51 protein-coding genes and 3 pseudogenes (2 of these 54 running past the window's edge) are annotated in these 57671 nt (G+C 64.6%); 17 read left to right on the forward strand and 37 right to left on the reverse strand.

Annotation, left to right across the window (positions count from 1 at the left end; genetic code table 11):
* Window positions 1-694: the 5' portion of a 2-keto-4-pentenoate hydratase gene (locus BVC93_RS08920; RefSeq protein ID WP_083736849.1), read on the reverse strand. Its footprint begins 92 nt before the window's first position; only the first 694 of its 786 coding nucleotides appear in the window; the start codon lies at window positions 692-694; the stop codon falls past the left edge of the window.
* Window positions 695-766: 72 nt separating this feature from the next.
* On the opposite strand from BVC93_RS08920, the gene kstD reads away from it, so the two are divergent.
* The 3 genes from kstD to BVC93_RS08935 are packed head-to-tail and all read left to right on the forward strand — an operon-like array spanning window position 767 to window position 4322.
* On the forward strand, window positions 767-2455 hold the full coding sequence (kstD, locus tag BVC93_RS08925) for a 3-oxosteroid 1-dehydrogenase (protein ID WP_083740920.1): 1689 nt from the start codon (window positions 767-769) through the stop codon (window positions 2453-2455).
* A 3-nt stretch (window positions 2456-2458) separates the two neighbouring features.
* Window positions 2459-3319 carry a MaoC/PaaZ C-terminal domain-containing protein gene (locus BVC93_RS08930; protein WP_083736850.1) on the forward strand — a complete coding sequence of 287 codons (861 nt, stop codon included), beginning with the start codon at window positions 2459-2461 and terminating at the stop codon, window positions 3317-3319.
* 25 nt (window positions 3320-3344) lie between these two features.
* The gene (locus tag BVC93_RS08935) at window positions 3345-4322 is read left to right on the forward strand and encodes an endonuclease/exonuclease/phosphatase family protein (protein ID WP_236950300.1); all 978 of its coding nucleotides are present in this window, start codon (window positions 3345-3347) and stop codon (window positions 4320-4322) included.
* Here BVC93_RS08935 and BVC93_RS08940 read toward each other — a convergent pair.
* The 20 genes from BVC93_RS08940 to BVC93_RS09040 form a co-directional block, all read right to left on the reverse strand.
* Complete coding sequence (locus tag BVC93_RS08940; protein WP_236950301.1) at window positions 4261-4854, reverse strand: glycoside hydrolase family 16 protein; 594 nt, start codon at window positions 4852-4854, stop codon at window positions 4261-4263. The genes BVC93_RS08935 and BVC93_RS08940 overlap by 62 nt on opposite strands.
* 128 nt (window positions 4855-4982) lie before the next feature.
* Window positions 4983-5438, reverse strand: coding sequence for a hypothetical protein (locus BVC93_RS08945; protein WP_083736853.1), 456 nt, complete (start codon window positions 5436-5438; stop codon window positions 4983-4985).
* An 81-nt stretch (window positions 5439-5519) separates the two neighbouring features.
* Window positions 5520-7163, reverse strand: a complete 1644-nt coding sequence (locus BVC93_RS33900; RefSeq protein WP_192860235.1) for a hypothetical protein — start codon at window positions 7161-7163, stop codon at window positions 5520-5522.
* A gap of 141 nt (window positions 7164-7304) precedes the next feature.
* Window positions 7305-8561, reverse strand: a complete 1257-nt coding sequence (locus BVC93_RS08960; protein WP_157517196.1) for a GH39 family glycosyl hydrolase — start codon at window positions 8559-8561, stop codon at window positions 7305-7307.
* 211 nt (window positions 8562-8772) lie between these two features.
* Window positions 8773-9705: a hypothetical protein gene (locus tag BVC93_RS08965; RefSeq protein WP_083736855.1), complete on the reverse strand. Its 933-nt coding sequence runs from the start codon at window positions 9703-9705 to the stop codon at window positions 8773-8775.
* Window positions 9686-11155: a KamA family radical SAM protein gene (locus BVC93_RS08970; protein ID WP_083736856.1), complete on the reverse strand. Its 1470-nt coding sequence runs from the start codon at window positions 11153-11155 to the stop codon at window positions 9686-9688. Before BVC93_RS08970 ends, BVC93_RS08965 begins: the two co-directional genes overlap by 20 nt.
* The gene (locus tag BVC93_RS08975) at window positions 11155-12531 is read right to left on the reverse strand and encodes a flavin monoamine oxidase family protein (protein WP_197687536.1); all 1377 of its coding nucleotides are present in this window, start codon (window positions 12529-12531) and stop codon (window positions 11155-11157) included. The genes BVC93_RS08970 and BVC93_RS08975 overlap by 1 nt, the downstream gene beginning before the upstream one ends.
* Window positions 12528-12749 carry an acyl carrier protein gene (locus tag BVC93_RS08980; RefSeq protein WP_083736857.1) on the reverse strand — a complete coding sequence of 74 codons (222 nt, stop codon included), beginning with the start codon at window positions 12747-12749 and terminating at the stop codon, window positions 12528-12530. The genes BVC93_RS08975 and BVC93_RS08980 overlap by 4 nt, the downstream gene beginning before the upstream one ends.
* The gene (locus BVC93_RS08985) at window positions 12746-14182 is read right to left on the reverse strand and encodes an AMP-binding protein (protein ID WP_083736858.1); all 1437 of its coding nucleotides are present in this window, start codon (window positions 14180-14182) and stop codon (window positions 12746-12748) included. Before BVC93_RS08985 ends, BVC93_RS08980 begins: the two co-directional genes overlap by 4 nt.
* 15 nt (window positions 14183-14197) lie before the next feature.
* Complete coding sequence (locus tag BVC93_RS08990) at window positions 14198-16312, reverse strand: hypothetical protein (protein WP_083736859.1); 2115 nt, start codon at window positions 16310-16312, stop codon at window positions 14198-14200.
* Window positions 16309-17652 carry a hypothetical protein gene (locus BVC93_RS08995; RefSeq protein ID WP_083736860.1) on the reverse strand — a complete coding sequence of 448 codons (1344 nt, stop codon included), beginning with the start codon at window positions 17650-17652 and terminating at the stop codon, window positions 16309-16311. The genes BVC93_RS08990 and BVC93_RS08995 overlap by 4 nt, the downstream gene beginning before the upstream one ends.
* Window positions 17645-18439 (reverse strand): polysaccharide deacetylase family protein, encoded by a 795-nt coding sequence (locus BVC93_RS09000; protein ID WP_083736861.1) that lies wholly within the window; start codon window positions 18437-18439, stop codon window positions 17645-17647. The genes BVC93_RS08995 and BVC93_RS09000 overlap by 8 nt, the downstream gene beginning before the upstream one ends.
* On the reverse strand, window positions 18436-19392 hold the full coding sequence (locus tag BVC93_RS09005) for a glycosyltransferase family 2 protein (RefSeq protein ID WP_083736862.1): 957 nt from the start codon (window positions 19390-19392) through the stop codon (window positions 18436-18438). The genes BVC93_RS09000 and BVC93_RS09005 overlap by 4 nt, the downstream gene beginning before the upstream one ends.
* A complete protein-coding gene (locus BVC93_RS09010) occupies window positions 19389-19742 on the reverse strand; it encodes a hypothetical protein (RefSeq protein WP_157516829.1) in 354 nt (117 codons plus the stop codon). The genes BVC93_RS09005 and BVC93_RS09010 overlap by 4 nt, the downstream gene beginning before the upstream one ends.
* Before the next feature lie 10 nt (window positions 19743-19752).
* Window positions 19753-20742, reverse strand: a complete 990-nt coding sequence (locus BVC93_RS09015) for an NAD-dependent epimerase/dehydratase family protein (protein ID WP_083736864.1) — start codon at window positions 20740-20742, stop codon at window positions 19753-19755.
* The gene (locus tag BVC93_RS09020) at window positions 20739-21560 is read right to left on the reverse strand and encodes a glycosyltransferase family 2 protein (protein ID WP_083736865.1); all 822 of its coding nucleotides are present in this window, start codon (window positions 21558-21560) and stop codon (window positions 20739-20741) included. Before BVC93_RS09020 ends, BVC93_RS09015 begins: the two co-directional genes overlap by 4 nt.
* A gap of 47 nt (window positions 21561-21607) precedes the next feature.
* The gene (glmS, locus tag BVC93_RS09025) at window positions 21608-23371 is read right to left on the reverse strand and encodes a glutamine--fructose-6-phosphate transaminase (isomerizing) (RefSeq protein WP_083736866.1); all 1764 of its coding nucleotides are present in this window, start codon (window positions 23369-23371) and stop codon (window positions 21608-21610) included.
* A 170-nt stretch (window positions 23372-23541) separates the two neighbouring features.
* Window positions 23542-24000 carry a response regulator transcription factor gene (locus tag BVC93_RS33905; RefSeq protein WP_236950302.1) on the reverse strand — a complete coding sequence of 153 codons (459 nt, stop codon included), beginning with the start codon at window positions 23998-24000 and terminating at the stop codon, window positions 23542-23544.
* Between the two features lie 412 nt (window positions 24001-24412).
* The gene (locus tag BVC93_RS09035; RefSeq protein WP_083736867.1) at window positions 24413-25054 is read right to left on the reverse strand and encodes a hypothetical protein; all 642 of its coding nucleotides are present in this window, start codon (window positions 25052-25054) and stop codon (window positions 24413-24415) included.
* 561 nt (window positions 25055-25615) lie between these two features.
* The gene (locus BVC93_RS09040) at window positions 25616-26347 is read right to left on the reverse strand and encodes a LuxR C-terminal-related transcriptional regulator (RefSeq protein WP_236950303.1); all 732 of its coding nucleotides are present in this window, start codon (window positions 26345-26347) and stop codon (window positions 25616-25618) included.
* Between the two features lie 549 nt (window positions 26348-26896).
* Between BVC93_RS09040 and BVC93_RS09045 the strand changes: the two genes are divergently transcribed.
* From BVC93_RS09045 to BVC93_RS09065, 6 genes and pseudogenes are all read left to right on the forward strand, one after another.
* Window positions 26897-28030, forward strand: a complete 1134-nt coding sequence (locus BVC93_RS09045) for a glycosyltransferase family 4 protein (RefSeq protein ID WP_083736869.1) — start codon at window positions 26897-26899, stop codon at window positions 28028-28030.
* Window positions 28031-28346: 316 nt separating this feature from the next.
* Window positions 28347-28739, forward strand: a pseudogene (locus BVC93_RS34725) (glycosyltransferase family 4 protein); the annotation flags it as partial.
* A gap of 66 nt (window positions 28740-28805) precedes the next feature.
* A pseudogene (locus BVC93_RS34730) lies at window positions 28806-29362 on the forward strand (glycosyltransferase).
* Between the two features lies 1 nt (window position 29363).
* Window positions 29364-30341, forward strand: a complete 978-nt coding sequence (locus BVC93_RS09055; protein WP_083736870.1) for an NAD-dependent epimerase/dehydratase family protein — start codon at window positions 29364-29366, stop codon at window positions 30339-30341.
* Window positions 30338-31219, forward strand: coding sequence for a glycosyltransferase family 2 protein (locus tag BVC93_RS09060; protein ID WP_083736871.1), 882 nt, complete (start codon window positions 30338-30340; stop codon window positions 31217-31219). Before BVC93_RS09055 ends, BVC93_RS09060 begins: the two co-directional genes overlap by 4 nt.
* Window positions 31220-31253: 34 nt before the next feature.
* Window positions 31254-32276 (forward strand): GH39 family glycosyl hydrolase, encoded by a 1023-nt coding sequence (locus tag BVC93_RS09065; RefSeq protein ID WP_083740922.1) that lies wholly within the window; start codon window positions 31254-31256, stop codon window positions 32274-32276.
* On the opposite strand, the gene BVC93_RS09070 is transcribed toward BVC93_RS09065, so the two are convergent.
* From BVC93_RS09070 to BVC93_RS09085, 4 genes are read right to left on the reverse strand one after another with little or no spacing between them, the layout of a single operon-like run.
* On the reverse strand, window positions 32269-33765 hold the full coding sequence (locus BVC93_RS09070; protein ID WP_192860237.1) for a flippase: 1497 nt from the start codon (window positions 33763-33765) through the stop codon (window positions 32269-32271). The two genes, BVC93_RS09065 and BVC93_RS09070, sit on opposite strands and share 8 nt — an antisense overlap.
* Window positions 33765-34682 carry a glycosyltransferase family 2 protein gene (locus tag BVC93_RS09075; RefSeq protein WP_192860238.1) on the reverse strand — a complete coding sequence of 306 codons (918 nt, stop codon included), beginning with the start codon at window positions 34680-34682 and terminating at the stop codon, window positions 33765-33767. Before BVC93_RS09075 ends, BVC93_RS09070 begins: the two co-directional genes overlap by 1 nt.
* Entirely contained in the window at window positions 34679-35950 is a 1272-nt protein-coding gene (locus BVC93_RS09080; RefSeq protein WP_083736874.1) for an O-antigen ligase family protein, read from the reverse strand. The genes BVC93_RS09075 and BVC93_RS09080 overlap by 4 nt, the downstream gene beginning before the upstream one ends.
* A 3-nt stretch (window positions 35951-35953) precedes the next feature.
* Window positions 35954-37243, reverse strand: coding sequence for a polysaccharide biosynthesis tyrosine autokinase (locus tag BVC93_RS09085; RefSeq protein WP_192860239.1), 1290 nt, complete (start codon window positions 37241-37243; stop codon window positions 35954-35956).
* A gap of 309 nt (window positions 37244-37552) precedes the next feature.
* Here BVC93_RS09085 and BVC93_RS09090 point away from each other — a divergent pair, with 309 nt between their 5' ends.
* Window positions 37553-39472, forward strand: coding sequence for a hypothetical protein (locus BVC93_RS09090; RefSeq protein WP_083736875.1), 1920 nt, complete (start codon window positions 37553-37555; stop codon window positions 39470-39472).
* Here the strand turns inward: BVC93_RS09090 and BVC93_RS09095 are convergent.
* The 8 genes from BVC93_RS09095 to BVC93_RS09130 form a co-directional block, all read right to left on the reverse strand.
* A complete protein-coding gene (locus BVC93_RS09095) occupies window positions 39465-40466 on the reverse strand; it encodes a glycosyltransferase (protein ID WP_192860240.1) in 1002 nt (333 codons plus the stop codon). The two genes, BVC93_RS09090 and BVC93_RS09095, sit on opposite strands and share 8 nt — an antisense overlap.
* Window positions 40467-40599: 133 nt before the next feature.
* Window positions 40600-41370 carry a LuxR C-terminal-related transcriptional regulator gene (locus BVC93_RS09100; RefSeq protein ID WP_083736877.1) on the reverse strand — a complete coding sequence of 257 codons (771 nt, stop codon included), beginning with the start codon at window positions 41368-41370 and terminating at the stop codon, window positions 40600-40602.
* Between the two features lie 649 nt (window positions 41371-42019).
* On the reverse strand, window positions 42020-43180 hold the full coding sequence (locus BVC93_RS09105) for a lipid-transfer protein (RefSeq protein ID WP_083736878.1): 1161 nt from the start codon (window positions 43178-43180) through the stop codon (window positions 42020-42022).
* A complete protein-coding gene (locus BVC93_RS09110; RefSeq protein WP_083736879.1) occupies window positions 43177-43578 on the reverse strand; it encodes a MaoC family dehydratase in 402 nt (133 codons plus the stop codon). The genes BVC93_RS09105 and BVC93_RS09110 overlap by 4 nt, the downstream gene beginning before the upstream one ends.
* Window positions 43575-44534, reverse strand: coding sequence for a bifunctional MaoC family dehydratase N-terminal/OB-fold nucleic acid binding domain-containing protein (locus BVC93_RS09115; RefSeq protein WP_083736880.1), 960 nt, complete (start codon window positions 44532-44534; stop codon window positions 43575-43577). Before BVC93_RS09115 ends, BVC93_RS09110 begins: the two co-directional genes overlap by 4 nt.
* Window positions 44531-45694, reverse strand: a complete 1164-nt coding sequence (gene fadE29 / locus BVC93_RS09120) for an acyl-CoA dehydrogenase FadE29 (RefSeq protein ID WP_083736881.1) — start codon at window positions 45692-45694, stop codon at window positions 44531-44533. Before fadE29 ends, BVC93_RS09115 begins: the two co-directional genes overlap by 4 nt.
* A gap of 1 nt (window position 45695) precedes the next feature.
* The gene (locus tag BVC93_RS09125; RefSeq protein ID WP_083736882.1) at window positions 45696-46697 is read right to left on the reverse strand and encodes an acyl-CoA dehydrogenase family protein; all 1002 of its coding nucleotides are present in this window, start codon (window positions 46695-46697) and stop codon (window positions 45696-45698) included.
* Entirely contained in the window at window positions 46698-47948 is a 1251-nt protein-coding gene (locus tag BVC93_RS09130) for a cytochrome P450 (RefSeq protein ID WP_083736883.1), read from the reverse strand.
* 121 nt (window positions 47949-48069) lie between these two features.
* Between BVC93_RS09130 and BVC93_RS09135 the strand changes: the two genes are divergently transcribed.
* From BVC93_RS09135 to BVC93_RS09155, 5 genes are read left to right on the forward strand one after another with little or no spacing between them, the layout of a single operon-like run.
* Window positions 48070-49233, forward strand: coding sequence for a steroid 3-ketoacyl-CoA thiolase (locus BVC93_RS09135; protein ID WP_083736884.1), 1164 nt, complete (start codon window positions 48070-48072; stop codon window positions 49231-49233).
* The gene (locus BVC93_RS09140; protein ID WP_083736885.1) at window positions 49233-49643 is read left to right on the forward strand and encodes a hypothetical protein; all 411 of its coding nucleotides are present in this window, start codon (window positions 49233-49235) and stop codon (window positions 49641-49643) included. Before BVC93_RS09135 ends, BVC93_RS09140 begins: the two co-directional genes overlap by 1 nt.
* A gap of 8 nt (window positions 49644-49651) precedes the next feature.
* Window positions 49652-50113, forward strand: coding sequence for a nitroreductase family deazaflavin-dependent oxidoreductase (locus BVC93_RS09145; RefSeq protein ID WP_083736886.1), 462 nt, complete (start codon window positions 49652-49654; stop codon window positions 50111-50113).
* Window positions 50114-50136: 23 nt separating this feature from the next.
* Window positions 50137-50478 (forward strand): DUF732 domain-containing protein, encoded by a 342-nt coding sequence (locus BVC93_RS09150; RefSeq protein WP_083736887.1) that lies wholly within the window; start codon window positions 50137-50139, stop codon window positions 50476-50478.
* A complete protein-coding gene (locus BVC93_RS09155; protein WP_083736888.1) occupies window positions 50478-50912 on the forward strand; it encodes a DUF5078 domain-containing protein in 435 nt (144 codons plus the stop codon). The genes BVC93_RS09150 and BVC93_RS09155 overlap by 1 nt, the downstream gene beginning before the upstream one ends.
* A gap of 15 nt (window positions 50913-50927) precedes the next feature.
* Here the strand turns inward: BVC93_RS09155 and BVC93_RS09160 are convergent, their stop codons facing one another.
* The 4 genes from BVC93_RS09160 to BVC93_RS09175 form a co-directional block, all read right to left on the reverse strand.
* Window positions 50928-53819, reverse strand: coding sequence for an MMPL/RND family transporter (locus BVC93_RS09160; protein WP_083736889.1), 2892 nt, complete (start codon window positions 53817-53819; stop codon window positions 50928-50930).
* A complete protein-coding gene (locus tag BVC93_RS09165; RefSeq protein ID WP_083736890.1) occupies window positions 53816-54244 on the reverse strand; it encodes an MmpS family transport accessory protein in 429 nt (142 codons plus the stop codon). The genes BVC93_RS09160 and BVC93_RS09165 overlap by 4 nt, the downstream gene beginning before the upstream one ends.
* A gap of 480 nt (window positions 54245-54724) precedes the next feature.
* On the reverse strand, window positions 54725-55630 hold the full coding sequence (locus tag BVC93_RS09170; protein WP_083736891.1) for an SDR family oxidoreductase: 906 nt from the start codon (window positions 55628-55630) through the stop codon (window positions 54725-54727).
* A gap of 13 nt (window positions 55631-55643) precedes the next feature.
* Window positions 55644-56402 (reverse strand): SDR family oxidoreductase, encoded by a 759-nt coding sequence (locus BVC93_RS09175; RefSeq protein WP_083740924.1) that lies wholly within the window; start codon window positions 56400-56402, stop codon window positions 55644-55646.
* A 68-nt stretch (window positions 56403-56470) separates the two neighbouring features.
* Here BVC93_RS09175 and echA20 point away from each other — a divergent pair, with 68 nt between their 5' ends.
* Window positions 56471-57226, forward strand: a complete 756-nt coding sequence (gene echA20 / locus BVC93_RS09180; protein ID WP_083736892.1) for a (7aS)-7a-methyl-1,5-dioxo-2,3,5,6,7,7a-hexahydro-1H-indene-carboxyl-CoA hydrolase — start codon at window positions 56471-56473, stop codon at window positions 57224-57226.
* A pseudogene (gene ipdA, locus BVC93_RS09185) lies at window positions 57223-57671 on the forward strand (cholesterol ring-cleaving hydrolase subunit IpdA) (it continues 429 nt past the right edge of the window). The gene echA20 and the pseudogene ipdA overlap by 4 nt, the downstream one beginning before the upstream one ends.

Genomic DNA, 57671 nt, shown 5'->3' on the forward strand with positions numbered 1-57671 from the left:
CCGGCAACACGACGTCGCCGGCCTTCAACCGCACACCGAAGCTGTCCACTTTGCGCGCCAGCCACGCCACGGCCGTCACCGGATTGCCCAGCACCGCATCACTGCGCCCCTCGGCGATCACCTCGCCGTTGCAGCGCAATTCGGCCTCGATGGCTCGAATATCGACGTCCTTGGGCGACACGCGGTCCGGCCCCAGCACCCACCCGGCCGACGAAGCATTGTCGGCGATGGTGTCACAGAGCTTGATCTTCCAGTCCTTGATCCGGGTGTCGATCAACTCGATTGACGGGGCGAACGCCGCCGTGGCCGCGAGCACGTCATCTTCGGTGCACCCCGCCCCCGGGAGATCGTCGGCGAGGATGAATCCAACCTCGACCTCCACCCGCGGATACAGGTACGCGGACGCCTTGACCGGTACATCGGAGAACACCGCCATGTCTTCGAGCAGGTGGCCGTAGTCCGGCTCATCGACGTTCATCATCTTCTGCATGGCTTCGCTGGACAGACCCACTTTGTGGCCGATCACCCGGGCTCCCTCGGCCACCCGCCGGCGGATATTGATCAGCTGGATCTCGTAGGCATCGACCACGTCGATATCCGGGTGAGCAGCGGTCAACGGATCCATCGGCACACGGCTGCGCTCGGCCTCCGCCAGCTCGGCGGCCAACTTAGCTCGGGTCTGTTCGCCCAGCATCTTGTGAATTCCCCTCACTTCTTTGACCGGGGCGGTTGTTCGCGGCCCGGGCAATTCTATAACGTGTTCTACATGACTGGTCAGGATGGCGACTTCGACGTGGTGGTGGTAGGCAGTGGCGGCGCCGGCATGGTCGCCGCCCTCACCGCCGCTCACCAGGGGCTGTCAACACTAGTTGTTGAGAAGGCCCCGCACTATGGTGGTTCTACTGCACGTTCTGGTGGCGGCGTGTGGATCCCCAACAACGAGATCCTCAAGCGTGCCGGCGTCAGCGACACTGCTGAAGCAGCCCGGACGTACCTCCACGCCATCGTCGGCGACGTGGTGCCCGTCGAGAAGATCGACACCTACCTGCAGCGCGGGCCCGAGATGCTGTCCTTTGTAACCAGACACTCACCGCTGAAGCTGTGCTGGGTGCCTGGCTACTCCGACTACTACCCCGAGACCCCGGGCGGCAAGCCCACCGGCAGATCCGTCGAGCCCAAGCCATTCGACGCCAAGAAGCTGGGTGCCGACCTGGCCGGGCTGGAGCCGCCCTACGGCAAGGTGCCACTCAACGTGGTGGTGATGCAGCAGGACTACGTCCGGCTCAATCAGCTCAAACGGCATCCGCGTGGGGTTCTGCGCAGCCTGAAGGTCGGGGCCCGCACCGTGTGGGCCAAGGCCACCGGCAAGAATCTGGTGGGCATGGGTCGCGCGCTCATCGCCCCGTTGCGCATCGGTCTGCAGCAGGCTGGTGTGCCGGTACGGCTGAACACCGCGTTCACCGACCTCTACGTCGAGGACGGCGTGGTCAAGGGCATCTACGTGCGTCCCACTGACGCACCGGAATCCGCTGAGCCCCAATTGATCCGCGCTCGCCGCGGTGTCATCCTCGGTAGCGGTGGGTTCGAACACAACGAGCAGATGCGGGTCAAGTACCAGCGGGCACCCATCACCACCGAGTGGACCGTGGGCGCCAAGGCCAACACCGGCGACGGCATCGTGGCCGCCGAAAAACTCGGCGCTGCACTGGATGTCATGGAAGACGCCTGGTGGGGTCCGACGGTTCCGCTGGTGGACGCACCATGGTTCGCACTCTCGGAACGCAACTCCCCCGGCTCGATCATCGTCAACATGGCGGGCAAGCGCTTCATGAACGAATCCATGCCGTACGTCGAAGCCTGCCACCATATGTATGGGGGGCAGTATGGTCAGGGCCAGGGCCCGGGCGAGAACATCCCGGCCTGGCTCATCTTCGACCAGCAGTACCGTGACCGCTACATCTTCGCTGGATTGCAACCGGGACAGCGTATTCCGAACAAATGGCTGGAGTCCGGCGTCATCGTCAAAGCCGACACCCTGGCCGAACTGGCGGAGAAGGCAGGCCTTCCCGCGGCGGCCTTCGCCGAATCCATCGAGCGGTTCAACGGCTTCGCCCGCGACGGGGTGGACCAGGACTTCCACCGCGGCGAGAGTGCCTACGACCGGTACTACGGCGATCCGACCAACAAACCGAACCCGAACCTCGGCGAGATCAGCCACGGCCCGTTCTACGCCGCCAAGATGGTGCCCGGCGACCTGGGCACCAAGGGCGGTGTTGTCACCGACATCCACGGCCGCGCGCTGCGTGACGACGGCTCCGTGATCGAAGGGCTGTACGCCGCGGGCAACGTGAGCGCGCCGGTGATGGGGCACACCTACCCGGGACCGGGCGGAACCATCGGCCCCGCGATGACCTTCGGCTATCTGGCGGCACTGCACATCGCCGGAAAGGGTTGAGCCATGCCCATCGACCTCGACACCGCCCTCGGCGCCCAGCTGCCGCCCGCCGAGTTCTCGTGGACCAGCAGCGATATCCAGCTCTATCACCTGGGTCTCGGTGCGGGTGCCGACCCGTTGGACCCCCGCGAGCTGCGGTATCTGGTAGACGACACCCCACAGGTCCTGCCCACCTTCGGCAACGTGGCACAGAGCTTCCACATGACCAAGGCGCCCACGGTGAGCTTCCCGGGTATCGACATCGAACTGTCCAAGGTGCTCCACGGCAGTGAGGGCATCACCGCTCCGGCGCCGATCCCGCCGTCGGGCACGGGTATCGCCGTCACCCGCTTCACTGACATCTGGGACAAGGGCAAGGCGGCCGTCATCTGGTCGGAGACCGAGGTCACCGCACCCGATGGAACACTGCTATGGGCGCAGAAGCGGTCCATCTTCGCCAGGGGTGAGGGTGGATTCGGTGGTGACCGGGGTCCGTCCGGCTCACAGGTGACGCCAGACCGCGCTCCTGATGTGGAGTTGGCGATCTCGGTGCTGCCGCAGCAGGCACTGCTCTACCGTCTGTGCGGCGACCGCAACCCGCTGCATTCCGACCCCGGATTTGCCTCTGCCGCCGGCTTTCCGAAGCCGATCCTGCACGGGTTGTGCACCTACGGGATGACCTGCAAGGCCATCACCGATGCGCTACTGGATGGCGACGCCGCCGCGGTGGGCTCCTACAGTGCGCGCTTCGCCGGCGTCGCCTTCCCGGGTGAGACGTTGACCGCCCGCGTATGGAAGGAAGACGGCCGGTTCGTCGCCAACGTGGTGGCACCGGGGCGCGATGATGCCGCAGTGCTCTCAGATGTGGAGTTGACGCCGGCTTAGCGTGTGCAGCAGGTAGATTCACAAGGTGTTCGCAAAGGCCGTCGGCCTCGTCACTTTGGGTGTCGCCTGCTGGGGTCTGGCGGCGCGGTATGTGCCGGCGACCAATCATCTGGTTCTGCTCAGCGCTGTGCTTGCGCCATACCTGTTGATGTTCGCGCCCCTGGCAGCACTGCTGCTGGCCATCTTCGGCCGCCGGATGTTCGTCGTCGCCCTGGTGGTGACCCTCGTGGCCGTGGCCGTCATGGTTCCGCTGTATCGAAGTTCGAAGCCCGGACAGGCTGAACACGTCGTCCGGGTGATGTCGGCGAACGTGTACGGCGGATATGCCGACCCCGCAGACCTCGTGAAATCAGCTGCGGCGCAGGCCGATGTACTTGCCGTCCAGGAGCTGACACCTGAGTTCGTCGAGAACCTCACCGTTGCAGGTATCGACGCGGCTTTTCCACACCGCTGGCTCGATCCACGCGACGGAGCCTCCGGCTCCGGCCTCTGGAGTCGCTACCCGCTCTCGGACACCCGACGTATCGACGGGTTCAGCATGGCTTTCCTCAGTGCCCGAATAGAGTTGTCCGGCAGTGTGATCAATCCGATGGTGCTCGTAGTTCACCTCCCCGGACCGTGGCCGCAGCCCATCGGCGAATGGCGTCACGACATGGACCGGCTACCTGCCACGCTGAGCGACACAGCCGATCAGGCGGGCGACAGCGCGGTGATCGTCGCGGGAGACTTCAACAGCTCCCTGGACGTACTGCAGTTTCGTGCCCTTTTGCGCAACGGTTACCGAGATGCTGCCGAGCAGTCAGGGGCCGGCTTCACACCCACCTATCCGGCCCATTGGCCGCTGCCACCGGCGATCACCATCGATCACATCCTCACACGCAACTGCACCGCCACCTCGCTGCACACGATCCGGCTTCCGGGTTCGGATCACCGCGGAATCATCAGCTCTGTTGCACTGGATACTCCCGCGTCCAATCCACGAAAAGCTGTCCCCCCTGGCTGATGTCACCGCCGAAGTTGTCCAGCTGCACACACAGCACCATCGGGTTTCGCGGAATGGGCTCGGTTTCGGTCATCTCCCACCACTGCGCACCATCGACAAAGAAGGCCAGGCGCTGCGGTGTCCATTCGACAGCCCAGCTGTGCCACTGGGTGGCATCGATGCCGATGGTGTTCGACTTCTTTCCACCGTTCTCGTAGTGGATGAAGGCATCGACGCTCTGCCGGGACGGATCGGCGATCTCCATGAAGTCCACCTCGCCGCTGCCCGCGCCCGACGGCCACAGCAGCAGCACCGAGTGGTAATTCGCTGATGCAACAGACGATTTCGCGCAGACCTCCCACCGTCCGTACTTGCGGCCCGGTGTCCACGCCATGCCCTCGGAGTCACCCGCCGCGTCTCCCGTGATCGTCAGCATGCCGTCGTTCACCGACGCCGCCGAAGGAGTACGGCGACCGTTGCCGTCATGTCCCGGACCGTTGTACAAGTACCAGCCGCCCAGCGCACCCGGACTGCTGAAATCGTCGGTCCGCAAGGGCGTACCCCACCCATGAGCTCCTGCCGCAGTCGCCGGGCAGAAGCCGTCCGCGCCTGCGGTGCCAGGGGCGGCTACCACGCCGGCCGCAACGCAAAGCGCGGCGACTGCCGGGCGGGCAAACGTCGTCACGCGCATTGTTGTGCCACCTGGTCGCCGGCCGACTGAGCTTCAGCCATGAGCGCCATCACGTGAGGATCGGAATTGGTCCTGCCTACCAGCTGGCTCATCCCGATGTCCTCGATGTTGGCAGCGAACGTCCGGACCGGGGCCGCCAGTTCGGACGGCGTCGCAGGATCCAGGCGGGACATCAGGTATTGCCCACCGGTGATAGTCGCCAACCGGGCATTGGCCGCCACCGCTTCGCGGGCCACCGCATCGGAGCCAAGATCCACATTGGTCTGTATCGACAGCGCCTGGTGGACCGTGGTGAAGGCATCGCAGATCCGCACTCTGGCCTGATCGGTCTGTTCGGCTGAGGCCGCCGGCTCCTGCGACGAGCGCAGCAGTAACCAGCCGGAGATGAGGACAGCTATCACTGCCACCACCAGCGCGACCGGTGCGATGAATCGTCTGACAGACATTGCTCATACCCCCTGGTGATGTGGTGCGGGTGCCGACCGGATTCGGTCGGCACCCGCGCCGTGATTCATGTTGGGTGGGCTCTAGTCGTCGCCGGCGCCCGGGCTGCCGTCGCTGCCGTTGTTGCCACCGAGGCCGCCGGAACCTCCGGCGCCGCCGGCACCGCCGTTGTTGGTGGTGCCTCCCGACGCATCACCGCCATCGCCGCCGTTGCCGCCGTTGCCGCCGATTCCGCCGCCGTCACCACCTTCACCGCCGCCGCCACCGGTGTTGGTGCCGGCGCCACTGTCGAGTCCGCCGGCTTCGCCGCCGTCGCCGCCGTCACCACCGGACCCGAATCCGGCACCGTTTCCACCGATACCGCCCGCACCGCCGACGGCTGTCCCGTCATCGTCGGTTGCTTGAGCAGCGCCGCCTTCTCCGCCGTCGCCGCCGTCACCGAAGACGACGGTCGAGCCGCCTCCACCGCCTGCACCGCCGGTGGCGGTGCCCTCCACGCCGTTGCTGATGGCGCCACCACCGGCTCCACCGCTGCCGCCGTTGCCCGTGGTCGCGCTACCGCCGGCTCCGCCTGCGCCGCCTGTGGCATCGCCGTATTCGGACTCCGAGTAGCCGCCTTGACCACCCCCACCGCCGCCGCCGGCCAGGAAGCCACCTGAACCACCCGCGCCGCCGGCGCCGCCGGTGGAATCGGCGGTTTCGTCGTCGGCATCGAGCTCGTTGCGGCTGTCGCCACCTGCTCCACCGCTGCCGCCTGCGCCGGCCACGAGCGCGCTTCCACCATCTCCACCGGCACCACCGGTTCCTGCGCCGTCGTTGGCGGTGCCATAGCCGCCGGCTCCGCCGTCACCGGCGTCACCGGTGACGGTTCCGCCGCCTGCGCCGCCATCACCACCGGTGGCTATCCAACCGGTGCCCCGCGCTTCGGCGTAACCCCCGTCGCCGCCGTTGCCCGCGGCGCCGGTGACAGTTCCGCCACCGGCACCGCCGGCACCCGCAGTGGCGTCCCCGTAATAGGACACCGCGTTACCGCCCGCGCCGCCGTTGCCGGCGTCGCCGATCAACAGGCTGCCTGCTCCGCCCCTGCCGCCGGCAGCACCAACAGCGTCGATCTGGCCGCCGGCGTAATTCACGATCTGTGTCTGCAGGTCGCTGCCGCCGTCGCCGCCGTTGCCGCCGCGACCGAACAGCCCACCGCTTCCGCCGTTACCGCCGGCCGTGGCCTCGGACGTACGGGCACCCGCGGCGTTGTACACCGCATCGACACCATCGCCGCCATTACCACCATTGCCGCCGAACAGGCCGGCATTGCCACCGTTGCCCCCCAAGGCCCCATCGCCGCCGTTGCCCCACAACAGACCGCCGTTTCCGCCATTGCATGGCGCGGTGCAGGTCAGCGGATTGGCATCGATCCCGTCACCGATCAGCCAGCCCCCGGGACCGATGATGGTCGGCAAGTTGGCCAGGCCCATCGTGACAGCGGCGGAAGCCAGCGCGGGCGGGGTAGGTGCGTCCGAGACGCAGAATTCGACGTTCGGCGCGCACTCGGCCGGCGGGTCCAGCGGCACCTCGTTCGAGACGAGCTTCACTTCGAAGCTGGTCTGCTCGAGTGTGTCGAATGGCGTGGACAGCAACAACCCCACCCCCACCATTGCCGATCCGGCTACTCCCGTGGTGATGACTTGGCGCGCCGAGAACCTCTGCGAGCGCTTGGACTTCGTGGACACGATTGGAACCTCCTTGGAGTGCGCCTGTCGACCCCCGGCAGGCTCAGCACTTCAACTATCCGACGACCCGTCCGACACGTACATGGACCTTTGGAACCAACTTTTACTGCACCCACACCGCGCGAGGAACTAGTTCCTCGATTAATGGCGCGGTGTCGACCACCGAAATCCATAGCCGGGCAGATCAATTGATCTTCCCGATACCTCGGCTCTGATTGCCGACTCGGTGGTGTTGACCACCAGCAGTGTGGATTCAGATGCCAACGCCAGAACCCCCTCGGGCGCAGCCACTTTCCACCGCCGCACGTCCGGCGGAAACGTCGAGGCGAATCGTTGCAGTACGTCGGTGAGAAACGGTAATGGCTTGCCTCCATTGGCCATCCATGTATCCGTCCACAAGCATTCGGCGCACGTCTGACCCTGTGGTCGCGGGTTCCAGTAGAGCACTGTCTGGGCACCCGTACTCGCCAGTTCGATCATTGCGGCAATCCGCAGGGCGACATCGCGTCCCGGCGGCCAATCGGGGCCTGTGGGCTCGACATACCATTCGGCCCACCAGACCGGCAGATCATCGTGGATTCGCAGCCATCTGTCGACTGCGCTGAATCTGGTCAGCGCTGCGAACGGGTCACCGCCCCCCGTGTCGGTGACCGCATGACTATCGACGACAACAAAATCCGCGCCTGTGCGATGATTCTTCCAGTACATGAAAGCGTCGAGGACGCGCTGGTCCACCGAGCCCCAGGGCCCACGAAGCCCCGGTGAGGCGTACGAATGGTCAAACGGCCGAGAAAAATCCAGATAGGGCCCACCGACACGGTTAGCCGGATTGACTGCCTTCACCGCGTCCCGGACCGCATTGTAGAGGGTGGTGTATTCATCGGCCTTCCAGCGTTTCTCGTCGTCGTCGAAGAAACCTTTGAATTCGTTCCACACGACAAAGTGCCGGACGTAGCTGTACCGCTGGGCGATCAGCGCGCTCAATGCTGCGAAATCCGCGAAATGCTCGGGCAGCGGCGCATCCTCCAGCTTGTTCCAGTCGGTCTGTCCCGGCTCGCCGCCCTTCATCCAGTCCGGCGCGCAGCACAGGATGATCACGGGGGTTCCACCCGTGCCACGAATGAGATTCATTCTGCGATCGAGGCTGTCGAACTCATAGTGACCCGGTGACGGTTCCGGATTATCCGCCCCGAACCCCATGATGTGCTGAGCCTGAACCATCGGCACCGTACGCAAGGCATTCTGTGCTGACCCGACCGATCCGGGATCACCGCCGTCGGCACTGAACTGTGTGTGGGTGAATCCCCAACCCGGCCAGTTTTCCTCGTGGCTCTCCACCGAGGCAGGAGCCCACGGCGACCATGGACACAACGCCATGAACAGCGCTGCCCCGCTCATGCCGGTCACGACCCAGAGCGCAACGCGTCTGACGCGGTGGCCAGCCATGCCTCGCCTCTTACCGATCCGGTGTGTCACAGCGAGTTTGGGGAATGTTGGACCTGAGCGCAAAGAAGAGCAGAACGTAGCAGGCCACAATGACGCCCAGTGCCCCAACGGCCAGAAGAACCACCGACGCGAGTACCCACAGAACTATGTTCATCAACACCGGTCATCTCCTTGGTTGACGTCCAGCGCGGCCACGAAGCCACGGCAGACAGACGAGTTCGCTGTAGAGGTAATCGATGTCGTCAGGGCCCAGGTCCTTGCTCAGGTACATCTTGGGCCAGCTGTTCAGTTCCAGGCCTGGCCGCGGGCGATGGCCGACCAAGCGAACCTCGACCAGGGTGGCCGGCAACCGGTGCCGCAACAACAGGTGCCGGCCGAGAGTCCGGAACCACCGTCGCAACAGGTCGGGGTCGCTGACGTGGAGTATCTCGGCAAACACCGGTACGTTGTGGTGCCGAAACTCCCGAAACACCACGTGGCACCTTTGGTCCCCCCGGGCCAGGACCACCTGCTTGGCCGCCAGCACACGGGCATGGTCCCGGTACACATGAAGATCAGTTCCGGTGAGGATTCGTTCGATGAGAGCCGGGTCAGAGCTGACTCTCGTGCCACCAGGCACCGCCGGCCAGGGCAAGTTCGGGACCAGCACCGCCGATGTGTCAAGGAACCGAAAGCCGCTCCACGCCAGTATTTCGCGAGGACCGGTATCCGGGGACAGTGCCGTGAAATGGTAGCCATCCTGGGCCAGTGCCGCATTCAAGAGGGAGATGCTCCTGAATCTGTACTCGGGCAGGACACACCACGAACCCAGATTGCAGAAGTGTTCGACACGGCCCCCGATCTGCCGCTGCGAGTACAGCGCGAGCATGCTCCCGACCACGCGTCCGCCGGCCCGCAGCATGAAGCCGTAGTTGGGCGGCGCGGAACCGCCAGGCAGTGCAGTGCAGGCAAGGGCCCACGGCAGCCGGTCATTGTGGTTGTCGTGCAGGAAATTCGCCACAGCGAGCAGATCGGCAGCATCGGTGATGGGAACCAGTTCGGCTTTGGACCTGCGTGACGCCGTGAGCCCATTGTGCCTAGTCGGCTGCGTGTCCATTCCGATTTCCTGTCTGCACACCCATCGACACTGCGGTCTCACAAGGCAGGTGGCTGTTGGTCCGCCACCAACTGCGACCGGACTCCGGGAGTGTGTCGATAGGGTCGTAGAACGGATAGACCCTGCGCAGGGCGTCGTCGTCGTGCGTATCCAGACCGGTCCGGTAGTTCTTGGTCCAGTACGAGATTCCGAGTTCCCTGTTGTAGTGGGCCACTTGGTGCACCCAGCGTTTGCCTACATAGGGAACGTCGCACACGATCCGCGGTGTCGCGAATCCGGGCAGATATCCCAGCATCGCCAACTGCAGTTGCTGAGCCTCCCACAGCGACGTCCGCCAGTGTTCGGCGTTGGGAATCATGTCGCACATGTAGAAGTAGTACGGCAGTATGTTCGCCTCCCCCTGCAGGGCAAAACACAAGTCCAGCAGGTCATCAGCAGTGGCATTGACCCCACGCATCAACACCCCTTGATTGCGCACATCCCGCAGCCCGGCGTCCAGCAGGGCCCGCGCGGCATCCGCTACCAGCGGTGTCACCGATCCGGCGTGGTTGATGTGGGTGTGTAGGGCGAGGTTCACGCGCCGGCCCGCGGCCAGCTTCGCCACCCTGGCCACACCCTCGAGAACACTCGTCTGCAACCAGTGCTGCGGCAAGGCCGCCAAGGCCTTGGTCGCCAACCGGATGTCTCGGATGGTCTCAATCTCCAACAGCCGAAGAAGAAACGATTCCAACCTCGGCCACGGGAGATTGGCGACGTCACCGCCGGACACCACGACATCGCGCACAGTCGGTGTAGCCCGGAGGTATTCGATCATCTGGTCCTGTCGATCCACCGGATTGAGTGCCAACCGGGTCTTGGTGACCGTCGGAGTCGAGTTACCGATGAGGTCCATCCGGGTGCAGTGCCCGCAGTACTGTGGACAGGTCGACAGCATCTCGGCGAGGACCTTGGTGGGGTACCGGTGCGTCAGTCCCTCGACCACCCACATCTCACTCTCGTGCAATGAGTCCCGTTCGGCGTAGGGATGTGACGCCCACTCGGGATGACGGTCGCTGAGCACCGGTAGCATGTAGCGCCGGATCGGGTCCGCGTAGAACGCGTCGGTGAATGCGCGTCTGCTCGGCATGGGCTCCGGCACCATGGTGTTGAGCATCTGGGGTGGCAAGAGCATCGACATGGTGGCGAACCGCTCGTGGTCGGCGGCCAAGTCCTGATAGAACCGCTCGTCGAGCAGATCACCGGTCACCGCACGCAATTCAGCGATGTTCTTGATGGAATGAGCACGCTGCCATTGCGCTGCACGCCACTCGGTCCGCGTGACAGCGGCCCATCCCGGATAACGGCGCCAATCCGGTTCCCACAGTTCCCTGCGTCGGTAGGTGTAAGGCTGGTCCAGCGCGGCGGTGTATCCGGTGCCTGCGGTGTGGTCGATGTCAGTGATGAGAGTCATTACGCCAAAACCCTTCTCGTGTCGTTGGCTTCGTGTTCGATCAGCTCGGCCGCCGCGCGATGGCCGGACAGGACCGCGCCCTCCATGTGTCCGAAGAACTCGAGGCTGGTTTCGGTTCCCGCCCAGTGGATCCGCCCGTGCGGCGTGGTGAGACTCGGGCCGAGCCTGCGCCAATCGCCTTTGCCGAACAGTGCTGCATAACAACCTCGGCTGTACTTCTCGGACAACCAGTCCGTCACCGAGCACTGCGTCGGTGCGGGCAACTGGGGGAACAACCGGGTGACGTGAGCCAGGGCTGCGGCCCGTTGCTCGGCCACGGGAAGCACACTGAATGCCTTGGCTGCTACACCGGTCACGAATGCTGTGAGCACACCCACGGATCCGTCCGGGGGCGAATCGTCCACCGTGAACATCAACGGACCACGTGCGCTCATCGACCAGCCCGACAACCCGAACTCCCGCCATACCGCAGTTGGATAGATCAGGTGCACCTTGACCACACAACCTCTCCCGGTCACCGCGCTCGCCCTGGGGCGCACCAGAGCAGGCCGGAAATCGATGCCCTGGGCCAGGACCGGAGGAATGGCAACGATGGCCCTGTCCCCGCGATACCGCGAACGCCGTCCGTCTTCGGAGATGGTGTGCACCACCACCCCGTCAGCGCCCTGGTCGATGCACCGGACTGGCTCCTGCAGTCGCACCCGCCCGCCCAGGTGGTCGGCCATCGCCTCGCACAACCTGTGTGACCCGCCCGCGACGCGCCATTCCTGAGCGCCCCCTTCGAATGCGTTGAGGAATCGAGTTCCTCCGCCGGACCGAAGGTAGAAGGCCATGTGCAGAGCGGAGACCGCCGTCGGGTCGGCGGCCATCATCTGACCGATGAACAACGGCAGGAACGCCAACGCATCAGGATGCGTGAGCCGCTGGCTGAACCATCGTTGAGCCGAGATCCGGTCGAGTCGACGCGCATCCGGGCTGAGCCAGGGCAGGTCCGGCCCGGCCTGTCCCAGCAGTTCCTCGATCTGGTCGAAAAGTTGTCCGAGTGCAACCGCATCCAGTGGTGGCAGTCGCATGGCGGTCGTCGTCCGCTCACCGTTCAACAGGAAGGTACTCTTGCCCTCCATATCGGTGGATTCCCGACGCAGCCCGTACTGTCTCATCAGAGCGAGCAGCGCCGTGTGTCGATTTCCCAGGTACGCGGCACCGCCGTCGACGAAATGGCCACCGGAAACCGGCACACCGCGCATCCGACCGCCGACACGACCACGCGCCTCCAACACCGTGACGTCCGCACCGGCGCGCACCAGATCCGCTGCGGCGGTGAGACCGGCGATACCCGCCCCGATCACCACCACCTGCGGACCGCAGGTGGTCACGGCACCACCGCGGCGACTCTGGCGAAAACACCTTCGGGTGAAGGATCGTCGACGAAATCGTCGTAGAGCAGCTCGACGCCGAAATCGCGGGCGATGGCACTGAGCACCCGGGTGGCCAGCAGTGAATCGCCGCCCAGGTCGAAGAAGTCAGAGTCTGCTCGGACCTCCCGGACGTCGAGAACCTCGCAGAAGATCTTGACGATGTGGTCGCTGCTCATTGGACTGTTCCTTTGTTCTCGAGGTCTGCGGCGGCACACTGAGTTGCCACCCTGTCGACTTTGCCGGAGGACGTATACGACAGTGCAGCAACGAAATTGATTCGGCTCGGGACAAACTGCCCAGGCAATCGGGCACGTAGGTAGCGTTTCAACTCCGCTGCGCTGACGGCCAGCGCGGGCACCACGTAAGCGGTCAAGGTGGTGCGTCCCAGTGACCGCGTGCCCACCACCACGGCACCGGCCACTGCGGGGTGTGTGGTCAGCTGAGTCTCGACCTCGGCTGGATGCACCCGGACACCCAGAACTTTCACTTGCTCGTCCACCCGACCACGCGGGTAGAGCAACCCGCCCGCACTCCCTGTCACCAGGTCGCCGGTGTGGAACCACCGGGTGGGCTCGCAGCCGTGGGCCACCACGGGAAATGCGGCCTCGGTCAATTCGGCGAAACCGAGGTAGCCGGTGGCCAGGCCCGGGCCGGCGATCAGCAACTCGCCCTCGTCGGAGATGTGGTCGACGACGTGAGGCAACCGGCGCCCCAGCGGTGTCTCACCTTGCTGGGCTTCGATTTCCGGTTCGGTGCCCGGACCTGACAGCCTGACGGCATGGGTGATCATGGTGGTCTCGGTGCACCCGTAGGTGTTGAGCAAAGTGATACCACCCGTCGCCATGGACCGCCACTGCTGCAACCGGGTGGGGTCGACACGCTCGCCGCCGATGATCACCAGGCGCAGGGTGTCCGGCAGACCCGTCTGCTCGTCCTTCAGATACAGCACCAGTTCGTGCCAGAACGCGGTGGGCAGGTCCAGCACGGTGATCTCACGCTCGTGCACCATACGCAGGAAGCGCGGCATGGAGCCGCTGTGTGCTTCGCAATCGAAAACGACGGTGGCCCCACAGGTGAGTGCGGGCAGCATCTCCTCGAAGCAGGTGTCCCAGCTCAGTGAGGCGAACTGGAGCACCCGGTCATCAGGTGTGAGCTCGAAGAGATCCACGAGCGCTCGAACCGTCACCGAGAGCGCCTGCCGCGACACCACCACTGGCTTGGGCGCCCCGGTGGAGCCGGACGTGCAGAGAACATATGCTGCGCTGCCGCCGATGTCGGCAGATCCGAAGGCTTCGGCCAGCTGCTGCCTCCGCGCTGCGGGAAGAGCAGCATCGATGGGACAGTACGGAGCGCCCGCTGCGAGCGCACCCAGTAGATGCTCGACAGCAGCAGGCGCGTGTGAGACCACCACGCCTGCCGGTCGCGGCGAACCCTGCTCCGCGAAGTCCCTGCGATACAGCGATGCCGTCATCGCAACCCGTTCGGCAAGACTCTGATACGTCACCACGTCGCCGTTGTGCAGCAGGGCGGCTTCGCTGCCCCTGACCGCGGCCGTCGCTTCGAAAGCCCGAAACACGTCTTCTGTTTCACGCAGTGTGGATACGGACATGACTTCTCCCCCTTCTCATGACGTCAGCAACACGAATCGTTCGATGACCACCAACACGAACCCGCCCAGCAGCGGAACGACCGCGAGCGTCATCGGCCGCAACCTGTACCGCTGTGCGGGCGACAGGAACAGCCGCCGTACCTCCTGGGTGACGAGAAGCGCCACCAGCATCACCAGCAGTGCCACCCCGAGCGGTGTCCAAGGGGTGCGCCAGATCTGCACACCCGTCTCCAAGGGGGCGAACCTGTTGGGTTCGGCGCCGGCGGGCCAGGCGAGCGAGTACACCGTGGCATCCGAATTCTGGTACACCACATGCATATCGGGAACAGATGCGAGGGCATGGCGAAACTGCTCACCCCAGCCGGCGGGATAGCCCTGGCCGAAGACCACCATGTCTTCTTGGCTGCGCGTGGTGACCAGGTAGGACCCCGGCCCCTGCTCCCTCAGCTTCTCCACCACTCCCGACACCTCGGCGGGGTCGGCAGGGGCCATGGTGTTTCGCCATCTGACCCGCTCCGCATCGCGGTAGCCCAGTGGCATGAACGGTGTGGAGCCGAGATCCGGGACTGCCGTCACGTACACCACCGTCACGTTCCCCTGGCTGTTCTCGTAGAGGGCCTGCACCGCGCTCACCGACCCGGACGGCATCCGCTCGAAGGCTTCGTTGCCGTAGCGGCTCACCAGGAACGCGCCCAGCACCACCAGCGCGCAGAGACAGGCAGCACACTGCGCCAGAAACGACGGCCGCGCCTGCGAGCTGGGGAAGAATGCAAGCGCAACAAGAACGCTCAGCGGTGCGAGGGCGAAAAGGTATACCCGCAAGGCGATCTCGCCACCGTAACTCTGCATGAACGCGAGCCCCACCGGCCCGGCTGTAAGCACCAGGAGCACCCGGTCCTCGAACCCCCGCCGCCGTCTCCGCAACAGTCCCCAGGCCGCCACCAGGAACACCAACACCGTGGTGACCATCCGGACCTGCACCACGAACTGGTGCCCGGGGTCACCCAGCGCCGCACGATCGGCGACACTGGACGTCACCGTGCCGCTGACGTCGCCGACACCACCCATGACCTCGCCGAGATTGGCTCCCCAGTAAGCCTGGGTCATATAGCTGATCCAGGCCAACAGCAGAACGACGAGCAGCGCTGGGAGCCCCTTCAGTTCGCATCGGCGTGCGATGACCAACCCCGCGACACCGATGATCATGGCAAACGGGGTGAGTTGGTGGCTGATGGTCGTGGTGATGAACACCCCCACCAGCACAGCGAAGACGACCGTCTTCTCCGCAGCTCCGGCAGCACCCGGCGGTAGTTCACCGGGGACGGTGCCTCGCCAGAACCACTGCCAGATACGTCGCATCCAGCGTGGCCGCAGTCGGGAGTCCGGCGCCGTCGCGACCGGCGGGCGGAACCAGGCCATCAGGAATCCCAGGAACAACAGATACAGCAGAAGTGTCCAGCCCTGCGGGGAGAAGTAGTCCTGTCCAACCCAGTTCAGTAGACAGAACAGCAAGGCAGCTAACCATTTTGCCTGCCAGGAGATCCGCAGTGAACTCATCAGCAGCCCGAGCGCGGCCAGGTACAGGAGATTGTTGAACACCGGTACCAGCAGCAGTACCGGACTGAACGACGCGGGGTCACCCGAACCCGCCCAGAGCGTCGCCAGAGCGAAGAAGCCCGGCCAGGACCACCTGGTGTCCAGTCCGGGCGCAGTGGTGCCCGTGCGATCGATGAACTCCATGAAGCCCAGGTGCACCCAGGTGATGGGGAACCGCGGTTCGGATTCGAGCAGAGCCGTGATGCCGTGCACCATGAACACCATCAACACCAGGTGAGTGGCGAGAATCGAGAAGCGCTGGCGGGGAAGCGACAAAGCTCCGAAGAACGAGACCACGAGTAACCCGAGGCCGGCCAGGGTGGCAGCCGGGAGGACAGAGATCAGGCCGTAGCCGTTCATCGCATCCATGTCGACGCGGTGCAACTCACCCAGGTACAGCCCTGTGGCCACGGCCACCAGAAGCCACAGCAGGACAACAAGAAAGACTTCGCCGACACCGGATTTGTCGGCCGGCGTGGAGGCGGGGGCCTGTTCCGGCAGTTCGATGATGTCATGCTGCATCTGCTGGGTCATTGCGCACGACCACCCACCTGGTCGACAGGCCGCTCGTCCAGCATCGGCAGTGGTTCGGCAGGCGGGTCACCGAACCAACCCAGCAGCCTGCCCAGACCCGGCAGAACCATCACAAGGGTGATCAACTGTCCGAGAAGGAAAGCGACACCAACTGCGGTGAGACGCCCGTCGCCGTAGGACATGAAAAGTGAACCGTGGCTGAGGAACTGATGCACCAGGCCTAGGACAGTCACACCCCGCACAAACTGCACCGCGACGATCTGCAAGCGCAAGGCACGGGCTCGGAGGGTGCCGAGGTAGATCTCGACCACCGCGGCCGGAAGGCTCGCGAACGCCACCAGCTGGAGCAGCGGCGCTGCATCGAGATAACCCTTGCCCACCAGTCCCAACGCATAGGGGGCAGCCAGTCCGATGGTGACTGCGGCGAAGAGCAGCAGAATCAACGCGCGGCGCAGAGCGGAACGGCAGTTGTCCGCCAGCGTGCTCTCGTCGTAGACCCCCTCGACCGCCATCGAGGTCGCGAGATTGGCCGCGACGAGGTTCATCGAGGTCGCGATGGACCAAGCGAAGAAGAAGTACGCATAAGAGTGCGGATCTACCCTGGTGGCCACCACCACAGGCACCACGAAGATCGTCGTCATCAGAAACAGCGATCCCAGGTAGTCAGCCGCGAAGAAGCCACCTATCTGACCGCGGTCCAGTTCAGCCGCGTCGTCAGCCGCGGCTGCCATGTGCCGAGGCAGCAACCGCAAGAAGATCAGCAGGTTGGCCGGAAATATCACGATGATCATCGGCACGATCCACGAGAAGAACACCCCGGCGTGGGGAACCGTATCGGCCAACATCACGAGCAGCACGATCTTCCCGGTGGCGAACAAACCGTTGAAAAGCGGCACCCACACCGCCGAGCGCAACCCGGTCATCACGCTGTCCTGCACCGTGATGACGCTGGCGCCGATGGCGGCCACAACGAACCAGACCTTGTATTCCGGCTCGCGCAGCAGGTCGAATGCAGGCCCACCGACCCAGTGCAGGAGTACCACCAGGGCCAAGGCCAACAACCCGACCATCAACGACGTCAGCGCATAGATCCACGCAACGACAACACGGGTCCTGCGGCCGGCCTTGGGGATGAACCGGTTGAGCGTGCCAGCGGCGTTGACCGACACCATCCCGGTCAACAACATCAAGGACGAAATCGCCGCCGAATTCCGGCCCACGTCCGCGTCGGTGTAGTTGCGCGCAGCCAACACCCAGTACAGCAGCCCCAGGCCCCCGGACAGAACGGTGTTCAGTACCAACGCGTAGCCATTGCGGACGAACAGGCGGCCGCTAGCCATCTCGTAGCACCCGACCGCCGGCCCGACGGGCCAGCCGCAGTGACGCCATCGCGGCAGTCAGAGCACGATCCGTTCGAAATGGCCGCTCGGATCCACCGACGGCCGCAGCGAACGCGGCAAGGCTGGTGTTCCGTCGGATGGTCAGCCTCGGCACTCTGAACCGGTCGCTGGACGGATTCGAGCACCGGTTGCCGACCACGGCAGCGTACTCGTATCCGGTGGTCGCGGCAGCCGCCCGGACACGCGGTGTCGAGTAGCCGAAAGGGTACGACATGGTTGTGACCGGAGTCTCCAGGTGAGCCTCCAACAACACCCTGCTGGTCCAGAGTTCGTGTTGCAGAGCAACATCCGAGAGCTGGTCCAACTGCGGATGACTGTGACTGTGCGCCCCGACTTCCAGCCCCGACTCGGCCAGGGCACGCAGTTGCTTCCAATCCAGCGTGCGGTCCAGGGGAATCCCGGCCGCGCACGGCCCGTTACCGGCCACCCATCCCGTGGTGACGAACAACGTCGCCGGAAATCCGTGCCGCCGCAGTATCGGCCATGCCTCACGGCCGAAGTCGGCGTATCCGTCGTCGAAGGTGAGAACCACCGGCCGGGTGGGCAACGGCGTTCCGTGCCGGAACGACTCCGCGACTTCTCCGAAGGTCAACCCCGTGTACCCGTGCTCCAGTAGGTACACGAGCTGCTCGGCCAGCATCCGCGGCGAAACCGAAAGCCGTCGAGTCGCTGCCGACGGAGCGTCGGCAATGGCGTGGTACATCAGGATGGGTACGGTGTCGCTCATCGTCGGACCACAGCCCCCGGGAGCACGCCGCCGCGGACATAACCCGCCGCAGCCGAGAAGAATCCGACCGAGATCGCTCCTGATCGCTCGATCCCGGCCCGGTCCCCGTGCAGCGCTTCAGCGACGCCCTTGACGACTCCGCGGGTGAGTGTGCGCGCGGTGTAGGAACGCTCGGCCGCGAGCCCGTCGGTGACGCCGACGCTGCGGGTGACGGCCGCCTTGGACAGGCCCTCCGCGTAGCAGCGGGACCTGAAGTAGGAGAAGCGCTCCCGCTCGGCGGGAACATGATGCCAGATCACCGCCAGAGGCTCGAACATGAACCGCCAGTGCGGCCTGTGCTGGCGGACTCTGATACAGAACTCGGTCTCCTCACAGCCCAGGGGACGCCGCTGAGCCGACGTCCTACCGATGTGACTTGGGAACCCACCGGCGACAGAGAACACCTCCCTGCGAAACGATGCGTTGCCGCCCAGTAGATTCCGGACCTCGCCGGGTTCGCGTCCGACGAAGGTGCAGCCGAGAACCCAGTCGAACTCCTCGGGGAACCAACGCGGCCGTCCGGTCTCCCACAACGGCAGCGTGGTTCCTCCCACCCCGGCGATGTCACTGTCTGTGTAGGCATCTCGAAAGCGCGCAAGCCAGTTGCGGTGTGCAACCGCGTCGTCGTCGAGAAACGCGATCACGTCGCTGTGTGTGATCGCCACCCCGGTGTCCTTCCCGCCGGAAAGCCCCTTCTGATTCATGTTCTCGACGACGGTGATATCCGGGAGCGCCTCGTGTAATGCGCGGTAGAGATCCCGGTTGTGGTCGACCACCAGCACAATCTCGTCTGCGGCCAACGACTGCTCCCGCACCGACGCCACCGCGGCCAGCACCTGGTCCCAACGGTTCTGCGTGTACGCACAGATCACCACCGCGAAACTCGGGTCGCGTCGTAGCGGTTCCCTTGTCATGCTTCTCCCCCTCTGAGCACAGAACTCCCCGATGTGACCGGCGGTATCAGCCACAGCAGTGCAGCGATGAAGCCGATGACAACCACGGCCGCCTCCGGCGACCAGTGGTTGACCGAGAGCATCGTCTGCGCCACCACGGCATTGATGGAAATGGCACCCGCGGCCGATACCAGGACCATCGGCGCACTGTCGGCCCGCGGCAGCAGCCCGCTGATGGCGATCGCCGGTATCACGACGATGAACGCAACCGCGGCCAGATGCCCGAGCCCCGAGATCGATTCGCCCGCTATCACGAATCCACTGGCTGCCGTCGCCACGGCCGCGACACAACGACTGAGCCGAGGTGCCATCGAAGTCCCCTCACACACCCAGGGCCGCAGGGCGGTCCGAGTCGACGACCTCGCGAAGCCAGCCGACGGTTCGTTCGATGCCGTCGACCAAGTCCACTGTGGGGGTCCAACCCAACTCCCGGAAAGCCTTTCGTGAGTCCAGTGCGCTGTCGTGAACCTCACCGGTCCGCCCGGGCGCATAGAACGGCGGAGGAGCGCCGTCGAACATCAACGAGATCAACCTGTGCAGGTCCGCGACGGCGGTCTGCCGGCCGGTGCCTATGTTGAAAATCCCGGTGACCTCGAGGGGTGCTTCGGCTGCGGCGGTGAAAGCCCTCACCACATCATCGACGAAAACGTAATCCCTTGTCGCGCTGCCGTCCCCGAACACCGTACCGCTGCCTCCCGCAGCGAGCGCACTGGCGAACGCCGCGATCACGCCGGCTTCGCCCAACACGCTCTGACGCGGGCCGTAGACGTTGGACAACGCCAGACAGATGGGGGCGATGCCGAACATACTCGCGTACGCCTGGAGGTACAGCTCCCCCGCGATCTTGCTGACCGCGTACGGCGATTCCGGAGCAACGGGGCACTGCTCGTCCGCCGGCAGTTGCTCCGGCGCACCGTAACGGGAACCACCCGAGGCGGCGTAGACAATTCGACGCACACCCGCAGCTCGAGCGGACTCGCAGAGGTTGATGGTGCCCATGACATTGTTGCGGGCATCGAACATCGGCTCGGCGACCGAGCGGCGCACGTCGATGTGCGCCGCCAGGTGAAAGATGACCTCGGGATTGTTTCCCAGCACGATGTCCTTGATTTCCGGCGCCTGGACATCAAGTCGATGGAACACGAACCGTCCCGGTGTCGACCTGTTCACCCGGATGGCGTGGTCGAGATTGGCCATGTTGCCGGTGCTGAGATTGTCGATACCGACCACGTGGTGACCCTTGAGGAGCAACCGGTCCACCAGGGTCGAGCCGATGAATCCCGCTGCGCCGGTGACGATTGTGCGACTCATGATGAGATCTCCTCGCGGCCTCGGAGTGTTTCCGTCTCGAGAGTGGGGTCCGGCGTGGTGATCTCCACCAGCGTTGGTGTCGGGCGCGATCGGATCGGCTCCGGGCGGGCACCAGGCCTTCGGCGCCGGCCGCCGATGACGGTGGACAGCACCCGCCACCCGTCACGGACGGCATGGAGATTGGATTTCCCCGCCCGTCTGGGCATCTCGAGGCTCGGAACTTCGGCGATGCGCAGGCCGGCCTGCATGGCACGGACGGTCATCTCCGCCTCGATCTCGAATCCCGTGGCCGTCAGCTCCAGATGATGCAGATACCGCCGGTGGAAGGCGCAGAAGCCGTAACAGAGATCGGTCAGCTCGCCGCCGTACAGCATGTTGAAGACGTCGAGCAGGAACCGATTGCCGAGCCGGCGGAATCTGGTGATGTCCAAAGACCCTCCGCCGCAGATGAAACGAGAGCCCTTCACGAAGTCGTAGCCGTTGGCCAGGAAATGCAGGTAGTGCCGGATCTCCTGCGGCGACATACTGCCGTCGGCGTCCATCATCACGATGACGTCCCCGGTGGCCGCCATGAACCCCGTACGCAGGGCGCTGCCCTTGCCCAACCCTTGCTGGGGTACTACCACGAGATCCGACCGGTAACTCAACGCCGTCGTCACGGTGGCGTCCGTGGAGTCACCGTCGACGAGAATGATCTCGTGAACATCGTCGACGATCTGTTCGAGAACCCAAGCGATGTTGCGCGCCTCGTTGCGCACCGGGATCACCAGGCTCACTGTCAGCTTCGGGTCTCTGGACGACCGGGCAATTGTGACCATGTGTGGACTCCAATCAGAGGGAACTACGAGGGCGAAGTGGCTGAAAGTCAGTCCACAGTCACCGATTTGGCAAGGTTGCGTGGCTTGTCCACGTCCCAGCCCAACGACAGCCCAATTGTTCGGGCGAGTATCTGCATGGGCACCACACTCTCCAGTGGTCCCCACGGCCCAACCGGACCCTGCAGTACGGGGACAGTGTTGCCCGCCGCTCCGATCCGGACCACCCGTCCGCCGCGGGCGGCAACTTCGGCAACATTGGTGTTCAATCTGGGATCGAGATCGTCCACCACCACCACCGGGGTTCCGCTGTCGATCAGCGCCAGCGGCCCGTGTTTCAGTTCCCCCGCGGGGTAGTGGTCGGCCCAGCGGTAGGTGAGCTCCTTCAACTTCAGCGCACCCTCCGCCGCGTACGGCACACCGGTGCCTCTGCCAATGAAGATGAATCCGCCTGCAGTGCCGAGTTCCTCGGCAATGGACGGGATGATGCATTTGGACACTGCGCCGGCCTCTGCCAATCGTTCGGGAATGCGGCTCAGCTCGTCGATCAGTGCACTGGCCTCCACAGCGGTGACTCGGCCGCTTGCGACGAGCGCTGACAACATCAGACTCGTCCCCGCCATCACCTGACACACGAAGGTTTTGGTTGCCGCAACACCGATCTCCGGGCCAGCGAAGCATTCGAGGAAAGCGTCGGCGCGCCGCGCCAACGTCGAGTGCGCATTGTTGGTGAGCGCGATGACGGCACTGTCAGAGCGCCGGTCCGCAAGCGCATTGAGGACATCGGCGGTCTCACCGGACTGGCTGATGGCCAGACACAGAGTGTTCGGCTCGACGATGCTGTCGGCGGCCTCGCTGGCCGCTTCAACCGTCACCGGCACTCGTCCGACCCGACGCAGGAAGTTGGCGAGTACATGTCCGGCATTCAGTGACGTACCGCAGCCGATGATCTGCATCCGCTCGAAATCACCGAGGTTCAGGTCTTTCCACAGAGATCCGTCTGTGACTGCCCCACCGACTTCGGCGAGAACCCGAGCAGCGGCAGCCGGCTGCTCATCCACTTCCTTGGCCATGTAGTCGATGTAGCCGTCGAGCCCCGTCTGGTGGCTACGCCACCCACAGGACATCAACCGTGGCGCGTGATTACCGAGGTCACCGGTGAGCTCGATGATCTCACCGTCGTCGAGCGCCCGGAATTCATCAACCCAGTCGGCGATGGCCGCGATATCGCTACTTGCGAACACACCGTGTTCGGTCTCGGCGATCAGCAGGGGCGACCGTTGCGCCGCCACCACGATGCTGCCGGTCCCCTGGTCCATCGCAGCAAGCGCCCACGAGCCAACCAGCGGTGTCAGTGCCATCTGTACTGCATCCCGCAGGTCACCTGTGATGGCGAGTTGATCCTCGATCAGGTGGCACAGGATCTCACTGTCGACCTCGGAGCTGAAGTCGTGCCCGGTGAGCGCCAGGGCGTGTCGCAACCGTTCACAATCGGCGATGATTCCGTTGTGGACCAGGCTGATCCGACCGCTGCAGTCGCAGTGCGGATGGGTGTTCTGTTCACTGACCGCCCCGTGCGTGGCCCAGCGGGTGTGCCCGATTCCGGCGTGCCCGGACACCGGGCCACCCCACTCTTGCACGGCGTGGTCGAGTGCGGCGACGCGGCCGACGGCGCGTAACCGGGTCACGTCACCGGTCACAGAGCGTACGGCCAGGCCCGCAGAGTCATAACCGCGGTACTCGAGACGGCGAAGTCCGGCCAACAGATAGTCGACGGCAGGTCCGTGTGTCCGACAAGCGATGATTCCACACATCAAACGTCTCCCAACGGACAGGTTTATTCGGAAGGTAAAGGGGGAAGACACCTTTGACGCCCCCGACCTTGGCTCCGCCCCGAGTTAACCAGCGAAACACACTCTCACTATCGGGCTCCGCAACCTTCGCGTACATGGATCAAGGGAGCCCATTTTCGGTAGCTCCCGGTCTAGTTCGTGCGGCCCGACCCGGCCTCGAACCGGATGGTGCGCGACAGAGCGGCAGCTTCGGCGCGAGTGCTGACTCCCAGCTTGGTCAGGAGATTGTGCACGTGGTTCTTCACGGTGTGTACGGCGATGTCGAGATCGTCGGCGATGTCGCGGTTCGACCGACCCATCTCGATCATCCGCAGGATCTGAATCTCTCGCGCGGTGAGGACTAGTTCTCTTTCGCTTGTCTTCGATTGCGCGGCAAGAGAAGAGAGCCTCCTGAGCAACATCGCAGACACCACGGGCGGGCAGGACGAAATGCCGGCAGCTACATCGTGTATCAACACAATGAGATCTCCCAACGAGTCCGACCTCATGTGATACCCGGCGACACCGGCCTCGGCGCACGCCAGAATGTCGGACTCATCCGCCTCCGAGGCCCCGATCGCGATCACGCGCAGCTCGGGGTTGATGTCCATCGCCGCCTTCAACAGCAGCGCACTGCCCGCGACTTCATGTTGACCAACACCACCCGTAGCGCAGAGTCATTGAGAGCTGAGACCAAAGAAGGCAGATCCCAGGCGGTACTCGGTGGCGGAAATCCGTTGACAGTCAGAACTGCAACCAGGTTGTCTCGAAACAGGGTGCAGTCGTCTACGACAAGAATCTTCTCTTCGAGGGCAGGGCCCTGGTCAGCGACTTCTTGCCACGGGACAAAGGTGCTGTCGCCGGCAGAGACCAGCTTGCGTTCACCGTCGTGGCTCGTTCGCCGATTCACTTCCCGCACTGCGGGGGTAGTCCGGACCGCAGGTCCGGAGTTGAACTGTCTTCCATCCATCGCCTCCGGCCTCGTGTCAACAGGCGGTGCCGACGAACGGCACCGTCGCCCAATCACTCGTTCGTAGAGTCATTCCCCTGCGATGCGCCCCCGCCATCATTGCTGCCGGTATCCGGCGAATCATTGTCGGAACCAACGTCATTCGAGGACTGTTGCTCGCCGGACGGGTTGCCGTCCGACTCTTCGGAACCGGAGTCACCATCGGTGTTGTCCTCCTGCGGTTCCGGTTCCGACGTCGCAGTCGGCTCGCTGTCGTCGTCAGGTTCCGGCGCCACGGTGGGTGAGGGTTCCGGTGTGGTCCGCGGCGCTGGCGGCTTGTCAGTAACGATGCTGTCAACTGTGGGAGCGGCAGACTCGGGAGCAGGTTGCTGGGTCGAAGGTGCCGCAGACGTGGGTTCGGGCTGCGGCTTGGGTGGCTCCGTCGAAGGTGACACCGTGGGCTCGGGGGCGGGCTTGTTGGGTACAGCCTGAATCGGCGCCGACGGCGACTCCGCCGGAGGAGGCGCCACCTCCATGACTCCGACGGCTGCGCTGGCGTCAGCCGGTGAGCCGACCACAGTCTCCAGCGATCGAAGTACCGACGGCAAGAGGTTCGTGACCAGTTCAGCCAGGGCGGGCCCCGAAACTCCGGGCAGTGTCCGCAGGATGTTCTCCAGCAGCACAACGAGTTCCAGGAAGGCATCGGTGGACGACACCGCAGCCTGGCCGCCGCCCCGCCGCCTCCGAAGACCAGTTGGGGGCTTCGTGCGCTTTCCTGAATGGACCGCATGAGCTCGAGTGAGCGGACCAGCTCCGGCGAGCCGTAGGACTTTGCAAGCTCGAGTAGTTCCGTTTGAAGCTCGAAGGTGGCACTACTGGACACGACGTTGGCCAGACCGGATGTCATGAGCAAAGTGATGTCTGCCCGCCGAGGTCGCGCGTAGACCGACGGTGCCAATGCGGTGAAGTCTTCAGCCTCCTGCTGGGATGACGGTATTCCGATCAGACCCGGCACATCCGCCGGATACAGTGACGCACCCACGCCGAGGGCGGCGGCGAGCAACGTCGCCACCGTCGCCTTACCGCTGCCGGCTCGCCTGTGCAGGCCGCGGGAGGGCAAGTGGGTATGCATCTATCCACTATGACCCCGGTTGCGCCAGTGCGTAAATGAACCTTTTGACCCAATTTTGGGTGGCTCCTCTGGACAGCCGGCCACGTGTCCGTACGGCACACTTGACTCGAAACATGCTCTTTCACAACCGATCTGGTACCACGATTCAACGCACGGTGTGAGCCAATGCCGCCGCCTGGCCGCGGGTGTTGACACCGAGCTTGGCCAACAGGCTGTGGACGTGATTCTTGACAGTGTGCACCGCGATGCAGAGCTGCTCTGCGATGTCTCGGTTGGACAGCCCATGTTCCAGTAACTCGAGAATCTCGATCTCCCGGGCCGTCAACATCAGATCGTCCGGTACCAGGGGACGCTGCGCGGCCAGGCTGGACAACCTGCGCAGTAGCACCGCCGAAACCCGGGGCGAACATACCGACTCACCGGCAACCAGTCGCGCGATCAACGCCAAGAGGTCCTCGATCGACTCGTTTCTGGTGTGGTATCCCGCCGCGCCAGCTTCGGCGCAGGCGACTATTCCCTGGTCGTCCTCTTCCGATACCCCGACGACGATCACTCTGATGTACGGCGCTATCTCCAGCGCCGCGCGTAAGAGAATGACGCTGTCCAGGGTGGCGACGTTCAGCAGGATCACGTTCAACGGTCCCTCGCGGATGGCGTCGGTCATGGACAGCAGATCCCATGCCACTCTGACGTCGGCTGCTCCGTTGGTCGCAATCAGCGCGGCGAGGTTGTCGCGGTGCAGCGTGCAGTCGTCGACCACCAGCACCCTGATGTCGTGAAGCGGATCAGGTGGTGAGCAGTCCTGGGCACAGGACTGCCCTGCGCCGGGTGCGACAGGCGTTGGAGCCCACTCGACCACACAGTGTTCGGCCGACACGGTAGTCGACCCCGGTGCGTTCATCGCCTTTGCCAGTCAACGCACGTTGAGCTGAACTCGACCTCCACAACAGCCTCCCGGTACTCAATCCCTCTTGCAGTGGCCGTCCTGCATTCTCATTCTGAGCACATCCCTTGCTCTCTGTCATCGCTACGGACAAGAAAAGGCACACAATCGTAAATTTGCCAGTCTCTCACCTTCTTCGTCGGTCGCCGAAGATCAATCGCGGGCCAGTAGCCCGATCGTCGTTATGCGGCCTTGAGGCGGGCACCGTGAACTGGATTTATCAACTATGTGATCCAGCCTGCGAAAAGACGCCGTCTCACCGTTGCGGCGCATGCACGCAGATTCATTTGTTTGCTAAAAACAAGCATCGGGTAACCCGGCAATCGGTGCGACGGTGTGCTGACAAACGCTGCCGCCTGCATAATTGACGGACCCAGATGTAGCGCCGCCGCATTCCTGAGATTTGCCTGAGACGAGCTACGCAGTTTGCCCCTCGCACATCCGGTTCCCGCCGTCGGGTCTGTGCCGGTAGCCTTCCCGTCTATGCGGCCTGACCTCCTCTTCGACGTCAGGCACATCGATCAGAGCGGCATCGGCACATACATCGGGGTCCAGATCCCGTCCCTTGAAGAGGTCCTGGGCCGGCACGGCCGGAAGTTGGCCGTCTTGGCCGACCGCGACAATGTTCCCGCGGTGTCGACAGACACCGAGGTCGTGTTCTCCGAACCTTCTGACGCCCCGATGTTCTCTCTGGGCGAGCAGCGCGCTTGGGATCACGCCGTCAGCACCGTGCGGCCCAGATCGTTCTGGACCCCACATTTCCCTCACCCGTTCACCTTGCTGCGTCCACGGCACCGCAAAATTCTCGGCTTCGCCACGGTGCATGACGACAACTACCTGCTTCCGGAACACATCAGCGGGATGAGCCGGGCTCGCCGCCTGTACGCGCGCACCATGCTCGAAGCCGACGCACGTCGGTCGCACACGATCTTCACTCCGTCGCAGGCCTCGGCGGACGCGCTGGCGAAGTACGTCGCGTCCACACAATTCGTCGTCACCCCGATTCCGGTCAGCGACAGCTGGCTCGCCCCGGCGGACCCGGCCCTGTCGCCGGTGCCGGGCCCCTATATGCTCTACCTCGGAAACGTCAAACGGCACAAGAACGTCCTGTCCCTGCTGCAGGCATACTCCCAAGTGCAGCAATCGATTCCACACCGGTTGATGATCGCCGGCAGCGGCGCGTCGGTGCGGACACTCGACAGCCGGGTGCAAGAGCAGGCCACCGCATTGGGCGACCGGGTGCAGATAGTCAGCCGGCTGGACTTCGGTGCGCTGCACGCCCTGGTTGCCGGGGCGGACCTGCTGGTGATGCCGTCGTTCAACGAGGGCGCAGGACTGCCGCCACTGGAAGCCATGGCTTCGGGTACCGCCGTGTTGTGCTCGAGCATCCCGTCACTGCGCGAAACCTGCGGCGAGGGTGCCGAGTACTTCGATCCGCATGACGTGGGCGAGCTGGCGCGCCTGTTGAGGGAGTTCTGCACCGACGACCGGGCCAGAGGAGACCTTGCGGCACGAGGTGCGACGCACGTCCGGACCCGTCAGCAACGCATCAACGTCACCGCGGCTGCCGACACCATCGTCGCCGCACTCGCCAGCGAAGACTCGACGAACGTGTGACGAGCTGTCGCCGTTGACCGAATACGGTTTGCCGAGAAGCCCGCGCAGCTGATGGCAATCAGCACAAAAGAGCCCGCACAATGCCATGATCGCCCACTGCCGCGACCGCCACCTTTTTGCTGAGATAGCAGCACCGTGCCGCGACCACGGAGGGCATTAGCAACGCCAAATGTGTTCAGCTGCGCTATACTTCGCCAGGACCGCACATACGAAAGAGAGCGACTGGGGCCATCGAATGCGATTCGCCTTTCTCACCGAGCTCTACTACCCGAACCTCGGCGGCCAAGAGGTGTTCTTTCAAGAGCTCGCCGAGGCGATGGTGCGCCGCGGTCATTCGGTGGACGTCTTCTGCATCGGCCATGACACCAGCCTGCCCGTCGCCGAGACCATCAACGGCGTGCGGCTGCAACGCAATCCGCTGAGCAACACCTACCTGACACCGCGAGTGCCCGCGCTTCGGCGCAACTGGGGTGCGGTGGCGAAGTACAGCAGCTGGATTCGCCGCCAGGTGACTGCGGGAAGATACGATTTCCACCTGCTCAACCAGTGGCCACTTCTGCATGTTCCTGCCATGCCGCGGAACCTACGGGCGCGCACCGCAATCCACTGGTGCGAAATCCGCGAAGATCCGATTCTGACCCAGGCGCAGAAACGTCTTCCGCTGCTCGTCGGTTCCAACTTCGCCGTCAGTAATGCCGTGGCCATGGCTATCACCGAACAGTCCGGGCGCGACTGCGGCGTGCTGCCCAGTGGTATCGAGCTCAGCCGCTACCGGATGGCCGATCCAGCCGAGCGCTCCGGCGCGCTGTACGTGGGACGCGTGGCACCGCACAAGAACCTGCAGCTGCTCATCGACGCCTTCACGCTGGCGGCCGAACGCGGTTTCACCGGCGATCTGGTGATCGCCGGTGACGGCCCCTCCAGAGCCGATGTCCAGGATTACGCAAAACGGTCTCCACTCGCCTCCCGCATCCAGGTGTTGGGGTCGGTCAGCGAGGAACAGAAGATCGACCTGCTGTCGCGAGCCGCGGTCCTCGGCATGTCGAGCCAGCGCGAAGGCTTCCCCGGGTAATCGCCGAGGCCATGGCCAGCGGGCTGCCGGTGGTCACGGCCGACTTCCCGGAGAACGGCGCGAAAGATGTTGTCGCACAGTACGGAGCCGGAGTGGTGTGTGCCACCGACCCCGGTGCTTTCGCCGACGCCCTACTGGCCACCCGATCCCAGTGGGACGTCTTCTCCCAGGCCGGGCAGGACGGCGCCAAGGCGCTCGACTGGTCAGGTATCGCCCGCGAGCTGGAGATCCGAGCACACGAAGTCAACGGAGGGCAATGACATGTCGGAAGCAGAGAACGTCCGCAAGAGGATCATGGTCACGGGAGGCGCGGGCTTCGTCGGGCGAGAGTTGGTGCGCGCGCTCAGTCCGCAGGCCGACGTGCTGGTGGCAGACCTGCTGCGCTACGGAGCGCCCGACTGGCTGACACTCGAGGCCTCCGACTTTCGGTTCCACCGCGTCGATATCCGCGATGCGGCCGCCACCCGCTCGCTCATCGAGTACTTCAAGCCCGATGTGATCGTCCACCTGGCGGCCATCCACTACATCCCCGAATGCGACTCGGATCCGTCGAATGCCGTGTCCACCAACGTTACCGGCACCATAAACCTGCTGGCGTCCTGCCCGCCGGGGGTGCGGTTCGTGTTCGCCAGCAGCGGTGCTGTGTACAAGCCCGACGAGCAGCCTCACCAGGAATACGAGAGCGAGCTCCAGCCAGCCGACATCTACGGCTTCACCAAGCTGCAGGGTGAGCAGTACGTCCGGATCTTCGCCGAGGAGCGTGGCATTCCGGCGGCCATCGTTCGCCTCTTCAACGTCATCGGCCCCGGGGAGACCAACCCTCATCTGCTGCCGGCAATCGTCGCCCAGCTGCGCGAGGGTCCCGAGTCCATAGCCCTGGGCAACACCTGGCCCAAGCGTGACTACATCGACGTGCTGGATGCCGCGGCCGGTTTTGCCGCGGCGGCGTTGGGCACCAATCGCGACGGTGTGGCCTGTGAGGTGGTCAACCTCGGTAGCGGACAACAATATTCGGTGGACGAGATCCTCAAGCGCATGCGTGCGGTACTGGGCATCGAGTTCAGCGTGCGGCAAGATCCCGCCCGTGCCCGCGCCGTCGACCGGCCCTACCTGGGCAGCGACATCACCCGGATCGGTGAGATCTTCGGCTGGCGGCCGGTACACCAACTGGACGAGACCCTCAAGCGCACCTGGGCCGACCCGGAGTTCCTGCCGACACTGCACGGCCGCTTGACGTGACCGGCTCCCCCAGCTTCGGGGTCGGCATCACGACAGTCGGACGATGGGACGAACTGGGCTCCCTGCTCGACGATCTGGCCGCGCAGTCTCAGCCGCCGCACGTTGTCGTGATCGCCCATCACGGTGCCGACGACGATCCCGGCCTCCAGGAGCTGCTGCACCGGTTCGCCGCCGCGCTCACCCTCCGGACCGCGATCAGTCCGCGCGGAGTATCAAACGGTCGTAACACCGCCGCCGAGGCCCTGGGAGACGACGTCGACTGGGCCTGGTTCCCCAACGACACCAGCCGCGTCGATCCAGACTTCTTCGAGCGTCTGGTCCCGTACTGCACCCCGGAACGCACCGTGGTCGCAGTACAGCTCGCGGATCGCGAGGGGCCGCGAAATCCGTTGCCGCCGGCCGGTTCCCCACTGACCAAACGAACAGCCTGGGGAGCCATGGAGCCCGCGACGCTGTACCGTCGCGCCGATTACCTGAAGGTAGGTGGCTACGATCCGATGCGGGGTTCGGGTTCCGACAGCCCCTGGCAGTCGGGCGAGGGGCCCGACCTGCTGCTGCGGCTCGCCGAACTCGACGGCTTCGCGATCGAGTGGGTGGGCGACATCGTGGTCAAGGCCCAGACGGAGTTCGCGCATCTGCCACCACAGGAGCGGCGCCGCAAACTGCGCAACTACGGCAGGGGCGCGGGAAATGTGCTGCGCACCTGGCGATATCCACTCTGGTACCGGTTTGCCCACCTGCTGGCCGCTCTGCTGATGCCGCTGCGTAATCCCGACAAGTTCACCGTGCGGGATGCTTGGGCACTCTTCATCGGCCGCACCGAAGGACTGCTGGGAAGACCGTTCTCCGGGGGCGACCATCGTGCGGTACTGCGGTGAGACGCGATTGAACATCCGCCGACGAGTGCTGCGGATGACGCTGGTGGTTCTGATCGGACTGTCCACGGTGTCGTGTCAATCATCTGGTCCAGAATCCGAGATCGGCATGACTGTGCATGTCCGCGACGCGGACAGCACCACCGTCGCTCGCAAGTTCGACCTCATGGCGGCGATGGACGTGACCTGGGTGCGGATGGACATCGACTGGTCCGTGGTCGAACGCAAGCAAGGCCGACTCGACTGGTCCTACCCCGACATGGTGGTGGACGCGGCCGGCGCCAGAGAAATGAAGATGCTTCTGGTGTTGGCATTCACCCCTGAGTGGGCACGTTCGGGGTCTGTGGACGACGCCACGATCGCCCATCATCTGCGGCCACAACAGCTCTCGGACTGGGCCGATTTCGCGCGGGCCGCCGCCCAGCGGTACGCGTCGCGCGGTGTGCACAGCTGGGAGATCTGGAACGAACCCAACACCACCAAGTTCTGGCCGCCACAGCCTGACGTCAACGAGTACGGCACGGTGTTCTGGGTGGCTGCCGACGCGATACAGGGAGTGGACCCGCAAGCCACCATCCTCATCGGAGGCCTCGGCCCACAGTTCGAGGTACCCGGCCGCGAGATCGCACCCGGGGATTACCTCGAGCAGCTCTACGCCAACGGTGCGGCACGCCGTGCCGATGCAATCGCTGTGCACCCGTACAGTTTTCCCGAACTCCCCATGCAAACTCCGCAGCGGATGAGCGGCGGGTTCGCCGATCTACCCGCACTGCGCGCCGTGATGGACAGCCACGGCGACGGTGCAAAGAAGATCTGGATCACCGAGTACGGCGCCCCTACCGGTAGCGGACCGCATTCGGTGTCCGAGCAGGTACAGGCCGAGACACTGATGCAGGCCCGCCAGCAGATGCAGCGCTGGGACTGGGCGGGCCCCCTCATCTACTACGAACTGGCCGACGGGGGAACCGATCCGACCGACACCGAACAGAACTTCGGTGTGTTACGTGAGGACCTGTCGCCCAAACCCGCGGCGGTGGCATTGATGGACGCAGCTACATGAGGCGCGACAGCACCGGCCTGACGCGGCCCGGGGCCTTGTCGATGATCCTGTTCCGCAGTCCCGGGTCGATGACGCGCATCACCGACAGCACCCGGAGTGCCACCAGATAGGTCAGTACCGCGGCGGGGATGGCGACCAACAGCGACGCCGCACCACCGAGTTCACGGCAGATGCCGTATGCCACCGCACCTTGGGTCACTGCGGCGACGGCGATCAGGCCGAGGGCCTTGTACGGCGGATAGATCTTCAGTTTGCTTGTCACATACCAGGTTTCGATCATGACCACGAACACCTGGACCACTGCGCGCGACCATGCCGCGCCGATCAGTCCGAACTGCGGCACCAGTAGGAAGCCCAACACGATGGTGCCTACCAGACCGAGCCCGTTGGACATCAGCAGGAAACCCGTCTTGCCGATGCTCTGCAACAGGTAGAAGGTGGTGACGCCGAGGCTGCTGACCGCGGCGGCAACCAGGAGCACCGACGCCACCGGAACCGAGTCGGTGAAGTCGGCACCGAACAACAGCGGCACCAGCGCAGGTGCCACGGCGGCCAGGCCGAGGCACAGCGGCACGATCAGCATCGCGATCAGGGCCGTCATTGTCCGGTACAACCGGCGCATATCGTCCTGGGCGCCCAGACCGTGCTGTTCACTGAACCGCGGCAACAACGCCGAAAGCAGCATCGGAGGCAGCTGCACCGCCATCTCGGCCACGGTGACAGCCGCGGCGAACATTCCCACAGCACCGATGCCGGTGTAGTGCTCGAGGAACAGGATCTCGGTGCGCCCGAACACCAGCCCGCCGAGCACTCCGGTGGCCCAACTGGCAGCGGCAAAGCGCACGACATTGCCCCGCAGCGCATCCCCGACAAACGGTCTGAATCGCAGCAGCCGGTGAATGCGGGAGGCCGGCAGTAGGTTGCCCGCGATGAATCCGGCCAGCGCGCCGGGTATCCCGAACAGCCAGGCACCCACCGCGATCACCCCGAGCTTGAGCAGTGCCGAGATCGCCGATAGCCGCGCCAGTTCCCCGAAGCGCTGTTCACCGCGTAGGTAGAACTGGTACACCTCGGCCATCCGCCAGAACAGGAACCACACCAGCGCCAACGCGATGATCACCGTCTGCGTGGTCTGCGACGGTCCGGCCAGGGCATCACGTCCAGGCCAGTGAAGATAGGCGAACAAGATCACGGCGCCCACGATGGTGGCCCACAACGACAGCCGGGTCACACAACCGGTCAGCCCGTCCGCTTCGTCGTCGCGGCCCTCAGCACGCAGGTTCGGGATGAAGCGCTGTTGCACGACACCGATTCCCAGACTCGCGATGATCGAGGCGATCGTCACGCAGAACACCACGTAGGCGAAGACACCCAGGTTGTCGGGACCCAGCAGCCGAGCAGTGATCGCGTTGCCGATGAAGCCCGCGAGCGCCACCATCGCCCCGGAGGAGAAGCCAAGGAGCGTGTTGCGCGCGAACGAAGGCGACATCAGCGTTTTGCGACGGCTTTCAGCCGCCCCCGGCCCAGCCGTAACAACGATTTCGCGGCGCTGGCCCACGCGAGCGCCCCCGGTCTGCCGAACCGCGCCCCCGTCACGATGGCGCCTGCGACACCACGAAATGATCCGGCTCCCAACGCCGAGCCCACCGCGGAGGTCAGCATGTAGTCCCCACGGACCCGCGGTGATTCGCCGGCGAGTTCGCGGATCCCCCAGGCGATCAACTCCTTGCTGTGATCGGTACCCGAGCGCGACAGGGACGCCGTGCCCCACATGATGTCGACCAGCGGTTCGCCGACCTGGATGATGGGCAGGTCGGGGAAAGCGCGGCGAACCTCCATGAGCCATTTCGGATCGTCGTGAATGGATCCGGCCGCCACCGACATGGGCACCGCCGTCACCAGCGTCCGGGGAAAGACCAGCGTGGAGGTCTGAACCATGTTGAACCCCTGAGACTGACGCAGTTCGAAAAGATATGCCGCTATCCCCTCGTTGCGTGTGATCGGGGTACGCGGTCCGACGATGGGTTCCCGGCCGTCGATGTGCACCCGGAATCGGGACGCGACCACCCAGTGGTCCCCCGCAGGCGCAGCCGCCAGCTGGATCGCGAGTTTGTCCTGCCGCCATACGTCGTCGTCGTCGAGGAGCGCGACGACGTCACCGGTGGCGGACTCGATCCCCAGGTGTTTGGCCAGGCTGGGGCCCACCCGTCCCGGCGTCTTGACCACCCTCACCGCGGTCGAGTCAGGTAGGTCCGGTTCGCAGTCCGCGTCGAGAACCACGATCACCTCGAGCGGCGGGACCGTCTGTTGCAGGGCGGATTCCACCGCTGCGCGCAGACTGGCCCGCCCGATGGTGGGGATGACGACGCTGACCGTGGGCGTGGCGGTCGTCGGTTCGGAGATCACAGCAATCCTTCCCTGGCCTCGTCGCCACCTCTGTTGAGGACCAGCACAGCGAAAATCAGCCCGCTGATCGGAAAGAGCTGCAGGTTGGGCAGCAATGCCCACACGGCCTCCGTGGTGGCTGCGACGAAGAACGCCGTCAGGAATCCGAAACAGGCGATCTGCTGGCTGGTCACCTTCAGCGCACGGGTGGCAAGGACTGCCCCCAGTAGCAACGGAACCAGCGTGGCCAGACCCAGGAGGCCGGATTTCACCAGGGTGTCGACCACCATGTTGTGCCCGGTTCCCACGTACGCCCACTTGGCGATGTTCGCGTACTCCTGGGCATCGTTGAGGAACCAGTTGACTCCCATCCCGACCACCGGGGACTGCTGCCAGATCTTCAGGCTCTCCGCCCAGACATGAGCTCGCTCGGTGAACGCGGCAGGGTCCCAGGCCACGAACGGGAACACGAACATCGCTGCGGCACTTGCGCCCACCAGAACTGTGCCTGCGAGGCGGACCGAAACCGCGGAGCGCAGCCAGCAGAACAGCCACCACATCACCACCAGCATCGCGGCGATCAGCGCCGTCCTGGACGCTGCGGCCAGCATGGTCACGAACAGGATTGCTGCGGTGAGCAACCGTAGGCGGCGCTCGGTGATCAACGGCGTCAGCGAAAACGCCACGGCGCAGTACATCCCGAGGACATTCGCGTGCCCGAACGGGCCGGCCAACTCCCAGCCCAGGATGATGGCCTTTTCGGAGACGACGTTGTACATCGCGTACTCGGGTATCAGCACCCCGACAATCAGCGAGTAGACCGAGAGCACCGCGACCGTGTACGGCACCCATCGCAGCCCGGAGACCGGAGCGCCGATGTTCCACAGCGCCAGCACAAAGATATTGGCCAGCAGGATCTTCGGATAATCGGCGGTCGGCGGCAACTCCGGGCTGATGACGTAGGGCATGTTCACCGCGAGCAGAGCGATGAGAACACCGCTGATGTCACGATTGGGGTGGCCGCGCATGGCGACCACGACGGTGGTCAACACCAGCAGCAGTGCCGAGCCGCCCAGGCTGGCCAGTTGTGCCATGGGGAGATCGGCCGAGGTGGTGGCCTCACCCGGTGGGAGGATCGGCTGGTGCTCGACGGTCAGATACGTGATCAGGTCCGGGGTCACCACCAGCGCGATCGATCCGATGACCAACGCCGCGAACGCGCGGTCCAGCAGCCGGAAATCAGTTGCTGTCGAGTGGATTACGCGAGGCGGCGCCGGTACGAAGGCCATTGGTCACGACCCGTGCGCCTGGGGCCGTTTCTTCGGTGGCGTCATCGCCAGGACCCCACCGAGCAGCGGAGCTCCCGCGCGCTTGAGTCGGTGGACGGCGTCGCCGATCTGCTTACGGGTGGTGCGGCCGAATCGGGCCACCAGCACGACCCCCGCAGCTCTGGAGGCCAGTAACGCGGCGTCGGCAACCAGTAGGGACGGTGAATCCACCACCACATAGTCGAACTGCCCGCTCAGCTCCTTCAGAACGTCGGCGGCAGTGCGAGATTCGATCAGATCGGTGGGGTTGGGGGGCACCGCACCCGCTGACAACACATGTAGCCCCGAGGTTTTCTCAAGCGCCTCGTCCAGCTGCGCTTCGCCGGTCAGCACCGCACTGAGCCCACGCTGCCCGCCAAGCCCCAGAACCGAGGCCACCGACGGGCGTCGCAGGTCGGCGTCGACCAGCACCACACTGTGGCCCGCCTCGGCCAGTGACCGTGCGAGGTTCACCGCCACCGTCGTGCGTCCTTCGCCCGGTACACAACTGGTTATCACCAGCACCCTGGGTCCATCGGTCACTTCGAGAAAGCCGAGGTTGATCCGGAGGTCACGGTAGGCATCCGACGTCGCGCCCTGGTCCGTGGTGAACGGGACATCTGCGAGCAGGCCCACACCCGTCGCCTTCTCCAGCCCCGCCGCATCTCGCACCGAGTCGTCGAGGCGGTCGCGGACGAACGCGACAACCACACCCGCAAGAAGTCCCATGACCGCGGCGATGGCGAGGTTCCTGGTGGCCGCCGCGTTCACCGGACTGTCGGGAATCTCCGCGCGCTGTTGCACGATCACCCTGGCGTTGGGCGTGGCACCGAGTTCGGGAGTTTCCAGCTCGGCCGCCATGACCACGAACTCGTCAGCCATCGTGTTGGCGATGTCTCGTGCCCTGGTGGCCGACGCGTCCGTCACGGTGACATCGATGAGGACGGTGTCGGCAGGCACGCTGGCTTCGATCTCGTCCTGGAGATCGGCGGCGGACATGTCGAGGCCGAGTTTGTCGATGGTGCGCTGCGCGATGATCTCGCCCATCAACAGCTCGGTGTAGGAGAGCACCCGACGCTCGGCGAACAGTCCGCCGTCGTAGGTCTCGCTGTTGGTGCCATCGGAGGTGGTGGCCACAAAGAGTCGCGTCGTGGCCTCGTACTGCGGAGTGATGACGAACGAATACGCGAGCGCACCGAGAATCGCTACGGCAGTGATCGCACAGATCGACTTCCACCGGGTGCGCAAAATCTGCGCGAAGTCATGGACAGTCAAGTGCGACCCTTCATCGCCGAGGCACCAAGTGTGAGCGTCACGCTATCCCACAACCGGGTGCACGCCAAGGTAGCCGACGGGTGTCACTGCTGCTTGCTCAACAAAGGCTCGGTGCACTTCGTTGGCAACATTACGATTTCGCCGCGACCGCGACAGACCATTAGCGCGTCAACCCGCAACTCCGCCGGTATAGTCCCAGCCCTGTCGGTTCTACGATTCTCGGACACTCGAAAGTGACACAGCGTGCACCCGGTCAGTTCCCTGTCTTCACTGATACCGCAGCAACTTAGGAACAGGGCGTGTGCGCTCGTGCCGGTCGTGTTGCTGGCATGGGTGATCCCGCTGGCGGGGTCCGCGCACGCCGAACCCGGTGATGCCGGTCAGCCCGAGGTGGCCGGCGTGAGCCTGGACTGGACCACCCTCGGCCTGGAACCCGAGATGTACCTGAGCCCGAACTCCACCTCGACCTTCACCGTGCAGGTGCCCGAGGGCCTCGACGCTGTGCGACTGCGCGGCACCATCAACGCGCCGATGAACATCACCGCCGGGTACCTCGAGATCGACAATGCGGACGGGGAACTGCTCGGCACCGTGGAACTGCCGCCAGTGACACAACCCGCCACACCTCTCGACGTCGACATCTCGGCCGCGCCCGTCAGGTCCTCCTCGGTGGAGCTGTCCTTCACTGTGCGCACCCTCGACAATGCCGACAGGTTCTGCGGCCCTCTGCAACAGGTCATGCTCAGCAATCTGTCCACGGTCTTCGCCGGGACCGCGGCGCCCGCGGACACCATTGCGACGTTCTTCCCGCCGGTGCTCGAGCGGGTTGTGATCTACACGCCTGCCGACGCCGACACCGGCGAACAGCAGGCCGTGCTGACGCTGGTGTCGGCCTTGACGCGGCTCTATCACCCGCAGCCTCTGACCATCACCGTGGATTCCGTTCGCCGGGGATTGCCGCCACCACCGGCCGGCGAGTTGGCGCGCGCGATCGTGGTGGAGGCCGGCGGCCCTGCGGGCATGAGCGTCGAGAACGCCGCGACACCAGGGGCCTACCTTCGGGTTTCCGGCAACGGCGACGAACTGACCACGCAGGTCTCGCTACTGGTGACCCAACTGCAGACGCTGGTGCAGACGGCGACGACACGTGTGGACCAGGCCGGGGCGGATTCCACGCTCACCGGTGACGTCCTGACGTTCAGCCAGTTGAACATCAGTGGCACCACCGAGGTGCTACGCACCGGTTCCATGTCGGTGGGCACCGACCGCTCAGCGCTGGGAACCGGGCGCATCTCGGGTGTGCAGGTCCACCTGATCGCCGACTACACGCCGGTGCCCGGCAACAACACCGCCAGTGTGATGATCCGTTCCAACGGGATCGTGGTGTATCGCGCCGTCCTCGACTCGTCGGGTCACCTCGACGCGACCTTCGACGTGGACGGCCCAGCCCTGGGCCAATGGCTCAATCTCGACTTCGCCCTCACCTACACCCCTGACGTGGTGTGCGGCCCGCTGATCGCTCCCATCACCTTCCAGGTCGATCCCCGCTCGACGCTGACGATGCACCGCGGCGGCCCCCCGCTGGGCGGATTCGGCGCCGTGCCCTCGGAGTTCAGCCCCAGCTTCCTGGTGGCGTTGGACGGCAGCGGTGACGATCAGCTCGCATATGCCGCGCGAGTGATCGCGTCCATCGCCCGGCTCACCAGCGCCCCACTGACACCGCAGGTGGTCGACCTGGCGACAGCCGCCGATGCCACCACCGGTGCGCTGATCGTGGCGGCATCGGACGCGATCGCCCAGACGTCGCTGAACCCACCGATTCTTGCCGGTGACGGAGCCGTCGACATCGCGCTGCCCACGGAACTGCGGGCCGGCATCGGTGGTCTGGGCTCGATCCAGGCATTCTCCGACGGACAGCGCAACCGCTCGGTGATCCTGGTGACCACCACTGGCGACTGGTCATTGGTGGATCCCCTGATGGACAGGATCAGCAGATCCGACGGCGGCTGGTCATCTCTCACCGGTGACGTACTGGCAGCTGGTCCCTCCGGCATCCCGACCAATGTGACCATCCGCGATGTCACCGCGGTCTTCGAGCCGCCTGCTGCCCCACAGGTGACGACGGACCCGAAGATTCTCTGGGGCGCGGGTGCAGCCGTGGCGGTGGCCATTGCCGTCATCGCGACCGTGATATGGGTGCGACGCAGACGCGGGCCCACTGTCAGCTGAGCAACTCGCGGTAGAACCCGTCTGCCTGCTCGGCAACCGCGTCCCAGGTGAAGGGCCTGGCCTCCGCAGGAGCGGCCGCCACTCTGGCCAGGCAAGAACGCTCATCACACAGCGCGATGAGTTCCTCGGCCAACGCTGCCGCATCACCGGGTGATCCACCACGCAGGCTTCCACGGTCACAGCACACCACTGACGTGCCCGCCGAAAGTAACTGCGCAGCAGCAATTTCACGTTCCTGACGGTTCGCAATGACGCAGACGTCGAAGGACCGCACCATGTCCCAGACGTCCACTCCCACTGTCGGGTCCGCCACCACAAGAGTTGCTTGCGGATGCATTGTTTTGACCAATTGCAATGCTCCGCGCAGGATTTCGGCCTCAGCTTGATCATCCAGAGGCCCAAGGTAGCCGATCACCAGCTGCCCGTCGGGAGTGCGGCGGCCCCCGGTGTCGTCGCAGTAGAACCGCTCGACGTTCACACCGCTGTGAAGCACCCGATAGTGCGTCAGGGGCATCGACCAGTACTCGGCGGCGGCACGTGCACTGAACTCCGAAGTCGGCATCAGCAAGTCGAACGATCTCAGCGCCCGCCGGTACACGGCCTTCACCAGCGGTCGCTCGGAGCCGCGAAACATGAAGTGGTCGAAGCTGAGTACCTTCGCGCCGCCAACCCCGGCCAGACACACGGCGGCGGTGAAGCTGTTGTGGACGTGGATGACGTCGGCGTCGAACACGAAGAGCGGGGCACGCGCACGCAGCGCCAGCTCCATGTCACCCAGCGGTTGTTCCAGCCGGCACGCGATATCGATGACCCGCAGTTCGCGCGCCGGTCCGGGTGGGCGGGGCTCTGCAGTTCGCAACGCGGCCGAGATGACCAGAACGTCATCGCCGCGCTCCTGTTGTGCCACCGCGAGGTCGATCATGCGCCGCTCGACCGCTGCGCCGAATGCGTAACCGACCGGCAGTGCGGCAGGACCGATGTGCGCGATTCTCACGGGCCTCCCCATCCGGACACAATGTCTCGCAGGCTGACTCGATCAACCCCCACGTTCACTATCGGTTGCGTCGAGGTAGTAGTACATGGATCAACAGAGCCATTTTTCCGTTGAATCCGCGAACTAGTTCTCGCTAGATCTCCGAACTCGCCAACCGCGATGACCGCGACAATGCCGCGGCCTCCATCCTGGTGCTGACGCCCAGTTTCCCCAACAAGCTGTGCACGTGGTTCTTCACCGTGTGAAGAGCGATACACAGCTGGCCGGCGATTTCACGGTTGGACAGACCGAGTTCGAGCATGCGCAGGATCTCGACCTCGCGCGCGGTCAGGACGAGCTCCTTGGCCGCGGGTTCACGCTGCGCCGCCAGCGCCGAGAGCCGCTTCAGGAGAATCGCTGAAACCTTTGGTGGACAACAGGGTTCACCATTGCTGACGGCGCCGATCAGAGACACCAGATCATCGAGTGAATCGGTACGCAGATGATATCCGGCCACACCTGCCTCAGCACACGACACGATCACCGACTCGTCCTCCACGGCCACGCCGACGACGACGATCTTGGCGTGCGGACACTTCTCGCGGACCGAACGCAGCAACGTCATGTTGTCGCGGGTGGCCATGTTCACCAGAACTATCTCCGGGACCATCTCGCGCAGCGCCTGCTGCATCGAATCGAAATCCCACGCAAGCGCGGGCATCGCGAAGCCTCCGGCAGTCAGGACCGCCGCCAGGTTCTCACGATGGAGTGTGCTGTCGTCGATCAGCAGCGTCCTCAGGTTCGACAGATGTTCTGCCGACTCCTGCGCCGCGGGCGCCCAGGTCGGCGCCAGCGCGGGCCGTGGCCTTGGGACACCACGGGCCTCATAGAGGTCGGATGAAAGTGCATATTGGTTCCGAGCCATTGCCTTGACTCCACTTCGGGCCGCTCACGATTACTTTCGGTATCAACTTGTCGATAGTGAGACGGCGCCGGTTCGCGAACCAGCACGGACAGCATGAACCCGCCTCCCCCCGAAAGCGCCCCCGCACTCTCGGCTCGGACCGCAGCTGCGCAGCGACCCGGTTCAGATTCCCAGGAGATGATGTCTCGGCTGTGCTATGCCCCGTTTCGGAGCTTTGCCGGCAGTCGATCAATCTTTGCTGAGGAATCTACGCAATGGTAAGCACCCGTCTGTCAAGCGGTCAACGGGACAAACCCGCCGCAACGCGGAGAATCTTGCCAATGGAACTAGACCGTAGGTGGCCACGATGTCTCGACGAAGCGTGTTTCACCTGATAGAGACCTGAAGACGCCCAGATCACGCCGTAACTACTGGGACCGGTTCAGGATTGGATCTCTTTGTCCGAATTCACCCGCACCGAGGCATCACGCCATCGCCAGCTACACCTTGCATGGCCGCCGCGCGCCTCGTCACATGCGTGGTCATGCCCGTCGACTACGGCCCCTTTGCCAGAATCGGCCAGGTCTCAAACGCGCCCTCGGTAGCTGAATTTGCTAGAAATTCACTTTCTTGCACAGCATCCGAGGCTCCGAGATTCGGCAACCTGCCGTCAGCCCAGGATCAGACCAGATGTCGGAACCCCGGTGCCTGCCGTGACGAGCACATGCTCGACCCCGTCGACCTGGTTCACCGACGTACCACGCAGCTGCCGCACCCCCTCGGCGATACCGTTCATCCCGTGGATGTACGCCTCACCGAGCTGCCCGCCGTGGGTGTTGATCGGTAGTTTCCCGCCGATCTCGATGGCTCCACCGGCAATGAAGTCCTTGGCCTCGCCCTTGCCACAGAAACCGAGTTCCTCGAGTTGCAGCAGCGTATACGGCGTGAAGTGGTCGTAGATCACGGCCGTCTGGATGTCGGCGGGTGTGAGTCCGCTCTGCCTCCACAACTGGCGTCCCACCAAGCCCATCTCCGGCAGTCCGAGCTCGTCACGGTAATAGGAGTACATCGTGAATTGATCGGCACCAGCACCCTGGGCGGCAGCTTCGATGACGGCGGGCCGGTGCTTGAGGTCCTTGGCCCGCTCCGGCGTGGTGACCACAATGGCCACCCCACCGTCGGTTTCCTGGCAGCAGTCCAGCAGCCGCAGCGGCTCGGCGATCCATCGCGAGTTCTGATGGTCGGCGATGGTGATGGGCTTGCCGTAGAAGTGGGCCTTGGGGTTGTTCGCGGCGTGCTTGCGGTCAGCCACTGACACTGCACCGAAATCGGCACTGGTGGCGCCATATTCGTGCATGTAGCGCTGCGCGATCATCGCCACCGAGGCAGCCGGCGTGCTCAGACCGTGGGGGTAGGACCAGCTGTACTCCACACCGCGAGAGTCCGCGTTGACGGTCAGCCCGGTCATCACCTGTCCGAAGCGGAACTCCGAACGTTCGTTGAATGCGCGATACGCCACCACCACTTCGGCCACCCCGGTGGCTACCGCCAAAGCCGCCTGCTGCACCGTGGCCGCCGCAGCGCCACCGCCGTACCCGATCTGGCTGAAGAAGGTCAACTCGCCGATGCCGGTGGCCCTCGCAACAGCGGTCTCCAGATTGGAGTCCATGGTGAAGGTCACCAGCCCGTCGACATCAGATGGCTTCAGACCGGCGTCGTCGAGGGCGTCGAGCACCGCTTCGGCAGCCAACCTCAGCTCACTGCGGCCGGAGTTCTTCGAGAAGTCCGTGGCACCGATACCGACGATGGCGGATTTTCCGGACAGGCTCACTGCGCGGCTCCCAGCGCGACGGTGGACGTGGCAATTACATGCTCGCCAAGACTGTTGGTACCCACCACTTTCAGCGTGACGAGATCGCCGTCGCACTCGGTGACCTCACCACTGAAGATGATGGTGTCGTAGGCGTACCACGGCACACCGAGGCGCAACTTGATCGACTTGACCAAGGCGTTCGGCCCGGCCCAATCGGTTACGTAGCGTCCCACCAGGCCGGTATCGGTGAGGATGTTGACGAAGATGTCCTTGGATCCCTTGGCCTGCGCCTTGTCCCGGTCATGGTGCACATCTTGGTAATCGCGCGTGGCGATGGCGGTGGAGACGATGAAGGTGGGATCACCGTAGATCTTGAGCTCAGGCAGTTTGGTTCCCACTTGCGCGGTGAGGCTCATGCTTGCGGCTCCCATGCATACAGCGTCCAGGCCGGGCTGACTTCACTGTCCGGGAAGTCGATGTACGTTGCACTGACCGGCATTCCGATCTTCACCTGGTTGACGTCCACTCCTCGGAGCTCGCCGAGCATGCGCACGCCCTCATCGAGTTCGACAAGCGCGATGACGAACGGCAAGCTGCGCCCCGGCACCTTGGGCGCGTGATGCACGACGTAGCTGAACACCGTGCCGTTGCCGGAGGCGACGAGATAGTCGACGTCGGCATCCTTCCCCTGCCAGACCGCGGGTACCGGAGGGTGTTGCAAGGAACCGTCGGGTCGTTTCTGAATCCGCAGTTCATGCGCGGCGACACCGTCCCAGAAGAACTTGGTGTCGCGCGACCACGACGGCCGCATCAGCTTGTCTGGATCGAGATCCTCAGGGATCGAGGCGGTTTCAGCAGCAGCCTGTTTACCGGCCGGGAGGAATTTCATGATCCGCCAGTCCATGTCGGCGACCTCTTCATCACCGACGTGCCAGTGGATCTTCTGGTTGATGAAGTAGCCCTCGCCCAGCGCCGTCTGCTTGGGTCCGACGATGCTGACGATCTCGGCGCTCATCACCACCTGCTCACCCGGCCGCAGGTATCGGTGGTAGGTCTGGTCGCAGTTGGTGGCGACCACGCCGACATACCCGGCGTCGTCGAACATCTTCATGGCCCGCCCCAGCGGATCATCCTCTGCGCGGCTGCGACCCAGACCCATCATGGTCCAGACCTGAATCATCGCCGGCGGCGCCACAATACCGTCATGACCGGCCGCCCTGGCGGCGTCATCGTCGACATAGATCGGATTGGTGTCGCCGATGGCATCCACCCAGTGGTGGATCATGGCCTGGTTCACCGGATCCCGGCCGACAGTCGGCTTGCTGCGGCCGGACGACAGGAGCTCTGAGATGCCGGCCGTCAGGTCACTCACCTGGAGACCCTCGGAACCTTGAGCCCCGACGCCGCGATCATCTCCCGCATCACTTCGTTCACACCTCCGCCGAACGTGATGACCAGATTGCGCTTGGTCATCTTGTCCAGCCAGTCAAGCAGCTCACCAGTTTCCGGGTCTGCCGGATTGCCGTATTTACCGACGATCTCCTCGGCCAGCCTGCCGACTTCTTGGATACGCTCGGTCGAAAACACTTTGGTGGCAGCGGCATCGGCAACAGCGATGGTGTCCCCCGAAGCGGCCACCTGCCAGTTGAGCAGTTCGTTGACCCGCCAGATCGCCTTGATCTGGCCCAGCAGCCGCACCACGTCGTCGTGCTCGATGGGTGTGACGCCGTCCGAGCCGGGCTTGGAGGCCCACGCCCGCACGCGGTCGTAGATGCCGGCGACGCGACCTGCGGGGCCGAGGCCGACACGCTCGTGGTTGAGCTGGGTGGTGATGAGCTTCCAGCCGCCGTTCTCCTCACCGACCAGCATGTCGGCGGGCACCCGCACGTCGTTGTAGTAGGACGCGTTGGTGTGGTGTGCCCCGTCCGAGAGGATGATCGGGGTCCAGGAGTACCCCGGATCCGAGGTGTCGACGATGAGGATCGAGATGCCCTTGTGCTTGGCGGCTTCCGGGTCGGTGCGCACCGCCAGCCAGATGTAGTCGGCGTCATGGGCGCCGGTGGTCCACATCTTCTGACCGTTGACGATGAACTCGTCGCCGTGGCGCACCGCGGTTGTCCGCAGCGACGCCAGGTCGGTCCCGGCCTCGGGTTCTGAGTAGCCGATCGCGAAATGAATGTCACCGGAGAGGATTCCGGGCAAGAACTTCTTCTTCTGCTCCTCGGTGCCGTACACCTGGAGGGTGGGCCCCACGGTCTGCAGGGTCACCAGGGGCAGCGGCACGTCGGCCCGGTTGGCCTCGTTGACGAAGATCTGCTGTTCCACCGGACCGAAGCCGAGGCCGCCATACTCCTTGGGCCAGCCGACACCGAGCTTGCCGTCGGTGCCCATGCGTTTGATCACCGCACGATACGCCTCGTTGTGCCGGTCACCGCTCATCGCCTCCTCTTCCTCGGAGGTGATGAGATTCGAGAAGTACTGCCGCAGTTCGGCTTGCAGTGCCCGCTGTTCGGGTGTCAGTTCGATGTACATGTCAGACTCCCACCAGATCCAACCGGTGCGACGGGCCTCCGAGCACCCGGGTCAGATCCTTGATCGACGAGTAGTAGCGGTCCATCGGGTAGGTGATGTCCATGCCCATGCCGCCGTGCAGGTGGTGACACAGCCGCATGGCCGGGGCCGCCTGCGAGGTCAGCCAGTACCCCAGGACGGCCAGGTCCTCGTCGGCGTCGAAGCCCTCGGCAAGCAACCACACCGCCGAAGTGGACACCAGCGAGATGGTGCGCGAAGCGATGTACACCTCGGACAGCTGAGCCGCCACCGTCTGGAACGTGGACAACGGCCTGCCGAACTGTTCCCTGGTGGCCACGTAATCGGCGGTCAGGCGCAGCGCGCCGGCCACCAGACCTGCGGCGAAGGCGCCGATCGCGGCCAGGGCCAGTTGGTTGACCCGGGCCACCGTGGCGCCCCCGAGCACATCGGCGTCATCCACGGCCACGTCGACGAAAGTCAACACGTATTCGTCGGAGCCGTTGGAGGCGGGAGTCTTGGTGACAGTCAGACCGTCCGCACTGCCGGGGATCACCACCACACCGCTGTCGGTGGTGACCACGACCCAGTCTGCTTGGGCCGCATACCCGACGGCGATCTTGGTGCCGTTGAGCCGGCCTGCCGACAGTGCGACGGCGGGACGTTCGGGCAGGGATGCTCCCGGCTCGTTGAGCGCCAGCGTCAGCACCGCACCCTTCGGCACACCTGCCAGGTAGCGGTCTTGCTGACTGTCGGTGGCCGCGTCGAGCAGCACCGCGGTGGCACCGAGAGTGGCCAGCGCCGGGCTGATGGTGCCGTGCCTGCCGATCTCGGTCAGGGCCGTGGCGATCTCGGCGAGTCCCACGCCATCGCCCCCGACGCGGTCCGGCACACCGAGTGCCGTGACACCTCCGGAAACCAGTGCCTCCCAGCTGTTGTCGCGATCCAGCACCGACGTCACCACGTCAGCGACGGCCTGCTGACCCTCATCGGGGGTGAAGTCCATTCAGGCGCCCTTACCCGTGTAATCCACCTGCCAGTGCTTGATTCCGTTCAGCCATCCCGACATCAGCCGCTCCGGCTCGCCGACGGGCTTGAGGTCCGGCATGGCGTCGGCCACCGCGTTGAATATCAGATTGATGGTCATCTTCGCGAGGTTGGCGCCGATGCAGTAGTGCGCCCCGGTGCCGCCGAACCCGACGTGGGGGTTGGGGTTGCGGGTGATGTCGAAATCATGGGGGTTCTCGAAGACCTCTTCGTCGAAGTTGGCCGAGCGGTACGACATCACGACACGCTCGCCTTTTTTGATCTGCACTCCGGAGAGCTCGGTGTCCTCGAGGGCGGTGCGCTGGAACGCCGAGACGGGGGTGGCCCAGCGGACGATCTCGTCTGCTGCGGTGGCGGGGCGCTCCTTCTTGTACAGCTCCCACTGCTCGGGGTGCTGGGAGAACGCGATCATGCCGTGGGTGATGGAGTTGCGGGTGGTCTCGTTGCCGGCCACCGCGAGCATGACGACGAAGAAGCCGAACTCGTCGTCGGAGAGTTTCTCACCCTCGATGTCGGCCTCGATCAGCGTGGTGACGATGTCCTCGGTGGGGTTCTTGGCGCGCTCCTCGGCCATCTTCATCGCATAGGTGATGAGCTCGAAAGAGGACATGGCCGGGTCGATGTCGGCGTATTCGGGGTCCTCGCCCGCGGTCATCTCATTGGACCAGCGGAACAACTTGTCGCGGTCTTCTTGCGGCACCCCCAGTAGGCCTGCGATGGCCTGCAGCGGCAACTCGCACGACACCTGCTCGACGAAGTCTCCTGCGCCCTCCGCGGCCGCCGCCTCGGCAATCTTGTGAGCGCGCTCTCGCAGCTCATCTTCGAGCCGGCCGACGGCCCGTGGGGTGAAACCACGCGAGATGATCTTGCGCAGCCGCGTGTGCTGAGGCGCGTCCATGTTCAGCAGGACCGCCTTCTGCAGGTCGATCGCCGAGCGTTCCATCCCCTGGGGCCAGACCGGGATGGCACCGTCCGGCGAGCTACCGAAGACGTCGTTGCGCTTGGAGACGTCTTTGACGTCGGCATGTTTGGTGACCAGCCAGTAGCCCTTGTCACCGAATCCGCCCGTTCCGCCCGGGACGTCAACCCAGTGGATAGGCTCGGACTTACGGAGTTCGGCGAGTTCCTCGACTGGCAGACGCTCGAGATTCAGATTCGCGTCGAGGAAGTCGAAATCGGCGGGGATCGGGCTGGACGTTGGGGTGTGCATGGTTGTGCGCTCCTCAAATGCAACGTGTTCTAGTGCCAGTAAAACATGCCTCCACCGCAGATAAAAGGCATGGCAGCATCGCCGCTTGTCAGAGTAATGAAACGTGTTCTAGCCTGACGGAATGGGTACCCCTGTCATCGTCGAAGCCACCCGCAGCCCCATCGGCAAGCGCGGCGGCTGGCTGTCCGGACTGCACGCCACCGAGCTCCTGGGAGCCACCCAGAGGGCACTCGTCGAGAAAGCCGGCATCGACGCAGCCATCGTCGAGCAGGTCATCGGCGGCTGCGTCACCCAGTTCGGCGAGCAGTCCAACAACATCACCCGCGTCGGGTGGCTGGTGGCAGGTCTCCCCGATCACGTCGGCGCCATGACCGTCGACTGCCAGTGCGGCAGCGGTCAGCAGGCCAACGGCCTGATCGCCGGACTGATCGCGGCGGGGGCGATCGACGTGGGCATCGCCTGCGGCATCGAGGCCATGAGCCGCGTGGGCCTGGGCGCCAATGCGGGCCCCGACCGCAGCCTCATCCGCCCGGCCTCGTGGGACATCGACCTGCCTGACCAGTTCACCGCCGCGGAGCGAATTGCCAAGCGGCGCGGAATCTCCCGCGAAGACATCGATCAGTTCGGGTTCGATTCGCAGCTCAAGGCCAAGCAGGCCTGGGCCGAAGGCCGCTTCGATCGCGAGATCAGCGGTATCGAGGCCCCGGTGCTCGACGAGAACAAGCAACCCACGAGTGATCGTCACATCGTGAGCAAGGACCAGGGCCTGCGCGACACCACGCTCGAGGGGTTGGCGTCGCTGAAGCCGGTGCTGGAGGGGGGAATTCATACGGCGGGCACCTCATCGCAGATCTCCGATGGGGCGGCGGCGGTGCTCTGGATGGACGAGCAGAAGGCGAAGGCCCTCGGCCTGAAGCCCCGCGCGCGCATCGTCAGCCAGGCACTCATCGGCGCAGAGCCGTACTACCATCTCGACGGCCCGGTGCAGTCGACAACCAGGGTGCTGGAGAAAGCGGGCATGAAGATCGGCGACATCGACATCACCGAGATCAACGAGGCCTTCGCATCTGTGGTGCTGTCATGGGCACGGGTGCACGAGCCGGACATGGACACCGTCAACGTCAACGGCGGGGCCATCGCACTGGGCCACCCGGTGGGCAGCACCGGCAGCCGACTGATCACCACCGCCCTGCACGAACTCGAGCGCACCGACAAGACCACCGCACTGATCACAATGTGTGCCGGCGGCGCATTGAGCACCGGCACCATCATCGAGCGGATCTAGTGACCGGCCCGCGCAGCGAGGTCCGGGCATTCACCGACGCCGAGCGAATAGCCGCGGCACGGGCCTATATCGAGGCCCTGGTCAGCCATGACGCGAACTCGGTTCCCTTCGCGTCGGGCTGTACCCGCGTCGAGCTCGGTCTCAAGACCGGCTTTTCGGGAGAACACCTGCGCCGCAGCCTGAACCGAGGACCGCAGTACCGAGTCATCAAGTCGGCGTCGGAGCCGGAGTTCACCGTCGACGGTGACACGGTGCGCGCCCGGTTCGAGTTGGTGACCAAGCCCGGGTTCGCAGGCCGCCGGGTGGGCGCCAGGATCGACGAGACGTTCCTCATCCCCGCGAGCGGCAAAGCGGGCCGAGCCGAGATCCTCCACATCCGGGCTGACATCCGCCCCTTCCTGACGAGCTGAGGTTTCCGATGGCCACTGCGCCTCGCGCACTGAACTCCAAGCACACCGGCACCTTCATCAAATGGATGTCGCGGGCCAACACCTGGATCTTCAAGAAGACGGGCGGCCGTTTCGGTGACAAGTTCCTGCGCGGCGCCCCGGTGGGCATCCTGACCACCATCGGCCGCAAGAGCGGTGAGGCCAGGGAGAGCCCGCTGCTCTTCCTACAGGAGGGCAAGCGCATCGTTCTCGTCGCCTCGCAGGGTGGCCGCGCCAACAACCCGATGTGGTATCTGAACCTCAAGTCCAACCCCGCGATCACCTTCCGGACCAAGAAGGAAACACTGTCCCTACTCGCGCGCGAGGCCACCGACTCCGAGCGTGACCAGTACTGGCCGAAGCTGGATGCGATGTATCCGGACTTCGCGAATTACCGGTCCTACACCGACCGCAAGATTCCCATCGTCATCTGCGACCCGGTGAATACTTAGGTCGTTTACGTTAAGATTCGGCAATGCGTGGAGTACGGATGGCGGTGCTGGCTGCGGGCGCTGCGCTCAGCCTCACCCTTGCCCCGACGGCCAGTGCCGATCCCGATGAGGCGTTTGCCGACCAGTTGCACACCTTCGGGATCTACGGGCAGAAGGACTTCAACGCCTGGATCGGCAAGATCATGTGCAAGCGGCTGCGTAACGGTCATGACGCGGACGCGTTCGCCTCGGCGAAGTTCGTCCACGACCAGTTGCAGAAGGGCAGCACCACCGATCAGGCGTGGCAGTTCGTGGGCGCCGGCATTCCGATCTACTGCCCGGACCAGCTGTTCGTCCTGCAAGCCGCCGCCGATCGGAAGAACTGATGCGCCGCTACCTGACCCTCGTACCTGCGGTCGCCGCGGCGATCACCCTGGCCGCCCCGGCGGCTGCTGATGCCACCGATGAGTATCCGATTCCCAGCCGCATGCTCAAGACCACCTGCACGGTGGATCAGTACATGGCCGCTGTCCGCGATACCGATCCGGTGTACTACGAGCGCTACATCATCGACTACAACAACAAGTCCCCTGATGTGCAGAAGTGGACTCGTGACCGGATCAGCTGGTTCTTCTCGATGGACTACGCGGGCCGTCGGGCGTACTCGGAGGAGACGGCCACCAACGCCTTCTACGAGACGCTGGCCTGGAACTGGCCCAACTGGGCCAAGCTGTTCTTCAACAACAAAGGCGTCGTCGCCCACGGCACCGACGTCTGCATGACCTACCCACCCGTCGACCCCACCGTCTGGACCTGGTAGCCCGCACGCCCCCGGTCAGACCGGGGACGGCTCCCGCTGTTCGGGCGGTGACGGCCACGGCGACGGTTTGGGTCGAGTCCGCACGTTCTGCGGCCACCAGAACCATCGACCCAGCAGAGCTGCGATCGCAGGTGTCATGAACGCCCGCACCACCAGGGTGTCGAACAGCAGACCCAGGCCGATGGTGGTGCCCACCTGACCGATCACGGTCAGTTCGCTGACGGCCATGGACATCATCGTGAACGCGAACACCAGGCCGGCGGCCGTCGCCACCGATCCACTGCCACCCATGGCCCGGATGATGCCGGTGTTGAGCCCGGCGTGTATCTCCTCTTTGAGCCTGGACACCAGCAACAGGTTGTAGTCAGCACCCACCGCAAGCAGGATGATCACCGACATCGCCAGCACCATCCAGTGCAGTTCGATACCAAGGATGTGCTGCCACAACAGAACTGACAGACCGAAGGACGCGCCCAGGGACAGCACGACCGTACCGACGATCACCGCCGAGGCCACCACCGCGCGGGTGATGATCAGCATGATGATGAAAATCAGGCACAGCGAGGAGATTCCGGCGATCATCAGGTCATAGGTGTTGCCGTCGGCCATGTCCTTGAAGGTCGCTGCCGAGCCGCCGAGATAGATCGTCGAGCCCTCCAGCGGCGTGCCCTTGATGGCCTCCTTGGCCGCTGTCTTGATCGAGTCGATACGGGCAACACCCTCCGGCGACAACGGATCTCCGTCGTGGCTGATGATGAACCGCACCGCATGCCCGTCCGGTGACAGGAACTGCTCGAGGCCCCTCTGGAAGTCCGGATTGTCGAACGCCTCCCGCGGCAGATAGAACGAGTCGTCGTTCTTGGCCGCGTTGAAGGCATCACCCATCTCGGTGCCGTTCTCCGACATGATCTTCTGCTGTTCCTGCATACCGGACTGGGTCTGGTGCATCGTCAGCATCATGGTCTTCATCGACTTCATGGTGTCGATCATCGACGGCATCAACGCCACCATCTGCGGCATCAAGGTGTCCAGACGCTCCATCTGAGGCATCAGGTTCTGGATGTCGTCGGTCATGATCTGGATGCCGTCGAGGGTGTCGAAGATGGACCGCAGCGCCCAGCAGATCGGGATGTCGTAACAGTGCGGTTCCCAGTAGAAGTAGTTGCGCAACGGGCGGAAGAAGTCGTCGAACGTGGAAATGTTGTCGCGCAACGCCTGGATGTCGACCACCATGTTCTTCATCTGACCCACCATCTGGTGTGTGGTGTCGGCCATCTGCACGGTGATGGAGCTCATCTTCTCCATGTTGTCGATGGTGGTCTGCATGTCGTCGGCCTGCTTGAGCATGTTGGCCATCATGTCGTCGGTGTACTTCTGATTGAGCGTCTGCATGACGCCCTGCTGGCTCATCATGAAGGGAATCGAGGTGTTCTCGATCGGCTGGCCCTGCGGCCGGGTGATGGCCTGGACACGGGCGATGCCGTCGACCTGGAATATCGCCTTCGCGATCTTCTCGATCACCAGGAAGTCGGCCGGGTTACGAAGATCCCGATCACTTTCGACCATCAGCAGTTCGGGGTTCATCCGAGCGTTGTTGAAATGCCTGTCGGCCGCCGCGTAGCCCTCGTTGGCGGGCAGGTCCGCCGGCAGATAGTCGCGGTCGTTGTAGTTGGTCCGGTAGCCGGGCAGTGTCAGCAGACCGATCAACGCCAGCGCCGCGGCGCCGACCAGGATGGGTCCCGGCCAGCGCACCACGGCGGCACCAACCTTGCGCCAGCCGCGAATTCGCATGGCGCGCTTGGGCTCGAACAGCCCGAATCGGCTGCCGATGGTGATGATCGCGGTGCCGAGTGTCAGTGCCGAGACGATGCCGACACACATGCCGATGGCCAGCGGGACGCCCATGGTCTGGAAGTACGGCAGGCGGGTGAAGCTGAGGCAGAACGTGGCACCGGCGATGGTGAGGCCGGAACCCGCGACGACGTGCGCCGTGCCGTGGAACATCGTGTAGAACGCGGTTTCCTTGTCCTCGCCCATACTTCGCGCTTCCTGATAGCGGCCTATCAGGAAGATGGCGTAGTCCGTGGACGCCGCGATGGCGAGCGTGACCAAAAGGTTGGTGGCGAAGCTCGAGAGTCCGATGATCCCGTGATAACCCAGGAACGCGACAATGCCGCGGGTGGCTGCCAGTGACAGCACCACCATCACCAGCATCAATATGGTGGTCACGATCGACCGGTACACCAGCAGCAGCATCACGATGATGACGGTGAAGGTGACCGCCTCGATGAGTCGCAGGCTGCGATCAGCGGCGATCTGCTGGTCGGCGGCCAGCGCCGCGGGGCCGGTGAGGTACACCTTCAGCCCGTCCGGCGGCTGGATGCTGTTGACGATCGCCTGAGCGGCCTCCACCGACTCGTTGGCCAATGCCTCACCCTGGTTGCCGGCGAGCTTCACTTGGACGTAGGCAGCCTTGCCATCCGGACTCTGCGAGCCCGGGGCGGTCAGAGGATCGCTCCAGAAATCCTGGACCGACTGCACGTGCTCCGGGTCCTCCCGGAGCTTGGCGATCATCTCGTCGTAGAACCGGTGTGCGGCTTCGCCGAGTGGCTCGTCGCCCTCCAGCACGATCATCACCGCGCTGTCGGAGGTGCCCTCCTCGAAGAGCTCGCCGACGCGCTTCATGGCGATCACCGATGGAGCCTCGTCCGGGCTCATGGACACGGCCTGCATCTGGCCGACCGTCTCCAACTGCGGCACGGTGATGTTGACCAGCGCGATCAGAGCGACCCAGACCACGATGATGGGCACCGCGAACGCCCGGATAGTCCGCGGGATGAAGCTCCGGTGCGGCTCTGTGGCAACAGGAATGGCGTCCGTGCGCGGCTCGTCGGAGGGCGACGTCATGCGGACTTCTCGATGCAGAAGGTCTGTGCACTCACGCCGTCGACCGTCCTTTCCTCTTTCAGCTCACCGTCGACGATGATCCGGCAGGTCAGACTGCTGCCGTCGCCTTGGGCCACCACCTGCGCCATCGCCGAGGGATTGGTGGTCTCCAGCCGAACCCGCCACGGCAGTGCCGCACCGTCGATGCGCTGCGGTTTGCCCTCCAGATCCAGGTAGTTGACGTTGGCCGTGCCACCGAGGCCGTCGACCTCGTACTCGACGACCTTGGGCTCGAAGGGCTCGGGGTCGTCGGCGAAGTTCACCGGCGTGATCATCGGCCCCTCAGAGGCGAAGAAGCCGCGGATGCGGTGGACGGTGAATCCCGCGATCACCACGACGACCACGATGAGCAGCGGAATCCACGCCCGCCTCAACGCCCCACCCATACCGACCCGACTTCCGCTGACCTGAGCCTTCTCCAACAATCGGCTTAGATTAGTTCATATAACTAGTGGTCGTCTCCCCCAGCTTGAGCCTTTTGCTGTGTGCTGGATCACCGAGTCGCTGAAGTGAGAGGCGGAGCGCATACGCTGTCGCACTTACGCCACGAGAATGCGCTGTCCGTCAGCGAATCACGCCGTATCCGGCCGGCCGGGCAGGGCTGCGCGACCACGGTGACACCACGTCGGCGCCAACCTCGTCCGAGTGGACGTCTCCGCAGGTGAAAGCCTTGCCACCGGCTCACAGAAAGGCCGGATCGACGAAGGCCAGCCGCAGGGCTGTGACGGAACTTCGACCGCGGTCGCAAACGGCGTGGGCCCAAGCCCGCAAGCGTCACTGAGAGTTTTCGCTTTCCGCGAAACCGAAGTCATACTCTCTGATAGTGAGAACGCGATTTGCTCAGCGACGACAGCGCTAGAACTTGTTCAGGCCCCGTAGACCGGAACCGCTGGTCGCGCCTTGGCGATTAGGTCGCCGACCACCGGGCCCAGCTCGGCGGGGTCCCAGCGCGCACCCTTGTCCAGCTGCGGCCCGTGTGCCCAGCCTTCGGCCACCCGGATCTTGCCGCCCTCGACCTCGAACACCTTTCCGGTGATGTCGCGAGCCTCGGCGCTTCCCAGCCACACCACCAGTGGCGAGATGTTCTCCGGTGCCATCGCGTCGAATTCGTCCCCCTGCGTGGACATCATGTCGGCGAAGACCGTCTCGGTCATCCGGGTGCGCGCCGACGGTGCGATGGCGTTCACGGTGACGCCGTAGCGGCCCATCTCGGCGGCCGCTACCAGCGTCATCGCCGCGATACCCGCCTTGGCGGCGCTGTAGTTGGCTTGCCCGACGCTGCCCTGCAGGCCCGCCCCCGAACTGGTGTTGATGATCCGTGCGTCCACCGTGTTGCCGGCCTTGGATTGCGCACGCCAGTACGCCGCCGCGTGTTTCATGGTGGCGAAGTGACCTTTGAGATGCACCGCAACGACGGCATCGAACTCGTCTTCGCTGGTGTTGGCGAACATCCGGTCGCGCACAATGCCGGCGTTGTTGACCAGAACGTCGAGTCCGCCGAAGGAGTCGACAGCTGTTCGGATCAGTCCTTCGGCTTGCGCCCAGTCGGCGACGTTGGCACCGCTGACGACGGCCTCCCCACCGGCAGCGACGATCTCGTCCACCACCGCCTGCGCGGCGCTGCCGCCACCCGCAGGCGAACCGTCGAGGCCGACGCCGATGTCGTTGACCACCACCCGCGCCCCCTCGGCGGCGAACGCCAATGCGTGCGCTCGCCCGATGCCGCCGCCGGCGCCCGTCACGATGACCACGCGGCCGTCGAGCAATGCCATGTCTGTTGTCTCCCTACTTGTTGGCGCTGGTCGCCTCGAGGTATGCCGGCGGCTCCCCGCCGCCGTGCACCTCGAGGGTGGCGCCGCTGATGTACGACGCCGCATCTGAGCTCAAAAAGGCTGCAGCCCAACCGATATCGGAGGGTTGCGCCAGGCGGCGCAGCGGAATGGTGGCCGCCACCGCGGCCACCGAATCGGCATCGCCGTAGAACAGTTCGGATTGTTCGGTCTCCACCATGCCCACCACCACTGAGTTGACCCGCACCTTCGGCGCCCACTCCACGGCCAGGGTGCTGGTCAGGCTGTCCAGGCCGGCCTTGGCCGCACCGTAGGCAGCGGTGCCCGGCGTGGGCCTGCGCGCACTGACGCTGGAGACGTTGACGATCGACCCGCCGCGATCCTGCCCCTGCATCACGGCGTTGGCGTGCTGCGACACCGACAACGGCCCCAGCAGATTCAGCTCGATGATCTTGGTGCTGAACCGCGCCGACGCCTCCGCGGCAGCCACATAGGGCGACCCGCCCGCGTTGTTCACCACCGCGTCGATCCGCCCGTGGCGGGCCACCACCGCATCGATCAGCCTCTTGACCGAATCGTCGTCACGGACATCGCAGGCATGGAACTCATACGGCGACCCCTCTACCGCACGCCGGGCGCAGGTCACCACAGTCGCGCCCTGACCGGCGAACACGGCACTGATACCAGCGCCAACCCCTCGAACACCGCCGGTCACGAGCACAACGCGACCCCGCAGGCCCAACTTGATTGCCATGTCGGCGGCGTCGCTCACTGTGCTAGCGTACCAAGCAAGTGCTTGCTTAGGTATCGCAGGAGTCTTGTATGCCGATTTCTTCCAAGACCGTGGAGCCGGGCATCGTCTCGGTCACCGTCGACTACCCGCCGGTCAACGCCATCCCGTCACGCGGCTGGTTCGAACTCGCGGACACCATCACCGCCGCCGGACGCGACCCCGATACGCACGTGGTCATACTTCGGGCCGAAGGACGGGGCTTCAACGCCGGCGTCGACATCAAGGAAATGCAGAACACCGCCGGCTTCACCGCTCTGATCGACGCCAATCGCGGCTGCTTCGAAGCGTTTCGCTCGGTCTACGAATGCGCAGTGCCGGTGGTGGCCGCAGTCAACGGGTTCTGCGTCGGCGGCGGGATCGGCCTCGTCGGCAACGCCGACGTCATCGTCGCCTCCGATGACGCAAAATTTGGACTACCCGAAGTGGAGCGGGGTGCCCTCGGTGCGGCGACGCATCTGTCGCGCCTGGTCCCCCAGCACCTGATGCGACGGCTGTTCTTCACCGCCGCCACCGTGGGAGCTGACACCCTGCACCACTTCGGGTCCGTACACGAGGTGGTGCCGCGCGCCGAACTCGACGAAGCCGCGCTGCGCGTCGCCCGCGACATCGCCGCCAAGGACACCCGGGTGATCCGCGCCGCCAAGGAGGCGCTGAACTTCATCGACGTCCAGCCGGTCAACGCGCGGTACCGCATGGAACAGGGCTTCACGTTCGAACTCAACCTGGCCGGGGTCTCCGACGAACACCGGGACGCCTTCGCCGGGACCGACAAAGGGGCGAAATGACCGACAAGACAACCTCGCTCGACGAGGCGGTCTCGGCCGTCGAGAGTGGGATGACCATCGGCATCGGCGGCTGGGGATCACGGCGCAAACCCATGGCCTTGGTGCGGGCACTGCTGCGCACTGATGTCACCGACCTCACGGTTGTCACCTACGGCGGGCCCGACATCGGATTGCTCTGTGCCGCAGGCAAGGTCAAGCGGGTCTACTACGGCTTCGTCTCACTGGACTCGCCGCCGTTCTACGACCCCTGGTTCGCCAAGGCCCGAACCACCGGAGCCATCGAAGCTCGCGAGATGGACGAGGGCATGTTGCGCTGCGGTCTGCAAGCGGCCGCACAACGCCTGCCGTTCCTGCCTATCCGGGCCGGACTGGGCAGCGACGTGCGCGCGTTCTGGGGAGACGAGCTCAAGACGGTGCGCTCACCGTACAAGACGGGCGACGGGTT

Origin of the sequence: Mycobacterium sp. MS1601, assembly GCF_001984215.1 — a bacterium.
Classification (GTDB): domain Bacteria; phylum Actinomycetota; class Actinomycetes; order Mycobacteriales; family Mycobacteriaceae; genus Mycobacterium.

Coding starts and splice junctions, on each gene's coding strand:
- BVC93_RS09125 (WP_083736882.1), bottom strand. CDS start 46,697: ATGGACTTCACCCCCGATGAGGGTCAGCAGGCCGTCGCTGACGTGGTG.
- BVC93_RS09020 (WP_083736865.1), bottom strand. CDS start 21,560: ATGGTCACAATTGCCCGGTCGTCCAGAGACCCGAAGCTGACAGTGAGC.
- BVC93_RS08965 (WP_083736855.1), bottom strand. CDS start 9,705: ATGGACACGCAGCCGACTAGGCACAATGGGCTCACGGCGTCACGCAGG.
- BVC93_RS09145 (WP_083736886.1), top strand. CDS start 49,652: ATGGCCACTGCGCCTCGCGCACTGAACTCCAAGCACACCGGCACCTTC.
- BVC93_RS08930 (WP_083736850.1), top strand. CDS start 2,459: ATGCCCATCGACCTCGACACCGCCCTCGGCGCCCAGCTGCCGCCCGCC.
- BVC93_RS08970 (WP_083736856.1), bottom strand. CDS start 11,155: ATGACTCTCATCACTGACATCGACCACACCGCAGGCACCGGATACACC.
- fadE29 (WP_083736881.1), bottom strand. CDS start 45,694: ATGTACATCGAACTGACACCCGAACAGCGGGCACTGCAAGCCGAACTG.
- BVC93_RS09170 (WP_083736891.1), bottom strand. CDS start 55,630: ATGGCATTGCTCGACGGCCGCGTGGTCATCGTGACGGGCGCCGGCGGC.
- BVC93_RS09080 (WP_083736874.1), bottom strand. CDS start 35,950: ATGGCCTTCGTACCGGCGCCGCCTCGCGTAATCCACTCGACAGCAACT.
- BVC93_RS09045 (WP_083736869.1), top strand. CDS start 26,897: ATGCGGCCTGACCTCCTCTTCGACGTCAGGCACATCGATCAGAGCGGC.
- BVC93_RS09135 (WP_083736884.1), top strand. CDS start 48,070: ATGGGTACCCCTGTCATCGTCGAAGCCACCCGCAGCCCCATCGGCAAG.
- BVC93_RS09165 (WP_083736890.1), bottom strand. CDS start 54,244: ATGGGTGGGGCGTTGAGGCGGGCGTGGATTCCGCTGCTCATCGTGGTC.
- BVC93_RS09015 (WP_083736864.1), bottom strand. CDS start 20,742: ATGAGTCGCACAATCGTCACCGGCGCAGCGGGATTCATCGGCTCGACC.
- BVC93_RS08985 (WP_083736858.1), bottom strand. CDS start 14,182: ATGTCCGTATCCACACTGCGTGAAACAGAAGACGTGTTTCGGGCTTTC.
- BVC93_RS09175 (WP_083740924.1), bottom strand. CDS start 56,402: ATGGCAATCAAGTTGGGCCTGCGGGGTCGCGTTGTGCTCGTGACCGGC.
- BVC93_RS09130 (WP_083736883.1), bottom strand. CDS start 47,948: ATGCACACCCCAACGTCCAGCCCGATCCCCGCCGATTTCGACTTCCTC.
- BVC93_RS09155 (WP_083736888.1), top strand. CDS start 50,478: ATGCGCCGCTACCTGACCCTCGTACCTGCGGTCGCCGCGGCGATCACC.
- BVC93_RS09150 (WP_083736887.1), top strand. CDS start 50,137: ATGCGTGGAGTACGGATGGCGGTGCTGGCTGCGGGCGCTGCGCTCAGC.
- BVC93_RS33905 (WP_236950302.1), bottom strand. CDS start 24,000: ATGGACATCAACCCCGAGCTGCGCGTGATCGCGATCGGGGCCTCGGAG.
- BVC93_RS09065 (WP_083740922.1), top strand. CDS start 31,254: ATGACGCTGGTGGTTCTGATCGGACTGTCCACGGTGTCGTGTCAATCA.
- BVC93_RS09110 (WP_083736879.1), bottom strand. CDS start 43,578: ATGAGCCTCACCGCGCAAGTGGGAACCAAACTGCCTGAGCTCAAGATC.
- BVC93_RS09160 (WP_083736889.1), bottom strand. CDS start 53,819: ATGACGTCGCCCTCCGACGAGCCGCGCACGGACGCCATTCCTGTTGCC.
- BVC93_RS08990 (WP_083736859.1), bottom strand. CDS start 16,312: ATGACCCAGCAGATGCAGCATGACATCATCGAACTGCCGGAACAGGCC.
- BVC93_RS09100 (WP_083736877.1), bottom strand. CDS start 41,370: ATGGCTCGGAACCAATATGCACTTTCATCCGACCTCTATGAGGCCCGT.
- glmS (WP_083736866.1), bottom strand. CDS start 23,371: ATGTGTGGAATCATCGCTTGTCGGACACACGGACCTGCCGTCGACTAT.
- echA20 (WP_083736892.1), top strand. CDS start 56,471: ATGCCGATTTCTTCCAAGACCGTGGAGCCGGGCATCGTCTCGGTCACC.
- BVC93_RS08945 (WP_083736853.1), bottom strand. CDS start 5,438: ATGTCTGTCAGACGATTCATCGCACCGGTCGCGCTGGTGGTGGCAGTG.
- BVC93_RS09055 (WP_083736870.1), top strand. CDS start 29,364: ATGTCGGAAGCAGAGAACGTCCGCAAGAGGATCATGGTCACGGGAGGC.
- kstD (WP_083740920.1), top strand. CDS start 767: ATGACTGGTCAGGATGGCGACTTCGACGTGGTGGTGGTAGGCAGTGGC.
- BVC93_RS08995 (WP_083736860.1), bottom strand. CDS start 17,652: ATGGCTAGCGGCCGCCTGTTCGTCCGCAATGGCTACGCGTTGGTACTG.
- BVC93_RS09000 (WP_083736861.1), bottom strand. CDS start 18,439: ATGAGCGACACCGTACCCATCCTGATGTACCACGCCATTGCCGACGCT.
- BVC93_RS09005 (WP_083736862.1), bottom strand. CDS start 19,392: ATGACAAGGGAACCGCTACGACGCGACCCGAGTTTCGCGGTGGTGATC.
- BVC93_RS09070 (WP_192860237.1), bottom strand. CDS start 33,765: ATGTCGCCTTCGTTCGCGCGCAACACGCTCCTTGGCTTCTCCTCCGGG.
- BVC93_RS09010 (WP_157516829.1), bottom strand. CDS start 19,742: ATGGCACCTCGGCTCAGTCGTTGTGTCGCGGCCGTGGCGACGGCAGCC.
- BVC93_RS08960 (WP_157517196.1), bottom strand. CDS start 8,561: ATGAGCGGGGCAGCGCTGTTCATGGCGTTGTGTCCATGGTCGCCGTGG.
- BVC93_RS08980 (WP_083736857.1), bottom strand. CDS start 12,749: ATGAGCAGCGACCACATCGTCAAGATCTTCTGCGAGGTTCTCGACGTC.